The organism is Moritella viscosa (assembly GCF_900120065.1).
GTDB lineage: Bacteria > Pseudomonadota > Gammaproteobacteria > Enterobacterales > Moritellaceae > Moritella > Moritella viscosa.
Window position 1 is genome coordinate 1 of record NZ_FPLG01000105.1, and the last position, 57,671, is coordinate 57,671.

Annotated in this window: 54 protein-coding genes and 1 riboswitch (1 of these 55 running past the window's edge); of the genes, 37 read left to right on the forward strand and 17 right to left on the reverse strand. The window is 38.1% G+C overall.

What is annotated here, in order from left to right; all coding sequences use genetic code 11:
* The first annotated feature begins 61 nt into the window (after positions 1-61).
* The 4 genes from BT797_RS16350 to BT797_RS16365 all read left to right on the forward strand — a co-directional run bounded on the left by BT797_RS16350 (position 62) and on the right by BT797_RS16365 (position 5,280).
* Positions 62-799, forward strand: a complete 738-nt coding sequence (locus BT797_RS16350; RefSeq protein WP_244534210.1) for a TetR/AcrR family transcriptional regulator — start codon at positions 62-64, stop codon at positions 797-799.
* A 78-nt stretch (positions 800-877) separates the two neighbouring features.
* Entirely contained in the window at positions 878-3,238 is a 2,361-nt protein-coding gene (locus BT797_RS16355) for an efflux RND transporter permease subunit (protein ID WP_075472809.1), read from the forward strand.
* A 26-nt stretch (positions 3,239-3,264) separates the two neighbouring features.
* Positions 3,265-4,059, forward strand: a complete 795-nt coding sequence (locus BT797_RS16360) for an outer membrane lipoprotein-sorting protein (RefSeq protein ID WP_075472811.1) — start codon at positions 3,265-3,267, stop codon at positions 4,057-4,059.
* A 6-nt stretch (positions 4,060-4,065) separates the two neighbouring features.
* Positions 4,066-5,280 carry a hypothetical protein gene (locus BT797_RS16365; protein ID WP_075472813.1) on the forward strand — a complete coding sequence of 405 codons (1,215 nt, stop codon included), beginning with the start codon at positions 4,066-4,068 and terminating at the stop codon, positions 5,278-5,280.
* A gap of 93 nt (positions 5,281-5,373) precedes the next feature.
* On the opposite strand, the gene add is transcribed toward BT797_RS16365, so the two are convergent.
* Positions 5,374-6,369, reverse strand: a complete 996-nt coding sequence (add, locus tag BT797_RS16370) for an adenosine deaminase (protein WP_075472815.1) — start codon at positions 6,367-6,369, stop codon at positions 5,374-5,376.
* A 29-nt stretch (positions 6,370-6,398) separates the two neighbouring features.
* Positions 6,399-6,498, reverse strand: a riboswitch (purine riboswitch).
* A gap of 509 nt (positions 6,499-7,007) precedes the next feature.
* On the opposite strand from add, the gene BT797_RS16375 reads away from it, so the two are divergent.
* Entirely contained in the window at positions 7,008-9,911 is a 2,904-nt protein-coding gene (locus tag BT797_RS16375) for a glycosyl hydrolase family 18 protein (protein ID WP_244534211.1), read from the forward strand.
* 130 nt (positions 9,912-10,041) lie between these two features.
* Here BT797_RS16375 and BT797_RS16380 read toward each other — a convergent pair whose 3' ends face one another.
* Positions 10,042-10,905 (reverse strand): DMT family transporter, encoded by an 864-nt coding sequence (locus tag BT797_RS16380; RefSeq protein ID WP_075472817.1) that lies wholly within the window; start codon positions 10,903-10,905, stop codon positions 10,042-10,044.
* Positions 10,906-11,050: 145 nt separating this feature from the next.
* The gene (locus BT797_RS16385; protein ID WP_075472819.1) at positions 11,051-11,758 is read right to left on the reverse strand and encodes an AraC family transcriptional regulator; all 708 of its coding nucleotides are present in this window, start codon (positions 11,756-11,758) and stop codon (positions 11,051-11,053) included.
* A gap of 182 nt (positions 11,759-11,940) precedes the next feature.
* On the opposite strand from BT797_RS16385, the gene BT797_RS16390 reads away from it, so the two are divergent.
* The 6 genes from BT797_RS16390 to BT797_RS16415 all read left to right on the forward strand — a co-directional run bounded on the left by BT797_RS16390 (position 11,941) and on the right by BT797_RS16415 (position 15,725).
* Positions 11,941-12,612, forward strand: a complete 672-nt coding sequence (locus BT797_RS16390) for a hypothetical protein (RefSeq protein WP_045111033.1) — start codon at positions 11,941-11,943, stop codon at positions 12,610-12,612.
* An 88-nt stretch (positions 12,613-12,700) separates the two neighbouring features.
* Positions 12,701-13,462, forward strand: a complete 762-nt coding sequence (locus BT797_RS16395) for an ankyrin repeat domain-containing protein (protein ID WP_045111032.1) — start codon at positions 12,701-12,703, stop codon at positions 13,460-13,462.
* 85 nt (positions 13,463-13,547) lie between these two features.
* Positions 13,548-14,303 carry a DUF6933 domain-containing protein gene (locus BT797_RS16400; protein ID WP_045111031.1) on the forward strand — a complete coding sequence of 252 codons (756 nt, stop codon included), beginning with the start codon at positions 13,548-13,550 and terminating at the stop codon, positions 14,301-14,303.
* Positions 14,304-14,359: 56 nt separating this feature from the next.
* On the forward strand, positions 14,360-15,124 hold the full coding sequence (locus BT797_RS16405; RefSeq protein ID WP_474600037.1) for an RHS repeat domain-containing protein: 765 nt from the start codon (positions 14,360-14,362) through the stop codon (positions 15,122-15,124).
* A 175-nt stretch (positions 15,125-15,299) separates the two neighbouring features.
* The gene (locus BT797_RS23860; protein ID WP_170860779.1) at positions 15,300-15,452 is read left to right on the forward strand and encodes a hypothetical protein; all 153 of its coding nucleotides are present in this window, start codon (positions 15,300-15,302) and stop codon (positions 15,450-15,452) included.
* Positions 15,453-15,473: 21 nt separating this feature from the next.
* Positions 15,474-15,725, forward strand: a complete 252-nt coding sequence (locus tag BT797_RS16415; RefSeq protein WP_045111028.1) for a hypothetical protein — start codon at positions 15,474-15,476, stop codon at positions 15,723-15,725.
* A 43-nt stretch (positions 15,726-15,768) separates the two neighbouring features.
* Here BT797_RS16415 and modC read toward each other — a convergent pair whose 3' ends face one another.
* From modC to BT797_RS16445, 6 genes are all read right to left on the reverse strand, one after another.
* A complete protein-coding gene (gene modC / locus BT797_RS16420) occupies positions 15,769-16,857 on the reverse strand; it encodes a molybdenum ABC transporter ATP-binding protein ModC (RefSeq protein WP_045111027.1) in 1,089 nt (362 codons plus the stop codon).
* Positions 16,857-17,543, reverse strand: coding sequence for a molybdate ABC transporter permease subunit (gene modB, locus BT797_RS16425; protein WP_045112596.1), 687 nt, complete (start codon positions 17,541-17,543; stop codon positions 16,857-16,859). Before modB ends, modC begins: the two co-directional genes overlap by 1 nt.
* 17 nt (positions 17,544-17,560) lie before the next feature.
* On the reverse strand, positions 17,561-18,358 hold the full coding sequence (modA, locus tag BT797_RS16430) for a molybdate ABC transporter substrate-binding protein (RefSeq protein WP_045111026.1): 798 nt from the start codon (positions 18,356-18,358) through the stop codon (positions 17,561-17,563).
* Positions 18,359-18,496: 138 nt separating this feature from the next.
* Positions 18,497-19,657 (reverse strand): diguanylate cyclase, encoded by a 1,161-nt coding sequence (locus tag BT797_RS16435; protein ID WP_045111025.1) that lies wholly within the window; start codon positions 19,655-19,657, stop codon positions 18,497-18,499.
* 133 nt (positions 19,658-19,790) lie between these two features.
* Entirely contained in the window at positions 19,791-20,888 is a 1,098-nt protein-coding gene (locus BT797_RS16440; protein ID WP_075472905.1) for a cache domain-containing protein, read from the reverse strand.
* A gap of 284 nt (positions 20,889-21,172) precedes the next feature.
* The gene (locus BT797_RS16445) at positions 21,173-22,447 is read right to left on the reverse strand and encodes an L-cysteine desulfidase family protein (RefSeq protein ID WP_045111024.1); all 1,275 of its coding nucleotides are present in this window, start codon (positions 22,445-22,447) and stop codon (positions 21,173-21,175) included.
* 374 nt (positions 22,448-22,821) lie between these two features.
* On the opposite strand from BT797_RS16445, the gene BT797_RS16450 reads away from it, so the two are divergent.
* From BT797_RS16450 to BT797_RS16530, 17 genes are all read left to right on the forward strand, one after another.
* On the forward strand, positions 22,822-23,652 hold the full coding sequence (locus BT797_RS16450) for a TOBE domain-containing protein (protein WP_045111023.1): 831 nt from the start codon (positions 22,822-22,824) through the stop codon (positions 23,650-23,652).
* 476 nt (positions 23,653-24,128) lie between these two features.
* Complete coding sequence (locus BT797_RS16455; RefSeq protein ID WP_045111022.1) at positions 24,129-25,013, forward strand: LysR family transcriptional regulator; 885 nt, start codon at positions 24,129-24,131, stop codon at positions 25,011-25,013.
* A gap of 296 nt (positions 25,014-25,309) precedes the next feature.
* Positions 25,310-25,525 (forward strand): Flp family type IVb pilin, encoded by a 216-nt coding sequence (locus BT797_RS16460; protein ID WP_045111021.1) that lies wholly within the window; start codon positions 25,310-25,312, stop codon positions 25,523-25,525.
* Between the two features lie 36 nt (positions 25,526-25,561).
* Positions 25,562-25,978, forward strand: a complete 417-nt coding sequence (locus BT797_RS16465; protein ID WP_170860780.1) for an A24 family peptidase — start codon at positions 25,562-25,564, stop codon at positions 25,976-25,978.
* Between the two features lie 12 nt (positions 25,979-25,990).
* Positions 25,991-26,824: an RcpC/CpaB family pilus assembly protein gene (locus BT797_RS16470; RefSeq protein ID WP_045111019.1), complete on the forward strand. Its 834-nt coding sequence runs from the start codon at positions 25,991-25,993 to the stop codon at positions 26,822-26,824.
* Positions 26,821-28,176, forward strand: a complete 1,356-nt coding sequence (locus BT797_RS16475) for a type II and III secretion system protein family protein (RefSeq protein ID WP_045111018.1) — start codon at positions 26,821-26,823, stop codon at positions 28,174-28,176. Before BT797_RS16470 ends, BT797_RS16475 begins: the two co-directional genes overlap by 4 nt.
* Positions 28,173-28,661 (forward strand): hypothetical protein, encoded by a 489-nt coding sequence (locus BT797_RS16480; protein ID WP_045111017.1) that lies wholly within the window; start codon positions 28,173-28,175, stop codon positions 28,659-28,661. Before BT797_RS16475 ends, BT797_RS16480 begins: the two co-directional genes overlap by 4 nt.
* Before the next feature lie 2 nt (positions 28,662-28,663).
* The gene (locus tag BT797_RS16485) at positions 28,664-29,911 is read left to right on the forward strand and encodes a CpaE/TadZ family protein (RefSeq protein WP_075472823.1); all 1,248 of its coding nucleotides are present in this window, start codon (positions 28,664-28,666) and stop codon (positions 29,909-29,911) included.
* The gene (locus BT797_RS16490) at positions 29,908-31,182 is read left to right on the forward strand and encodes a TadA family conjugal transfer-associated ATPase (protein WP_045111015.1); all 1,275 of its coding nucleotides are present in this window, start codon (positions 29,908-29,910) and stop codon (positions 31,180-31,182) included. The genes BT797_RS16485 and BT797_RS16490 overlap by 4 nt, the downstream gene beginning before the upstream one ends.
* On the forward strand, positions 31,179-32,087 hold the full coding sequence (locus BT797_RS16495) for a type II secretion system F family protein (RefSeq protein WP_045111014.1): 909 nt from the start codon (positions 31,179-31,181) through the stop codon (positions 32,085-32,087). Before BT797_RS16490 ends, BT797_RS16495 begins: the two co-directional genes overlap by 4 nt.
* Positions 32,087-32,938 (forward strand): type II secretion system F family protein, encoded by an 852-nt coding sequence (locus BT797_RS16500; protein WP_045111013.1) that lies wholly within the window; start codon positions 32,087-32,089, stop codon positions 32,936-32,938. The genes BT797_RS16495 and BT797_RS16500 overlap by 1 nt, the downstream gene beginning before the upstream one ends.
* 49 nt (positions 32,939-32,987) lie before the next feature.
* Complete coding sequence (locus tag BT797_RS16505) at positions 32,988-33,680, forward strand: tetratricopeptide repeat protein (RefSeq protein ID WP_075472825.1); 693 nt, start codon at positions 32,988-32,990, stop codon at positions 33,678-33,680.
* 11 nt (positions 33,681-33,691) lie between these two features.
* A complete protein-coding gene (locus tag BT797_RS16510; protein ID WP_045111011.1) occupies positions 33,692-34,165 on the forward strand; it encodes a TadE/TadG family type IV pilus assembly protein in 474 nt (157 codons plus the stop codon).
* Complete coding sequence (gene tadF / locus BT797_RS16515) at positions 34,155-34,670, forward strand: tight adherence pilus pseudopilin TadF (RefSeq protein WP_045111010.1); 516 nt, start codon at positions 34,155-34,157, stop codon at positions 34,668-34,670. Before BT797_RS16510 ends, tadF begins: the two co-directional genes overlap by 11 nt.
* Before the next feature lies 1 nt (position 34,671).
* A complete protein-coding gene (locus tag BT797_RS16520; RefSeq protein ID WP_052678357.1) occupies positions 34,672-36,171 on the forward strand; it encodes a pilus assembly protein in 1,500 nt (499 codons plus the stop codon).
* 26 nt (positions 36,172-36,197) lie between these two features.
* Positions 36,198-36,830, forward strand: a complete 633-nt coding sequence (locus tag BT797_RS16525; RefSeq protein WP_052678356.1) for an OmpA family protein — start codon at positions 36,198-36,200, stop codon at positions 36,828-36,830.
* 444 nt (positions 36,831-37,274) lie between these two features.
* The gene (locus tag BT797_RS16530) at positions 37,275-38,012 is read left to right on the forward strand and encodes a hypothetical protein (protein WP_045111009.1); all 738 of its coding nucleotides are present in this window, start codon (positions 37,275-37,277) and stop codon (positions 38,010-38,012) included.
* A gap of 109 nt (positions 38,013-38,121) precedes the next feature.
* Here BT797_RS16530 and BT797_RS16535 read toward each other — a convergent pair whose 3' ends face one another.
* From BT797_RS16535 to BT797_RS16545, 3 genes are all read right to left on the reverse strand, one after another.
* Positions 38,122-39,879: a hypothetical protein gene (locus BT797_RS16535; RefSeq protein ID WP_075472827.1), complete on the reverse strand. Its 1,758-nt coding sequence runs from the start codon at positions 39,877-39,879 to the stop codon at positions 38,122-38,124.
* A gap of 140 nt (positions 39,880-40,019) precedes the next feature.
* Entirely contained in the window at positions 40,020-41,393 is a 1,374-nt protein-coding gene (locus BT797_RS16540; RefSeq protein ID WP_045111007.1) for an L-cystine transporter, read from the reverse strand.
* A gap of 239 nt (positions 41,394-41,632) precedes the next feature.
* On the reverse strand, positions 41,633-42,241 hold the full coding sequence (locus BT797_RS16545; protein WP_045111006.1) for a hypothetical protein: 609 nt from the start codon (positions 42,239-42,241) through the stop codon (positions 41,633-41,635).
* A gap of 302 nt (positions 42,242-42,543) precedes the next feature.
* Here BT797_RS16545 and BT797_RS16550 point away from each other — a divergent pair, with 302 nt between their 5' ends.
* The 7 genes from BT797_RS16550 to BT797_RS23865 all read left to right on the forward strand — a co-directional run bounded on the left by BT797_RS16550 (position 42,544) and on the right by BT797_RS23865 (position 52,536).
* Positions 42,544-43,734, forward strand: a complete 1,191-nt coding sequence (locus BT797_RS16550; protein WP_045111005.1) for an acetate/propionate family kinase — start codon at positions 42,544-42,546, stop codon at positions 43,732-43,734.
* A gap of 345 nt (positions 43,735-44,079) precedes the next feature.
* Positions 44,080-47,298 carry a hypothetical protein gene (locus BT797_RS16555; protein WP_075472829.1) on the forward strand — a complete coding sequence of 1,073 codons (3,219 nt, stop codon included), beginning with the start codon at positions 44,080-44,082 and terminating at the stop codon, positions 47,296-47,298.
* Positions 47,299-47,576: 278 nt separating this feature from the next.
* Complete coding sequence (locus tag BT797_RS16560; protein WP_075472830.1) at positions 47,577-49,445, forward strand: M4 family metallopeptidase; 1,869 nt, start codon at positions 47,577-47,579, stop codon at positions 49,443-49,445.
* A gap of 172 nt (positions 49,446-49,617) precedes the next feature.
* Positions 49,618-50,550 carry a M14 family metallopeptidase gene (locus tag BT797_RS16565; RefSeq protein WP_075472832.1) on the forward strand — a complete coding sequence of 311 codons (933 nt, stop codon included), beginning with the start codon at positions 49,618-49,620 and terminating at the stop codon, positions 50,548-50,550.
* Between the two features lie 180 nt (positions 50,551-50,730).
* Entirely contained in the window at positions 50,731-51,669 is a 939-nt protein-coding gene (gene lpxL / locus BT797_RS16570) for an LpxL/LpxP family Kdo(2)-lipid IV(A) lauroyl/palmitoleoyl acyltransferase (RefSeq protein ID WP_075472834.1), read from the forward strand.
* Between the two features lie 181 nt (positions 51,670-51,850).
* Positions 51,851-52,285 carry a bifunctional diaminohydroxyphosphoribosylaminopyrimidine deaminase/5-amino-6-(5-phosphoribosylamino)uracil reductase RibD gene (locus BT797_RS16575; RefSeq protein WP_045111002.1) on the forward strand — a complete coding sequence of 145 codons (435 nt, stop codon included), beginning with the start codon at positions 51,851-51,853 and terminating at the stop codon, positions 52,283-52,285.
* 74 nt (positions 52,286-52,359) lie between these two features.
* Positions 52,360-52,536, forward strand: coding sequence for a hypothetical protein (locus BT797_RS23865; protein WP_170860781.1), 177 nt, complete (start codon positions 52,360-52,362; stop codon positions 52,534-52,536).
* 96 nt (positions 52,537-52,632) lie between these two features.
* Here BT797_RS23865 and BT797_RS16580 read toward each other — a convergent pair whose 3' ends face one another.
* A complete protein-coding gene (locus BT797_RS16580; protein WP_075472836.1) occupies positions 52,633-53,094 on the reverse strand; it encodes a hypothetical protein in 462 nt (153 codons plus the stop codon).
* Positions 53,095-53,142: 48 nt separating this feature from the next.
* Positions 53,143-53,595 carry a c-type cytochrome gene (locus BT797_RS16585; protein WP_082287461.1) on the reverse strand — a complete coding sequence of 151 codons (453 nt, stop codon included), beginning with the start codon at positions 53,593-53,595 and terminating at the stop codon, positions 53,143-53,145.
* 128 nt (positions 53,596-53,723) lie between these two features.
* On the opposite strand from BT797_RS16585, the gene BT797_RS16590 reads away from it, so the two are divergent.
* Complete coding sequence (locus tag BT797_RS16590; protein ID WP_075472838.1) at positions 53,724-54,344, forward strand: cytochrome b/b6 domain-containing protein; 621 nt, start codon at positions 53,724-53,726, stop codon at positions 54,342-54,344.
* 16 nt (positions 54,345-54,360) lie between these two features.
* Positions 54,361-54,789, forward strand: coding sequence for a MarR family winged helix-turn-helix transcriptional regulator (locus BT797_RS16595; RefSeq protein ID WP_045110999.1), 429 nt, complete (start codon positions 54,361-54,363; stop codon positions 54,787-54,789).
* A gap of 58 nt (positions 54,790-54,847) precedes the next feature.
* Here BT797_RS16595 and BT797_RS16600 read toward each other — a convergent pair whose 3' ends face one another.
* The 3 genes in view from BT797_RS16600 to BT797_RS16610 are tightly spaced (each overlapping or abutting the next) and all read right to left on the reverse strand, a layout consistent with a single transcriptional unit that may run on beyond the window.
* The gene (locus tag BT797_RS16600; protein ID WP_045110998.1) at positions 54,848-55,453 is read right to left on the reverse strand and encodes a CDP-alcohol phosphatidyltransferase family protein; all 606 of its coding nucleotides are present in this window, start codon (positions 55,451-55,453) and stop codon (positions 54,848-54,850) included.
* Positions 55,446-56,099, reverse strand: coding sequence for an ATP-binding cassette domain-containing protein (locus BT797_RS16605; protein ID WP_045110997.1), 654 nt, complete (start codon positions 56,097-56,099; stop codon positions 55,446-55,448). The genes BT797_RS16600 and BT797_RS16605 overlap by 8 nt, the downstream gene beginning before the upstream one ends.
* On the reverse strand, positions 56,065-57,671 hold the 3' portion of the coding sequence (locus BT797_RS16610; RefSeq protein ID WP_075472840.1) for an ABC transporter permease. 145 nt of this gene lie beyond the right edge of the window; the window shows 1,607 of its 1,752 coding nt (coding positions 146-1,752); its start codon lies off the right edge, out of view; its stop codon occupies positions 56,065-56,067. Before BT797_RS16610 ends, BT797_RS16605 begins: the two co-directional genes overlap by 35 nt.

Sequence of the window (57,671 nt, forward strand, 5' to 3'; positions counted from 1 at the left end):
ATTCGGTAGTATTGACGAATCGTCATAATTATTAGTTGGTTATATTATGGTTTTTGATAGCGTGAATGGAAAATTTCAGGATGTGAGAGAGAAAGACATCATGAATGCTGCCATTACATTGATTAGTGAAATTGGCATAGTTAATTTAACAATGGATAAATTGGTTGCTAAAGTGCCTTTTTCCAAAGGTACCGTGTATAAATATTTCTCAGGTAAAGAAGATTTGTTATTAGCGATTAGTAATTATTCAATTGCGATGCTTTCTGGTTTTTTTTCCCGCGCAGCTCAGTTTGAAGGTGAGAGTCGCGAACGTATTTTGTTATTAAACTTTGCTTATCTGATTTATGCTTTGTTACACCCTGTATTATTTCAAACGGTTATTTGTTCAAAAAGCCCAAACGTATATGGCAAAGCCAGTGCGAATCGGTTGCAGGATCAAAAACATCTTGAATCTAACTTATTAAGTATTTCCAGAGGTGTTGTTCAAGAAGCGTTAGATAATAAAAATTTAATCCGGCCTGAGCATATGAGTATTGAGCAGCTATGCTTCTCTAACTGGTCGATGGGTTATGGTATTGTGCTGCTATTGTCAGGCACTGTACATGAATGTAGTAATCGCGCAGGTTTTGTGATTGAACAGGAATTGTTCAACCAGAATAATTTACTGTTTGATGGGTTAGGCTGGCAACCTTTGTCAAACCAGAAAGACTATCGAACAGTATTGAATAAATCATTGCAAGTTGTATTCCCCAATGAACTCGCACTACTTAAGAAAAAAGGCTGTGATTTACACATTTAAGTTACACATTAAAACACGACGAGCTTGTCGTGTTTTTTTTCAAGGATGAAATGACGAATCGTCATAATGGAGGGCACAATGAAAAACAAACTGTATGGATTGATTAATGAGCACCCTTTTCGGGTCATTATAATGTGTTTAATATTCGTTGTTCTTGCTGCCGGCGGGGCACAAAACTTGGTGTTTAAAAATGACTATCGGATTTATTTTGGTGAGGACAATCCACAACGAACTGCTTTTGAGTCGATGCAAAAAGTTTATAGTAAAAGTGACAATGTTTCTTTTGTTGTGGTCCCCAAAGGCAAGGATGTACTTACACGTGCGCACCTTGAAGCGTTAACATCACTGACTAAGCAAAGCTGGCAAATACCTTATTCAACACGGGTTGATTCGATAACTAACTTTCAATATAGCTATGCTGAAGAAGATGATCTGATTGTTACTGATTTAGTGACTGACCCTGAAAATTTATCACAAGCTGATTTGGAGCGAATTGAAAAAGTAGCCTTGAATGATCCTTTACTGGTTAATAAAATAATTTCTAAAGCGGGGCATGTCTCGGTTGTTAATGTGACAGTACAATTACCTGGTATTGATCCTATCCTTGAAGTACCGGAAGTTGCTGCAAGTGTTAGAGCGATAAAGGCGCAGTTTATTGCTAAGTATCCTGATTCTGAAGTGTATTTATCTGGTGTTGTCATGATGAATAACGCGTTTGGTGAGGCCGCGATGAATGATAGCGCTACGCTAACACCACTCATGTTTTTGGTTGTGATCTTAGCCATTGGCTTATTGCTTAAAACGATCTCGGGGACGATTGCTACAGTACTGGTTATCTTCATGAGTATTGTCACGACGATGGGGATCGCAGGTTGGACAGGTTTTTATCTTAGCGGACCTTTATCATCAGCACCTACCATGATCCTGACACTGGCGGTAGCTGATTGTATTCATATTTTAGCATCGATGTTTTATGAAATGAGGCAAGGGGTGAATAAGCGCTTAGCAATTCAGAAAAGCTTAGCATTAAATTTAAAACCTATTTTCTTGACCAGCGTGACCACTGCGATTGGTTTTTTAAGTATGAATTTTTCTGATTCTCCGCCGTACCGAGATCTCGGTAATCTAGTGGCGATGGGCGTTATGTTTGCGTTTATTTTTTCAATGACTATCTTCCCAGCGCTGTTAACTGTGTTGCCAATCAGAACCAAAGTGAGTAAAGATAACAAGGGAAATAGCATATCAATGCTAACTGAGTTTGTGATCAATAAGCGTAAATTACTGCTACCCGTCATGAGCATTATTATTTTGGTATTTGCGGCGTTTATTCCCAAAAATGAATTAAATGATGATTTCGTTAAATACTTTGATGAAAGCGTTCCTTACCGAGCCGCTACTGATTTTACGCAGGAAAACTTATCGGGAATGACAGTGTTAGAGATGTCGATTAATACTGGCATCGCAAGTGGCATTAATAATCCAGACTATCTCAATAAATTATCTGACTTTACTGATTGGTTACGCGAGTTACCAGAAACGGATCATGTTAATACGCTCACTGATATTTTAAAGCGATTGAATCAAAATATGCATGCTGAAGATACAGCATGGTATAAATTACCGAATAGCCAAGAGCTGTCGGCGCAGTACTTATTATTATACGAAATGTCCCTACCTTATGGTTTAGACCTAAATAACCAACTTAACGTTGATAAGTCATCGTCGAAAATAGTGGCTACCTTTAAAAACTTAACCAGTAACGAAATGGTCCGACTGGAACAAGACATAAATACATGGTTTGAATTAAATGCTCCCGCTTATGATGTTGATATTGCGAGCCCAAGTTTAATGTTTGCTCATATTGGTAAGCGCAGTATTAATAGCATGCTGATCGGTACTGTTGTGGCGTTGTTATTAATATCACTACTCCTTGGTGTGGTGCTAAAAAGTTGGCGTTTTGGTGTATTAAGTCTGTTACCTAACCTGGCTCCAGCGGCGGTAGCTTTTGGTATTTGGGGGTTGTATGACGGTCAAATCGGCTTGGGTTTGTCTGTGGTAATGGGCATGACATTGGGTATTGTGGTCGATGATACGGTTCATTTTTTAAGTAAATACTTACATGCTCGACGTGACCTTAACACTGATTCAAGTACTGCTGTTCATTATGCTTTTGATCATGTTGGTCGAGCGTTATGCGTGACAACATTTGTGCTCATTGCTGGCTTTCTGGTCTTAGCACAATCATCTTTTAAGTTGAATTCAGATATGGGGATGTTAACGGCTATTACTATATTCATTGCTTTAGTTATTGATTTCTTTTTTTTACCTCCGCTGTTGATGTTGCTCGATCGCACTGGTGCGAACGCGCTTTTAAATGGTAATGCTGAAAACATAAAACCAACAAATAAAAACATACCGGCGCTGGATTATCAGCCATAACAGATAAATAAAATTGGAGAACGATTATGTTGAATAAGAGACTACTTACAGCTGGTATTACAGTGGCTTTATTTTTTGTAAGTTCTAGCGCCTTGGCATTAACAGCTGAAGAGCAAGGGCTGGCCATTTCCAAAGAAGCTAAGCAACGTGATATAGGCTGGGTTGATAGCACTGCAAATATGTTGATGTTGTTACGTAATCAGCAGGGCCAAGAAAGTACACGTGAGATAAAAATGAAATCATTAGAACAGGTGACAGATGGTGATAAAAGTTTAACTATTTTTGACAAGCCGAAAGATGTCAAAGGTACTGCTTTTTTAAGTTTTTCACATCCACTGGCAACCGATGAGCAATGGCTATATTTACCCGCATTGAAGCGTGTTAAACGCATTTCATCACGAAACAAATCGGGTCCTTTTATGGGGTCTGAATTTGCCTTTGAAGACTTAAGCTCGTTTGAATTAGAAAAATACAGTTATAAATATTTGGGTGAAGATAACAGTGTTGGTATCGATAGCTTCATGGTTGAGCAGTTTCCTGTGGATGAAAACTCGGGGTATACCCGACGTGTTGTATGGATTGATAAACAAGAATACCGCACGCAAAAAGTCGAATTTTATGATCGAAAAAATACATTGTTAAAAACGTTATCTTATATCGATTACAAGCAATACATTAACCAGTTTTGGCGCCCGACAAGTACGTTGATGGTGAATCATCAAAATGGTAAAAGCACGGAGTTAAAGTGGAGTAATTATGCATTTAAAACGGGTCTTAAAGACAGTGACTTTAATCGTAATGCGTTAAAGCGAGCGCGGTAAGCCATTATGTTAGTGACCAAATTTATCAAGATGTCAGTTACTGCAGCTTTATTACTGACTTTCAACGCTTTTGCTACAGAGTTTGAAATATCTGGCGTGGTTGGTATAGAAGAGCGTTACTTCTTTGAATCGGGTGAATACGCGGATCAATTTGAGTATTCTCAAGCGTCGTTATTTGTTGAGCCTGAGTTTTATTGGGGTTGGAATAATGGTGACGATAGCTTAATGTTTAAACCATTTTATCGCCTGGACTCGGAGGATGAAGAAAGGACTCACGGTGATATTCGGGAATTGTCTTATGTCCATGCCAGTGATAGTTGGGAGTTGAGAGTCGGTATACGTAAAGAATTTTGGGGCGTTGCAGAGTTTCAACATCTTGTTGATGTGATTAACCAAACTGATGCGGTTGAAAATTTTGATGGCGAAGATAAACTGGGCCAGCCCATGGTTAACCTTTCATTAGTTCAAGACTGGGGAATAGTGGATTTATACGTATTATTCGGTTTTAGAGAACGCACCTTTGCGGGTGAGAACGGCCGTTTACGAGGACCATTTGTTGTCGATAACAATGATGTTAGTTACGAATCATCGGCCGAAAAAAAACATGTTGATTTTGCTGTGCGCTGGACGCAAACGTTTGGTGATTTTGATGTTGGCAGTTATTGGTTTCGTGGCACAAATAGAGAACCTGTACTTACGCCGAGCAACCTTGTAAGTGACTTGGTTCTAAAGCAGTATTATAACCAGATGGATCAATTTGGTCTTGATGTTCAAGCAACGATTGGTGATTGGTTATGGAAGTTTGAATCAATTTACCGTGATACCACAGAGATGAATTTTTGGGCCGCACAAACAGGTTTTGAATATACTTATATTGGTATTTTTGACAGCTTTATTGATTTCGGTTTATTAACCGAATATAGCTGGGATGAACGTGGTGAAGGGGATATAGGTTCAATGGGGGCGGCGTTCCAAAATGATTTATTTATTGGCGGACGTTTCGCTTTTAATGATATGCAAAGCAGTGAAATATTGATGGGTGTCGGGACCGATTTAGATCACAGTGCTTTAACTTATCTTATTGAAGCTAATCGTCGTTTTAGCAACAGCTTTACTGCGAGTCTGGACTTGAGGATATTGCAGAGTTCAGATCCTAGCGAGTCATTATTTAGCTTAAAAAATGATGACCATGTGCAGTTATCCGTTGAATGGTATTTTTAAAATAATCAGAATGTGAAAAGTGTAGTGCTAGTTAACAGTAAGGCGGGTTGTGATACCCGCCTTTTGATTTAGCTTTCTATTGATATGCTGTTGTTATTCAGTAAACGTCAATAAATGTTGTTTTACTGAATCAGATGCGAATGCATGTTCAATGCTGATTTTGTAAATGCTGAAGTAGTCTTCACGGCTTAAGTTAAACTCTTCCATTACTTTACGTACTTCATCTGTCATTGTTGTATTTGACACAGTACGATTATCAGTATTGATAGTGATTTGAATACCGTCTTGGTAGAAAGCTTTAACTGGATGGCTTGCTAAGTTGTCAACCGCTTTGGTTTGTACATTACTGCTTGGGCAGGTTTCTAATGCAATGTTTTGTGTTTTAACAAGGTCGTATGCATCTTCATGGCCAGTAATATGAATACCATGACCAACACGTTCTGCACCTAATAATGACACTGCATCAAATACGTTTTGACCTACACCTTGCTCACCTGCATGAATGGTTACACGGTAACCTTTCTCAATGGCATATTCTGCATAAGGAACAAACTCAGCGCAGAACCCAGGTGCTTCACCACCTGCTAAATCGAATGCAACAATACCGTCGTTTAAGTATTTAGCTGCAGTATCAAGTACTTCTTTGATTCTGTCTTTTGGCATGTGGCGTAAGATAGATAAAATGTAGTTACCCTTGATGTCATACATTGCTTCGGCACGTTTCATACCTGCAACAACACTATCAAATACTTGCTCAAGAGTTAGATCTTGTTCAAGGTGTAACATTGGACCAAAGCGTACTTCTAGGTATTTTACATTTTCTTTTGCAGCATCTTCAAATATTTCAAAAGAGATGCGTTCGATACCATCTGCTGTTTGCATTACTGATAACGGTAAGTCAAAACGTTGTAGGTATTCACCAAGATTAGGACATGTTTCAGGTGCGATCATCAATGTTCTGATTTCTTCAATGTCGTTACTTGGTAAAGTAATGTTTTGTTCAGCTGCAAGCGCAATGATTGTTTCTGGGCGAACACTGCCGTCTAGGTGGCAATGTAGGTCAATCTTCGGTAAGTCAAAGTAATTCATGAGTCTCTACCTTTATATGTTTTTTTAGGTTTTAAAGTTACAGACTTCATAATCAAGAGTTTAAGGATCTTGGTAGAAACTCCCAAACCATATTATTGGGATTATACGAAGTGATTTAACAGCGTAGTTTAGCAGTCTGAAAACGACTCTGCAATTAGGTTCGACTGGTGATTTTCAATAATAATGGCTATAAAATAACAATTAGACTGATCTTGATGACAGATGAAAATTTGAGTGTCATGACATAACAGAAAAATTGTTCCGTCGTATTTCCTTCTGATTACCTTGCTATAAATAATGGATTTGTTAAATATAACCAATTGTTTTTAATGCAATATATTGGGGTTTTGCCTGTAAAGGACTTCACTATGCTATTCGGGATTAACACGATCAATTATCTCACGATTTCAATAATTTAAAAAAGACTGGTCTGACCGTATTGTTTGATAGAACTCAAACTTTGTTGTTTTTGTGCTCTTTTTTTTATTGCGCGAATTAACAATCGGAAGTAGCTTTTATATAAGCCTCAGGAGAGGTTTGATCTTGGATGGCATGATTACTGTTTGAATATACGTCAATACATGTTGTATGTAATTACGCCTATTTTCGACTTTCTAATTTATTTACATGGAGTTCTTGTGAAATCAATATTTGTAAAAAATTCCCTTAAGTTAGCTATGATAGCAGTAATAAGTACGCCAGTACTTGCGGCTGCCCCTCAAGCACCGCCAATCGCGTGGGCCGATTATTCAAAACTAGGTTTTGTAACAATTAATACGGATGCAGTCGTTAGTTATAAAGACATGTATACACGTGTTGACGTTGTTGAAGTACCTGTTTCTTGGAATGTTTGGTCTGGCGATAAAGCGACAAAATGGGAGGTAGAAGTTAATGGTGAAATAATGATGTCTGGTTCCGGTACAGGGAAAAGTACTGTTTTATCTTTCACTGAAGGCGGTTTAAAAGACATGGTTGTGCGTTTATGTAACGCCGATGGTTGCAGTGAAAGCGCAACGACTGAACTATTAATCTCGGATACAGACGGTTCGCATTTAAAAGCTGACCTGCCAATGACGACTGATCCGGCTAACACGCCTTACGCACAACAAAAAGATAATATTGTCGGGACTTACTTCGTTGAATGGGGTGTGTACGGTCGTAAATACAACGTTAACGATATTCCTGTTAATAACCTAACGCACATCATCTACGGCTTCATTCCAATTTGTGGTGGTACAGGTGATAACAAATCCTTATTAGATCCAAATCCATCGGGTCACCAATTATTAAAAAAAATGTGCGCAGGCCTGCCTGATTACTCTGTTGTTGTTCATGACACATGGGCGGCACTGAACTCTTCTTATGGTCAACCTGCAACACGTTTAGACGGTAAAAAAGTGGGTTCATTAGAAATAGGTAAAGGTACTTACGGTGGTTTAATGGCGCTTAAAAAAGCGAATCCACACATTAAAATTCTTCCATCTATTGGTGGTTGGACATTATCTGATCCATTCTTCGGTTTCACTGAAAAAGCAAACCGTGATGTATTTGTCGCCTCTACAAAAGAATTCTTAAAAACGTGGAAATTCTACGATGGTATCGATATTGATTGGGAATTTCCTGGTGGTGACGGTGCAAATGCAAGTTTAGGTGATTCAGACAAAGACGGCCCTGCTTACATCGCATTAATGCAAGAATTACGTGCAATGTTGGATGGGCTTGAAGCGGAATATGGTCGTAAATATGAACTTACATCTGCAATCGGTGCTGGTTACGACAAGATCGAAGATGTTGATTATGGTGCTGCTTCACAGTACATGGATAATATTTTCATGATGTCTTACGACTTCTACGGTGCATGGGGTCCAAATACGGGCCACCAAACAGGTATTTATTGTGGTGCTCACATTTCAACTGATAAATGTAACGGTACTGGCGAGTTTGCTGGGAAACCTGAATATACATTAGATAACGCAACTAAACTTTTACTTGCACAAGGTGTTCCAGCTAAGAAATTAGTTGTTGGTGCTGCAATGTATGCTCGTGGTTGGCAAGATGTTGTCGCTGAAAATGGAAACCCAATCGGCGCTATCGGTTCACATATAGATTCTTCTGAGGGTAGTCCATTTAACGGTAGTCTGGGTGGCGGTGGAACAGATGTAAACGAGGCGGCTTGGGCTTGGGAAGCTGGCATTATGGATTATCGTGGTATCCTTAAATTCCTCGAGTCAAACCCAAATGCAATCGTAGGCTGGGATGAAATAGCTAAAGCATCATTTGTTTGGGATGAAGTGAGTCGTACATTGTTGACATATGATACCCCTCGCTCGGTACTTGCTAAGGGTGAATACCTTAAGAGTCTCGGTCTCGGTGGTATTTTCTCATGGGAAATTGATGGTGATGGTAACGGCGATATATTGAACGCAATGAACCAAGCTGTAAATAATCCACAAGGTCAAACGGATTGGTCTGGTAGTATCATCACGAATGAAGCTCCTAGCATTAGTATTGCATTTCCATCCGATTCAGTGGTTCATACTGAAGGTGATACAGCTCAGTTCTCTGCATTAATTACTGATGATAAATCAATTGCAACTGTTGATGTTACTGTTAATGGTGTAACTAAAACTGTGATACAAGATGCTACAACTTACTCTGGCAACTTTGTGGTAACGCTTGGTAGCAACACTGTTATATTCAAAGCAACAGATAACGAAGGCGTTTTATCTCAGAAAACAATCACCATCATTGGTAATGCTAAAGACTTAGTTTGTGAAGATGGTTCTTCTGTTGTAAACGGTGAATGTGCTGTAGACCCAATCGTTTGTGAAGAAGGCTCTTCGCTTGTAGACGGTAAATGTGTTGCAGATGAGGTTGTTACTGAAACACCATTTGTTGCTGGTTCGACTAAAGCATCTAACGGTAAAGTATACTCGTATCAAGGCTTGTGTTACCAAGCTAAAAATAGCCCTGGTGCTTGGGAAGTACCAACCGCAACATCTTGGTTCTGGACTCCAGTGACATGCTCTGGATCTATCATCACCAATGAAGCTCCGAGCATTAGTATTGCATCTCCATCTGGTTCAGTGGTACATACTGAAGGTGATACAGCTCAGTTTTCTGCATTAATTACTGATGATAAATTAATTGCAACTGTTGACGTTACTGTTAATGGTGTAACTAAAGCTGTGATACAAGATGCTACAACTTACTCTGGCAGCTTTGTGGTAACGCTTGGTAGCAACACTGTTATATTCAAAGCAACAGATAACGAAGGCGTTTTATCTCAGAAAACAATCACCATCATTGGTAACGCCAAAGGCTTAGTTTGTGAAGATGGTTCTTCTGTTGTAAACGGTGAATGTGTTGTAGATGAGGTTGTTAGTGAAACCCCATTTGTTGCTGGTTCGACTAAAGCATCTAACGGTGAAGTATACTCGTATCAAGGCTTGTGTTACCAAGCTAAAAATAGCCCTGGTATTTGGGAAGTACCAACCGCAACATCTTGGTTCTGGACTGCTGTGACATGCTCTGGATCTTAAGTTGACCAGTTAACGAGTGATGAAGAGTCTTCACTCGTTAACGATGAGTTGTACTGATACTAAATAACGCATTAATATTTTGCTGAAAGGAAATATTAATGCGTTTATCAACTTGAAGGGTGATGTTTTCCTATATAGGGTTATCACCAAACGCTAATTTTTTCTTCATATTGGCAATGATCGCACCAGATAATATTAACGCGAGTGCAATGATGATGTTAGTAGACCAAGCATTAAGACCTGCAATGGCCAAAATGACAGATGAAATAAGTGGTGTACTAAAGCTTAATGAGGCTAGCAATTGTTGATTACCTTTTTTTAGGGCTATGTCCCATAAGTAAAAAGCGCCCCCGACAGGCCCTAATCCGAGTAATAATATCCCGCCCCATTCTGACAGGCTAAAACTCCAATTACTGGTTTCAAATTGCCAATGCGCGATTAATGCTAATATTGCAACGGCTGCAGATAACCAAGCGATATCTTCAACGTCGTTGTTTGATGTGGATAAGAACCATGAATAGCTGCCCCAAATAACAGCGCAAATAGCAGCAAGAAAATAACCAATCCGATAGTCGTTATTTAACGTTAGCTCACCATTACCAACAATAATGAAGGCGATGCCGATAAAGCCTAAGCTACCCCCGATAAGTGCTCTTAACCGACTTTGTTTGTTGGCGACGAGTGTTGCTAGTAATAATGGCCATAGATACACAATTAAACTGACTTCGATAACGGGAGCGAATTTAAGCGCCATGAAATAACAGAAGTGGAACCCAAACAGTCCGATTATGCCAAGCAGCCACTGAGTTAGGGTTAACGATGGTTTGGTAAAGACGGTTTTTTTTATCGCTATTCGCTTGATGATGATAATGATAGCGGAGATGGAAAAACAAAGTGAGAGTAATTGAAATGCAGGAATATTCGCTGTTATTGTCCCTAACAGCGCTAAAGTCCCCCATAATCCGATAGCGATAAACCCGTATAATGTAGCCATAATTTATGATCCTTAAGTAATTTTAATGACCGAATTATAAGGTGTTCATAAATTAGCGTGTTTGCTGAAAGGACGTTTTTATTGGCTAATACGCTACTGTTGTATTGCTATGGGATGGGATAGATAAACTGTCATCGCTGATGAGTTAGTAGCTAAACGCTTTAGGTGATTGACCAAAATAGTTTGAAAAGCGTCGACTAAATGCTGATAGGTCTTGGTAGCCAACTTGTTCTGCGACAATACGAATAGGCAGGTCGGTATGAGCGAGCAGTGCTGAAGCCTTTTCCATGCGCAGTTGGGTTATGTATTTGTGGGTGGTCATGCCCATATTTGTCTTGAATAATTTTTTGTATTGGCTTGTGCTTAAACACGCAATTTTAGCTAACTGCTCGATGCTAAATAGCACACTGATGTCTTGTTTTATGAAGTGGATAACCTCAGCAATTCGAGGGTCGATACGTTCATGACATGTTTGTTGAGCAAGGAGCTGATAGAACAATTCAAACGCAGTCGATTCAAGCTGTTTATTTACTTGATGCGCTAGCTGCTTATCGATGAACTGTATATAAGCCAGCAGGGGAGGATTTATCGAGAATTTTTCAATACCTGATTCGGTAATGTTATCTGGATAACGTTCCATATCAACGACAATAAAACGGGCGGCATCATCTGCCCGAAAGTCATGTTGTTGCCCAGCTTTAATTATCACACAATCACCAATGCTAACTTTACCTGTGTAATCACCAACCTTAATATCAATCGCGCCATGTAATGGCAACACCAGCTGGTGGAACTCATGATAATGACTGCGTATTTGGCTGGTATAAGCGCGAATTGAAAGGTTGTTAGGCATGTGAATCCGCTTTTCCTTAGCGATGAGCAATGTTTAATATCTTAAAGGGTAAGTGTTTATTTTGATAGATAAATGTATCTAAGTACATAGTGCTAATTTTATGTTTTGTAGCTGAAAAATCATTTAAAATTATGATTTAATAGAATAATATGAATTAATTATAAAGATATTAGAACTGCGATATGAATGAAATACAAGAAAAACAGCTAAAGTATCTAGTTGTACATCTCTGCCGAGTGAGCAAAGCGCTTTTATGGTACATGATACTGCCGGTGAATTTAGCGTTAGCTGCGCCACTAAGTTGTGAGTCATTTACTCATAATAAAACCCCTTATATTGACCAGAGTGAATTATCAGCATTGATCTTTGGTATTGAGAGAAGAAGGGATGAAATTACGTCTCTTTATGCTTATTTAAATGAGATTGGTTCAATTTCAATATCGTATGATGAATTTAAGGATATTGAAATATGCCTGACTAAAAAAGATAACAGGTTTTTTATTCGAAATAGGAATGTTCTATTAATGGCATTGTTTAGCCGAATTGAACATTTATCCTCGGTAAATAATAGAGTAAAAAAATCAGAGAAAAATAGAATATTAGAAATACTTTTTAATGGGGATATTTATGAGGTTGGGGCCGCTATTGATGCTACTGCGGTATTTAAAGATGAGGCTGCGGTTGATGCACTAGGAAGGTTAGCTCTAGAGTCTGAAAAAGAGATAATTATTGATGATGTATTATCTGCATTGCACCTTATTGGTACTGAGACTGCGAGAGTTAAGGTGATTGAGCTTAAGCGTGTAAAACCTAATTTCAGGGATGATATCGATGATTATTTACAACGTTGGTAAATATTAATTAACTCGATAATAGTATTAATGTAAATGTCAACGTAATAAAAGCAACCAAAAATTACACATCAATGAATATGGAGATTTAATGAATAATGTACTAATAAGGTTAATAATGATATCTAGTTTATTTTTTTTAAATGGTTGTAATGAGTTAAATAAACTCTCTAAAGTCTATGAGGTCGAGTCTGATAAGAAAGCTGAAATTAGTGCTTTTTTTAAAACAATAGATAATATTGAAGTAGCCAAAGAGTTTATAGAAAATAACAATTTCGATATAAACCAACCAGATAAAAATGGTCATTCCTTACTTATTGCTGCAGTAATAACGGATAATTATGCTCTAGCAGATACATTATTGCAATTAGGGGCAAACCCAAATTGGGTTTACCCTAAACTGCGAGGAAAATCCTCAATGGGCTGGGCTGCACAATTTAAAAATGATTCATTTTTAAAGTTACTTATTAAGTATGGCGGTGATGTAGATTTGTATAATGAAGGGGAAAGCAATATGCCTTATCCTCTCTTTAACGCTATAGCATCTAATCGATATGAAAATTTTAAATTATTGCTTGATGGTGGTGCAAACCCTAATGTTGTAACGCTTTCTGAACGAACTCCTTTACTATTTGCAGCTTCAACAGCTTCTTGGAAAATGACGATGCAACTTCTCAATGCAGGGGCTAATTTTAATTATACAAGCAGTAGAGGAATAGGCGTTATACCATCGATAGAGAGAAATGGTGGTGGCACCCAAGGTGAAAATGGTCAATGGCGAAGAAAGGTTGTTGAATTTTTGGAAAGTAACGGCATGGAACTGAATCTCCGCGTACCTTTGGAAAGTGAGTAATTGATATAAATAATTCATCAAATCGTGACAGCGAAGGTATAGAATTAGTGTAAGGTTCAATATATAAAAATCACTGGACGCTATCATGAATATTCAAATATCAGCAAGCAATGCGCTGTGTAAGTGGATGAAGCTGGACTTAGTCAGAATACCTTGTATCGACGGTAAACGTATTGGCACCCAAACCATCACCACTGATGCTGAGACGCTTGCCTGGCAATGCCATGTTATAAAAAATAATGTTCAGTCTCATCACGGGACTGTGATAGCCGTTGAAGCCCGCAGCCGTTATGTGATGATCTTTCCCAATCTAGCCCCGCCAACTCAAGCTGAATTTGAAGAGCTATTTTTAGGGCGACTGTTTATTGAAGTGGTCAATCTTATGCTGCACTATGATGCGATTGAGGAGTCAGTTGCAGACATAGTCGCCTCGCAATTTGTCAAAGAGACTGAGGTATTTTGCTGGTTTAAAAATATGGATTTAAGTGTCAATGGTCATGTCAGTGATACCGAATCTTGGATCCGTCAAAGTAGTGATAATAATGATGTCACGGCTTATAACGATGATGACGCATATGGTTTGTCCATGCATATCAATGAAATGCGTAAACGTATCGCTAGCGAAGGGCGCAGCAAGCGTTTCGTACCTGTCGAACGTATGCTTGATGATGCACTATTTCGCTTTGCCAAAGGCTTAGCTCAAGGTAGCTATCCCGATACTCCTAATGGCCATTTCCCCAGCCCTTATCCAAAGTCAGTTGCAGATAGTAAACAAGAATACAAAGTGATACCTGATAATGTGGTTTGCCTAACAAGCTTCCGTAAGCAGAAATTGAATTGAGGTTTATTGGGTAGGTATGAAAAAAGGTGTAAATCCAGCAAAACAAACCAAGCAAGATCACCCGCCGTGGTAAGCGTGTTGAGTTTTTCTATGATGCGAATCATCAGCGTTATAAGAAAATAAGCAGTGATGGCAGTGAAACGATTTACTTTGGTAAGCAGTACGAGCGGGTTACTGATAGTAAAACGGGTGATGTGCAACACAAGCAGTTTATTTATGCTGGCGGTAAGTTAATTGCGTTAAATACGCAAGCGAAGGACAGTGCTCATAAGTTGGTAAATAAGCAAGTTCGTTACTTGCATTACGATGCGCTGGATTCGGTGGATGTGATTACCGATGGTTACGGTAGTGTTGTCGAGCACCGCAGTTTTGATCCTTGGGGTAAAATGCGCAGTGTGCTCTGGGAAGATGACAGCGTCACTAATATTGCACAGCAGTTAATTACCAACCGTGGTTTCACAGGTCACGAGCATATTGAAGAAGTGGGCTTGATCCACATGAATGGCCGAGTATACGACCAAGAACTCGGGCGCTTTTTAAGTGCAGATCCGTTCGTTCAGTCACCATTCATGACTAACAGCTTTAACCGTTATTCCTATGTGATGAATAACCCGCTGAAGTATACTGATCCGACAGGGTTTGGTGAAATTAAGGCTTTAGATGAGATAACCACTCAAGTAGTAGCTGATACTCTTAACGCTATCAATGAAGGCCAACTTAATCCAGAGGCAATGACTAGTATTGGTTTAAGTACTGCAGCTTTTGGGATTGGAAGATATATTGATAATAAAGTTCTAGGGCCAAGCTTTTTAAAGGAATAGCTATAGATAAACAACAAAATAAAAGACTGCCGTCCGATGAAGAGAAAAACTGGCTTGATAGTGTAAACGAGGATTTTTAATGATAGATTTGGCAACAAAAAAACGAGTACTAGTTCAAATAGACAAGAATAAGTGTCCTTACATTAAGGTCCATAAATGTTATGAAAAGCACAATATGGATACAATATTACGTGGTAAGTATAAAATAATGTATGAATTACGTTGGGCTGATGAGATTGACGAGAAAGAAGGTGTTATTTATTTCTTTGGCCGTTTAGCTGATCCTATCCGATTACAGGATATTTTAGATAATATAGAGTTATATTAAAGCTATAAAAGGAAAATAATTTTGATTGATTCTAAAACTAAAGAGCGCGTGATTGTACAAATAGACGAGATACATGGCCCTTATATATTAATCTATAATTGGGAAGATGCAGATACGTTAGATGATGTTTTATGCGAAGAATATGATATTTTGTTGATTTCCTCATGCTCAGATGAGTTACATGAACGTGGCAGTATAAAATTTTATTTTGGGGCTATCGCAGACCCTGTATTATTACAAAAAATATTAGATGAAGTAGTGCTTTATATTTAGCCTATTTACTATGTTTTTGGCTTGATTAATTTAGCTAAATGCCTCAAAACGACTGCGCTAATTCACTCTCAGTCATGCTTACGCCTTTGATCTGAGCATACACACTTTGCCCTACTGTTAGTGCCAAATCATCACATGCCCACGGGGTGATGTTCGCCCATATGTGGTCATCGCCAAACGCCAATTTAACCTGCACATTATCACTTGATTCTGAATGTATAATCTCGGTAATTGTCGTCGGTAGAATGTTACGGATACTACTGTCTTGTGGACGTGTTTTACACAGGGATACATGGTTAGCATGAATACGTACACGTAGTTTGCTGTCGACAGGTAAAGGCAAGCCATTGATCCACAGGTAAGTACCATCAGTGAGTGATAACTTACTCATGCGATAGCCTTTATTCAGCGCTGTTACTGTCGCCATTAACAGTGAGCTTTGTTCTTTTGCAGGCAACCAAGGTCGCATTTCTGCACTGTCCCAAACAGCTTGTAAGTGACCGTTAACTAACACTTTACCTTTATCCAATACTAGCATGGTATCAGCCAGCTGTAAGATCTCATCTAAGCTGTGGCTTACATAAATAATGGGTAAATTAAGGGTTTTCGCTAGCTGTAACAAATAAGGAATAAGTTCACGCTTACGGGGTAAATCCAACGCTGCTAACGGCTCATCCATTAATAACATTTGCGGTCGTGTTAACAAGGCGCGACCAATCGCAACGCGCTGTTTTTCACCGCCTGAAAGGGTTGATGGATAACGCTTTAATAACTCACCTAAACCAAGTAACTTCACGACAGAATCAAAATGAACTTGGTCCTTATCTTTATTGCCGTAATTGAGATTACCGCGCACGCTGTAGTGGGGGAATAAACGCGCTTCTTGAAATACATAACCGATACGGCGACGTTCTGGCGGTAAATTAATCCGCAGTTGCTGGTGGTAAAGGTGTGTATCGCCTAAAGTTAGCTGACCCTTATCTGGTGTTGATAATCCGCCAAGAACATTCACCAAGGAGGTTTTACCTGCACCAGAACGACCAAACACAGCACAGATACCTTGCATCGGAATTTGAGCATTCACTTGCAAATCCAAATCACCCAGTTGTTTCTTTATATCAATAGTTAACATTATGACGCGACTCGCTGTTGGGCTTTTTTGGCTAACCATTGTGATGCGGTTAACGATAATACGGCAATAACAATAGCAATCACACACAAGCGTGCGGCTTCATGCTCAGCACCTGGGGTTTGAATAAAAGAGTACATGGCGAGTGGAATAGTACGCGTCTCACCAGGGATATTAGACACAAAGGTAATCGTTGAACCAAACTCACCTAAACTGCGAGCAAAGGCCAGTACCATACCAGAAACAATACCGGGTAAGGTTAACGGCAGGGTAATGGTTAAAAATACCCGTAAGCGATTACTACCTAGGGTACGCGCGGCTTGCTCTAAACGACTATCAACACTTTCAAATGACAAACGGATAGCACGTACCATTAACGGAAACGAGACGATCGCAGCCGCTAATGCTGCACCACGCCAACTAAAGCTAAAGCTCCAACCAAACCAGTCATAAAGTACCGCGCCAATGCTGCCTTGACGCCCCATAGAGATTAATAAAATATAACCAATCACCACGGGCGGTAAGACCAAAGGTAAGTGAATTAGACTGTCAAACAGCGACTTACCAGGAAACTCACAACGGGCTAATATCCACGCGCAAGCGATACCAAAGGGTAGGCTGAATAACACCGCCACACTCGATACTTTTAAACTCAGCAGCAAGGCTGCAATTTCATAATCACTTAACAAATTCAACGTTATTGACCTTAAATAGAGTGTACCTTAAAACCGTATTTAACAAATATTGCTTGTGCCGTTTTTGTTTGCAAGTATCGGTAGAATATTCTGGTGGCGGAATTAGTATTATGACCGACAATGACCAGAGGATATTCAATGGCTTTGTGGCTATTTTCTGGGAAGGTCGCAACCGTTTTTACTTTTTTGGATATTTGTGCGTCAGTCGCATACACAATACCAAATGGTGACTCACCACGCTCGACTAGCGCTAATGCACCGCGAACATTACTTGTTCGGGCTAATAACGGCATCGCTTTTTGCCATAAATCTAAACTTTCTAATGCTTGTTTAGCATAGCGACCTGCTGGTACATGATCGGGATCGCCAACTGCGATCCGACTATCACCCACTGCATGCGTGATATTCCAGTGCTTATTTAAGACGACGCTACTTATTGGACTTGTACTAGGGGCGATGAGCACCAGTGAGTTACGTAACAAGGTCACACGAGAGTCCGCCGCAACCGCTTTTTGTTTAATTAAGTAATCCATCCATTTTTGATTTGCAGATAAATAGATTTGAGCGGGTGCCCCTTGGGCAATTTGTCTTGCTAAAGTCGAAGATGAAGCAAAAGAGAATACTGGGTTTATTTTTGTTGGGTTTGCTATTAAGTCAGCTTTAAACGTATCACCGATTTCTGTTAAGGCGTTAGTTAATGAGGCCGCTGCAAAGATAGTTAAACGCTCTTTAGCCATAACATGACTGCTGAAAATAACTAAAATAATGGTAATGATCTGTTTTAACCTGCAGTGATATCTCTGCGTCATGAACAATCCCTTATGTATATTTTTCTTGAATGCGAGGTAAATACCCAACCGTTATATACCTAGTTATATATCGATTGGTAAATTCTAGCCTCGTTAACGTAAATTAACAAGGCAAAATTTTATTCGTTTGATTTAGCACTAGATAACAACGCAGTTACGTCCAGCTGTTTTTGCCTCGTACAATTTCATATCCGCGTCGTTTAACGTTTCCTCAAATGAGGATTTAGCGTGATCATGTAGGGCTATACCTGCACTTAAGGTGATGCTAAACGCTGTATTATCGTGGGTGAATACTAAATTTGATACTTGCTTTCTTATATGTTCTGCGACAGCTATTACATTTTCGCTATTATCGCAGGGGCCGATAATAACAAACTCTTCACCACCATAACGAATACAATAATCGCCAGTACGTGTACATTCCATCATAACACGGGCTACTTTTGTCAATACTTTATCGCCACAATTATGACCATAGGTATCATTGATTTTTTTAAAATGATCGATGTCTAAAAATATGGCGGCTAACGCTCTGTTATGACGTTTTTCATTTTCTAACATTCCTGGAATCACTTCTTCTAGAAAACGCTTGGAATAGAGCCTTGTCAACGAGTCTCGAACTGACTGTTTAGAGAGTATATTTATAAAATAGTTGATAGTAAGGGTAGATACGCCAATGAATAGTACAAAACCAAAAAGTAAAATGCCGGTCGCTTTTGATACTGTCCAAAATACATTGTTTTCCATATCATCAAGATAAATACCGGTGCCAATTAACCAGTCCCAAGGAGCGAAGTAACTCACGTAGGCTATCTTGGAATATTGTTCTAATGAATCATTTTTAGACCAAAGATAGGTGATCCAGCCACCCGCTTTACGCCTTTCTCTATCAATGTCGCGGAAAGGGCGTGTTCCATCCGTGTATTGCCAGTCTAATAAACTCATACCAACCAGTTCTGGCTTATATGGCTGTAATAAAATCTCTCCATCTAGATCACTTATCCAGAAGTATCCATTATCACCGTAAGTTGCGTGTTTAAGCGCATCCATGGCATATTTCTTAGCGTCTTTATCTGATAACTGGCCATTTGAACTAAGATCATAAAAATAACGGATTATCCCTAATGCTGATTGAGTGAGATGCTTTGATTGTGCCTTTTTTTCATTTTCTAAACTCGTCGAAAAAGAGTTATAAAAAAACAATAGGAAAGCAATCAGTACCGAAAATATAAGAACGGATAAAACAATTAATTTATTTTGAATGGGTAAGCGATGCGAATAGGCTGAAAAATTAGACATAGTGACACAGTTAATAATGTAATCTATTGATATAGTAGAATATAAATTATGTGTAAATATACCTTTTTAAGAAAAAAACTCGAGAATTAATAAAATTTTAATTTTTTTGTGAAATATAACACGATTAATGAAATTAAATTGATACGCGGTTGCGCCCTGCTGTTTTTGCTTCATATAACTTCATATCCGCGCGTTTCAACGTGTGTTCAAAACTATGGTTACTGTGACTATGGTGTAGTGCAATGCCAGCGCTTAACGTGATATTAAAAGTGGATTCATCACTGATGAAACGTAATTCAGAGACTTGGTGACGGATAATTTCAGCCATATCAACAGCAGACGTTTCACTATCGAAAAAACCGATAAGGACGAATTCTTCTCCACCGTAACGCATGCAGTAATCATTCTGCTTAGCGTTGTCACTCATTATTCTAGCCACGTGTTTCAGTACTTTATCACCGTTGTCATGGCCATGTCTGTCATTGACAGACTTGAAGTTATCTAGATCGATAAATATGGCGACAAGATGATGATTTGTCATCTTATTGTGGTTCATTAATGTCGGTATAATCTCTTTTAAAAAACGTTTCGTATACAAATTAGTCAGAGAGTCACGTACCGATAGCTCACTTAATTGATGTACAAAATAGTTAATAATGACAACGATAGTGACAATGAAAATGAGAAAACCAAGTAACAAGACACCGGATGTTCGACATACAGCCCAGAAAATATTGGATTTCATATCGTCAAGATAAAGCCCTGTACCAATAAGCCAATCCCAAGCTGGGTAATGAGCAACATAAGATATTTTAGGGAATTCTTTAGATGTGTTTAATTTAGGCCAAGTATAAGAAACCCAGCCGCCACCTTTTCTCGCTTCTCGATCAAATTCTTGGAAAATATATTTACCAGTACTGTCTGCCCAATTTGTCATATTTAAACCGACTAAATTTGGCATGTAAGGTTGTATTAAGATCTTACCTTTACTGTCATTGATCCAAAAATAGCCATCATCACCATACGTTGCCGACTCTAGTGTTCGCATCGCCATTTGCTGAGCTTCGACAGTGGTTAGCTTTTCAGATAATTCAAGCTGATGAAAGTGTTGAATAATACCGAGGGCTGATTCAATAAAATTTTTGGATTGAGCTTTTTTTTCTTCTTCTAAACTGGCTGAAAAAGAATGATAAAAGAATAATACGAAGGCAACGATCCCAATAATAATCATAACTGACAGACCAACCAATTTATTTTGGAGTGGTAGCCGATACGACTTTGAGGATAGGTTGTGCATTGTTACTCCTAATAACGTTCAATTCCATTAACGAGGTCGTGTAATCTTTATGCTAATACTGAATGTGACATAGCGTGTGATTATATACGTTAATGGTAAAGTTAGCGCTATCATTTGTCATTAATCTGCTTATTTCCCCCAAACAATGTAAATCTAGGTGTGATTTTCTAAAATGGTATAAGCACTATTATATGGTGTATATTACAGCGCTTAGTCGATCATGCTGACATTATATTTATGATGGTTGCGTCGGTATTACTCATACCATTTGTTACTAATGTACCAATATTGCAGATACTGGTTTCAATATCTTGCGCAATAATCCCCTGATCAAATGCTTGTGTATCATTCATCGCTAACATAAAGGCTGTGATGGCACTACTCGTGGATGTTTTTACTTTCATTGCGCATGTCGATTTTGCACCATCGCATACCATACCTGAGCAATCACTTAACACATTTTGGATGGCGTAACATGATTGTTCATAGCCACCGCCAGCAAGGTAGACCATCGCCATCGCCGCGGATGCACTTGTTACCGTGTTACCACAGAATGCTGATAAAGCTGGATAGTGCTGCTTAATATAGATCGCGCCTAAGTGACTTAGCACAAGCGCCCGTGCAAGTTGTTCATCACTTGTATGATAATACTGGGCAATCATAGAGACAGGAACCGTTGCTGCTATACCTTGGTTACCACTACCGTAATTACTCATCGCGGGTAATGTCGCTCCTCCCATTCTTGCATCGGATGCCGCTGAGGTACGCATGATAATCGTATTATTAAGATCGGCCGTCATAAAACCGCTTTTGATATTTTGTTCTATGGTACGACCTACTTGTAGCCCATACGCATGGTTTAAGCCTTCATCAGCTAAATTCGAGTTTAATGTAGCAGCTTCGAGAATAAAATTGATATCAGCAAAATCAGTACCCATCGCGTAATCATAAACTCCTTGGATGCTAATATCGAGGTTATCGCAGATATTACCTGAGCTTTGGGCTGAGCAGCTGTTATTACTGAAGACGACTTTACCATTGAGTGTTTTTTTTGTTATTTGGGTATGACCGCCACTGATTACGACTACTGCAGTGTTATCTTGATACTGTGCCTCTACATGGCAGTATATAAACTCGCTTGCATCGGTACGCTTAACTATGATGTTCCCCGCATCGATTAACGCTTGTGCTTGTGTTACTTGGGTTGGTGTTATTTGTGCGAGGACTTCTAACCCAGCATCAGGGTCACCGGCAATCGCACCTACTGCAGCTGCAATCGCTAAACCAATTTTACCAGTGCCGGGTACAAATACACCCATTGAATTTTTATATAAGTTATCTGATACTTGAATGGTAATTCGTTCAGGCGTTGCAGGTAGCATACTTGCCGCCACTGCGGAGGCATATGCAGCAGAGATGGGTTCGGTACAACCTAATGCAGGTTTCACAAAGGTGTTTAGTAGGTTTTTGTATTGCTGCCATTGATTATTCATTCTATATTCCTCATTGATGCTGACAAATAACTTCAGCAACACATAATTTGACGTTAATATACGTTGGCTTACATTTCCTTACGCTTGTTGTTTTACTGTACGCCTATGTGTGGAGAATATGTTTTCTTATATGAGTGGTTATTTACCATTAAAGAGAATATTTTTTCCTATATTTAGACCTGCTCCCTGCATTTGTGGTTATGATCACACCTTTATATTGTATTTATCTTTGTTACTGGACTCGATGAAGTAAACTTCAATGTGTGTTTTTTGCACTGTTCATTCGGTTCGTTTGTAGCCATATTATGGCTATGTTGTTATTGTTTTACTGATAACGCACAATATGTACTTCATTTTTAAGGTGATAATATATCGTGGATTTAAAAGCATTATTGACGATTTCTGTTGCAGATAAAGTGTTTGCTAACCCAAAACGGATCTTACTGCTACAACAGATACAGACCTGTGGCTCGATTAGTCAGGCAGCTAAGCTTGCTGGTATGAGCTATAAAACGGCTTGGGATTCGGTTAAAGATATGAATACCCGTTTGTCTGAATCCGTAGTTAAAAGTGAAAAGGGCGGTAAAGGAGGTGGGGGGGCTAAGTTAACCGCCTTTGGTGAACGTTTGTTACAAATGTATGCACTGACTGACCAAATGCAAGATATGGTGTTAGAAGCATTACAAGATCAAGCTATTCCAATGAATAGTCTACTGGATGTTATGGGACATTTTTCTTTAAAAACCAGTGCTCGTAATCAATTATCAGGTACTATTTTATCACTCGATAATCATCTTGCGGGTACAGACTCTAACCTGGATAATTTAAATGTATACCTTCAGGTCGAACTCACTAGTGGCTTACGACTAAATGCTTGCGTAACCCAAAGTAGTTGCGCACGTTTGTCATTAGTCGTTGGTAAGCCCATTTTACTGTTATTCAAAGCCCCTGCGGTTAGTATTTTTCTTGAAAAATCAGCGGGTGAAAGCTGCAATCAAGTTTTGAGTATCGTTCATGAGATTTACAGTAATAGCCAGACAACTGAAGTGAGCTTAGCTATTTTTGACGAGCATAAAAGCACTGCGCCACAAATAATCTATGCGTCGATTGATACACTGTTGGCTAATCAACTAAACCTTACCATTGGTGATCAATGTTATGCGGTATTTTCATCAAGCCAAACAATTGTGGCTTGTATGAGTTAATGCTTCCCCATTAGTTTCCCATTAATTTATATATAGTGAATTGAGTTTATATAAGTGTTTTTTATAAGCAGTTTAAATATATTTGTATAGTATATTTTGTTCATCTCTAATTATATCTACATCATAAACGTGTAGGGTAAGTTGTAATATTACAATTTAACGTTCTTATTTATAGGCGTGAAATACTATATTTAAATAATTAAATTGTAATATTATTTTAACATATATCTTCATTTTAATTATTCAACAAAACTGACCACCACCTCTTTAGAGGGGTGGTTGTAATGTCTAAATACCATCTAAATATAGTTCAACTTGAACATAAGCGTTAAATGCGACCCCCACTACTGTTTGCTTTATTTTCAACCACCTATAGGTATATGTTATAGATGATATTTGTACATGTTCATGGTCTTATAATACAATATATTAAGTTAACTTGATAATTAAGGTGACATTCTTTATAAAGGAATAAAATGAAACCACAAATGGATAATTTACTATCATTTATTTCAGCGGCGGAAAAAGGTTCATTTAGTGCCGCAGCAAAAGAATTAAAAAAGAGTCAAGCATCGGTTAGTATTGCGATACAAAATTTAGAAATTGATTTTGGTTTTGAATTATTTAATAGAAATAAAAAATACCCAGTTTTAACAGATAAGGGTGAGAAAATACTCAAAAATACTAAATTAATGATGTCGCAATATCATGATTTTATTAATCAGTCACGCATAATAGAAGCTATTAGTGACGTCAAGATACGAATCGGTATCGATCCATTAGTTTGTTCTGATAGAGTAACTGGAATATTGTGTGAATTTTCAAAGCGTTATCCACTTGTTGATCTTTTTATTATGCAACAAAATAGTAAACTACTCTATAAAGAGATTATTGAAAATAAATTAGATTTAGCGATAGGTCTTTTTTCTGGTTTAGATATATTGAATTGTGAATTTGTGAGCGCTTTTCATATGCAAAGTTCTTGGGTTGCATCACCTGATTATAAAGGTGGAGATATTTCCAACATAAGCTTAATTAATATGGCAGACTCTCGATTGCTCACACCGGTAGACCTTAAATATCCTGTGATGAGTGAAGTGAATGTGGCTACTCAGGTTTGGTATGTTGAAGATATACATACGATATTGTCATTTTGTCGAAGTGGTGTTGGTATTTGCCATTTACCTAATTTTGTTACTAAACGAGATTTACATGAAGGTCGATTAGCAAAGGTATCTTTTGCGTTTAATCAATTAAATAATGAACATTGGGTCGCATCTATTTTATGGCCTAAAAATAAAACACTAAACCCTGAATTAAATTGGATTTATAAAAAAATTACTGAGATCGAATTTATTTAATCTACCTCTTGTTACTTCATTTATCTTCATTTTTAAAATTTATCTTATCACTCCTTATTTTATCTAACCTTATCTTATCCGACCAGTGATACTGGATTCATAAATATTCGCGTCTATTTTATTGATTATATGCAATATCCTATCCTTATTTCAAAGTATTAGTTTAATCGAGTTTATATTAGTGCTTTTTTTAATCACCTATATGAATGGTTAATAGGTCGTATTTTTGTTGTTTTTTGAATCAGTAATATTATACCCACGAATTTATTAGTTCATTAATTATTAAGGAAATAAAAATGTTTACTCAAATGTATATAAAAACAAGCACATTCCTAGCAACATATAAAAATGATGAAAGTGGTGTGACTGCAATTGAATACGGTCTAATTGGTGTCGCTATGGCAACGCTATTAGGTGTTGTTTTTTCTTCAACTGCTACTGGTTCGCTTTTAGGCACACTAACTAGTGCATTCGATGGTATAACAACGGCAATCGGTGACGTTACTCCTTAAAGGTAAACGATTTAAACTATTATGGCATTATATTTTATGGGTATGTTATCAATACTAGTAGTCTATTTAGATTGCCGATATCGTCGTATACCTAATAATTTGTGTGTCATTATTTTAATTGTTTCCCTTTATCTAACAATAGAGGGAAACAATATTTCACTACATTTTTTAAGTGGATTAATTATATTTTCATCTACAACTATATTATTTAAATTTAATATATTTGGTGCGGGTGATAGTAAGTTGGCAACAGCATATTCAATCGCTTTACTACCTAATGAAGTTATAGATGCAGTGATATTAACCCTATTTATGGGTGGTTTGTTATCGGTGTTCTATTTAATAAAAGACAGATTAATCTTAAAGAAAGCAAGAGCTGATGAATGTGGTTTGCCTTATGGTCTGGCTATTTCATTCGGTTTTTATATAACAATCATAAACAATTCAATTTAGCGCGGTAGATAAATGAATTCAAAGATAATTTTTATTGTTGCATTTTTAGCTATCGTTAGCGGTATTTATGGTGTTGTCGATATATTGTTTTTAACGACAGAAAAAGTAGAAAAGTCGGTTGCTTCATCAGAGTTCCCAGCGAAAGAGGGACGCTATGTTACTGTTTGGCGAGCAAAAGAGTCTTTGGTTAAAGGTGATCCCTTAACAAGTGCAATGGTTAAGCGCGAGCAAGTGCCGTTGAGTGAAGCGTTAACATTGGGCATAAAGCAAGATGTAGTACTTGATTTTGAACCTTCAACGTTAATAAATACAGCTGTTAATGCTGGTGACCTTGTTTTTGTTGAACAGCAAACACGTAAAGATCAACCTGGTTATTTAGACCTACTGATTATAGATGGCATGACACTGTACCCTCTGACTATTTCGTCCAAAAACCTCATTGCTGGTTACATCCAGCCGGGTGACAGCATTGATATTATGGCAATTAGCTCACCAAAAATTAATTTATCTAATACAACCAATGAACTTGAAATGTTTCAAGGTGTGACCGCAAATTTACTGCTGGCAAAGGTACGTGTGATGTCTGTAAACAAAAATGATTCCGATATTATTAACCCACAAATGAGTAGCGATGGTAATAGTGAGGTAACGATCGTGATCGAGGTTAAACCTGATGATCTTGGACGATTAGCATTAGCACAGCGCACTGTGTATTTAGAAATTGTACGTAGTCAAACTTACCAGCAGCCCCCATCTGCGGATGTTAGCGATATTGTGCCTAATTATAATGGTGTGATTGAGTTACGAGGATCGGGTAACTCAAGTTTTGAAGGGGTCATACAATGATGAATAAATTAGTTACTTTTTTAGCCGTTATTTTTCCATTGTGCACGAGCATAAGTTTTGCTTCAGAGCGTTATATTCCTTTGAATAACGCCGTTAATATGGATTTTGACCAAGATATTAATACGGTATTTATCAGTAAACCAGATATTGCGAATTATAAAATTATTAACAAACGCACCTTAGTAATATTCGCTAATAAAGTAGGGCAAAGCCGAATTATTGTGTATGGCGTTGATAAGAAAAAGTTGTTATCTCAAGTGATACACGTTGATATTAATTTGACTGATATTCGCCACCAAATAGCTATTTATTACCCGGAACTTGAAATCAAGCTGACGTCTATCGGCAGAAATGTTGTTGTTAGCGGTAACGTTTACAGCGAAGAACAACGAGACGATATTTATAGAACAATTGCGGAGTTACTAGGTCGTAAAAAAGTTACCCGTTATAACGCTGCAGAGCGTATCACTATTACTAATGGCGATAGTGAGTTTGATGAAAGGGAGTGGGTTGGATTTCAGCGTAATTATACTTGGGAGGGGATTACTGAGCGATTAGAGATTGATAGTATCAAGCAGATTAATGTCAAAATATCAGTCGTTCAAGTGTCTAAAGAATTTAATGAAACCTTAGGTGTTGATTGGAGCACAATTGGTCAAAAGGCGGGGCAGTTTGCTTTTCAGCAATTTAATGCGGCAAGTTTAACGACTATTGTGAGCGCGATTGGTAATGACAACATTGCAGAAGTATTGGCTGAGCCTAATTTAACGGTGATGTCAGGCGAAAGTGCGAGCTTCCTTGTCGGCGGAGAGGTCCCTGTTATTGTGACCAACCAAAATACGACCAATATCAGCTTTAAAGAGTTTGGTGTGAAGTTAAACCTGTCAGCTAAAGTTTTAAATAATAAAAAAATTAAACTTAATATTGCTCCAGAAGTGAGTGCTGTAGAGCGAATCATTAAAGCGGCTGGTATCGAAGTTCCTCAATTAAGTACGCGAAGGGCTTTAACGACGATCGTTTTAGCAGATGGCGATAGCTTTATGATTGGTGGCTTAATGAGTACCGAAGATATTGAAGCGATTAGCAGTGTCCCGCTACTTGGTGATATTCCGATACTGGGTGCTGCTTTTCGTAAGGCTACAACGAAGCGTAAGAAAACGGAGCTTATTATTGTGGCGACTGTGAACATTGTGAAGCCTATTACGAGTAAAGATGTACGCCTTCCTACTATGTATAAAACGTCTACGCTTAGTCGCTTGTTTCGTTCTTATGATCGTAAAGGCACTCGTGAAACGCAAGCTATAGATGCGTTAACTATTGATATGTTGGATCGTGGAGGGTTTATTCAATGATACGACAAATATTATGTATTACTTGGCTATTTTTTTTGGTGGGCTGTGCAGATAAACCGGCGTTAATGAAAGGTGCGGAAGCCGTTATATACCCAGAATTACAGCGTTTTGATATTACGATAAAGAGTAATAATACAACGGCGGCTGAGCAACAAATCGTAAATATTATTAATGGTTTATTACCCGTATCCCCCGATACTCAGTGGCTTGTTTATTATCGTTTAAGGGGAAACCGACACATAGCAGAAAAGGCAGTGAAATACCTGAAAGCTTCGGGTGTTATACCTGCTCAAATTACAGTCTTGATGGCACCTGTTTTAGAGTCTGATATAGCTCTGGAGATCAGGCAATATTATTTGTTCACAAGTACCTGCAAACCTTATTCGTTTGAACAATATAAAGCAGAAAGTGGTTGTTTTGTTGATACTTTGCGTATGAAACAGGTGGTATCCCCGAGCAATCTGATTCACGTAGTTAAGGAATAGTTATGTTTGATCTTGCTAAAGCAGTCAGTAAATCGACAGAAAAAGAGAAAGTCCAAAACGGTCCTTCGGGTTGTAGCTTATTTTATCAAACGAATGAATGTAAATCTTTGCTACAGGAAGTATTCCGTTTTGAAGGTTGGTCTGAACCTGACTGTTTGCGTAGTGATTTATCGATCGGTGATATCAATATTAGCAGTCTGAAAGAAATTATTATTCTAGAACTTAATCAATCAAAAAATGTGGTTGAAGATGCGAAGGCGTTCGCTAGCCGACTTCCGAATCATAAAGGCATTGTTGTTATTGGTAAAGAAGATGCAATTACCACGTTGCGTGGATTAAAAGATATGGGGCTCTATTATTTATTTTGGCCGATTAATAAGCAAGATACGAGTGATTTTTTACGTCATATGCACAGTAATATTTCTCGTTTTACTGGCGTTAGCCAAAACAGAAAAGCCAAGAAAGTTGCAGTCATTGGCTCAAAAGGTGGCATTGGTACCACGTTAATTACTGCTGAAATTGCATCGAAGTTATCAAGTTTAGGCTCAGATACTATCTTGGTGGATCACCAATATCATGACAGTAATATCGATATTATTTTGGGGCTGAAAAATTTTGAAAAGCAGAATATAGAAAATTTAGGTCTACAGTTTCATGATATTGATGAAGATAGTGCGGCAGACTACCTTTTACCAGTGAATAAAAAGTTACGCTTATTAGCTTTACAAGGTGAAAAATCGGTGACTGATTTACTGGGTTATAGTCATAGCATTATTGACGTATTGCATCGCCAAGCGAATTTTATTATTGAAGATTACTCTACATCCGCAGATTTTAAATTAGATATTTCATTATTGACTAGACGTGTCGACATGATTGCTTTAGTTGTCGAGCCGACTGTCGCGGCAGTAAGAAATGCACGAAAGATCATTGACTCAATTTCATCACAGCAACAATTAGGCCTGAGGGAGTTGCGTTTGTTTGTGATCGTTAATTCACACCGCCCAGATAGTTATTTTCCGATGACACCGAAAGAAGTCTCTGTTCATTTAGAGCACGCTGTTGATGTGATAATACCTTATAGTCGCCACGCTGCAACGATGTTGTTACAAGGTAAAAGGTTGTATGAAAACAATGGTATTTTATCTCATTCATTCAACGATATAAGTCAGTTGCTTCACGGTAAAGTATTAAATCGAAATCGTCGAAAGTTCACATTTCAAACATTAGTTAACCGGATTAAACGATGAACAATAATAAATCACTCTATCTTGATTTTCGTAATCGAATTTTTGAAGTGCTTGATCCGCAGGCTGTTTCAAACCTGGGCAAATCAGAGCTTGAAATTCAAATAACGAAAGCGATTGAGATCTTAGCGAACAATTATTCTCGTCCGATCCCCAGTGTTATTAGAAATGGCTTAGTTAAAAGCTTAGTTGATGAGCTCGTTGGTTTAGGTCCTCTGCAATCACTGATGGAAGACGATACTATCAGCGATATTATGGTTAACGGACCTAATCATATTTTCTTTGAGCGTGGTGGTAAGGTTAAAGCATCTGAGGTCACATTTGTTAATGAAGCTCAGTTGTTGGAAGTCGCACAGCGCATCGCGTTTCGTGTCGGCCGTCGAGTGGATGAGTCATCACCTATGGTTGATGCGCGCTTACCTGATGGGAGCCGTGTAAATATTGTTATTCCACCTATTACCCTTGATGGTACATCTATTTCGATTCGAAAATTCCAAGCTAAAACGATTGGTTTAGAATCGCTTGTTGAATTTGGCGCTATGTCAGTGGAAATGGCGAGGGTCTTAATGATCGCGTCTCGTTGTCGATTAAACATCCTCATTTCTGGTGGTACAGGATCAGGTAAAACAACCTTACTGAATGCGTTATCACAGTATATTAGTGAAGATGAACGTGTGATCACTATTGAAGATGCTGCAGAGCTAAAACTACAAATCCCACATGTTGTGCGTATGGAAACACGAGTAGACAGTATAGAAAACACGGGGGCAGTATCTCAGCGTGAATTAGTTATCAACTCACTCCGTATGCGACCTGACCGTATTATTTTAGGCGAATGCCGTGGTTCAGAGGCATTTGAGATGTTACAAGCGATGAACACGGGTCATGATGGTTCAATGTCGACCTTACATGCAAATACTCCTAGAGACGCCGTTTCTCGTATCGAGTCAATGGTTATGATGGCTGATTTGAATTTACCATTAGAAGCCATTCGTAGAACAATTGTGAGTGCGACACATTTAATCATTCAAGTTAACCGATTACATGATGGTTCTAGAAAAGTAACCAGTATTTCTGAGATCGTTGGACTCGAAGGCGATAATGTCGTGATGGATGAACTGTTTAGTTTCAAGCAAGATGATGCGCAACTTAGCGACAAGGTTACAGGCTCATTTTCAACGCCTGGTATCATGCAACGTTCAATTATAATGCAGCGTGCACGTTATTTTGGTCTGCAAGATGAACTCAAATCTGCTTTTAGGAATGACCAATGATACTGGCATTATCTCTCATCTTATTTGGTGTTGCAGCGATAATGTATTGCACCCAAAAAGCAAATTTAAAGATGCATTTTTTAGCTAAACATATAGAGATAGCTGAAGATCATCATGTCGAAGCGATTAACTTGGGGTATCTCCATAGCTCAAATATTTATTTAAAATACAAAGCCTTGTTTGAACCTTCTTTTTCTATATTGGGTAAGCAGGCATGGGTAAAACTGATACTTTACTTTTGCACAATTATTGGTGTCATGAGTTATGTCAATCAGCAAGTTTTACACCTAGATCATTATTGGTTACCAATTTTGGCTCCCATATTTGGATTTTTTGTTGGCTGGCAGTGGTTGTTGAACAAACGCCGTAAAGATTTCGAAATGACGTTTCCTGATGCGCTAAATATGATGATGAGTGCCATCACTGCTGGCGAGAGTATTACCCAGTCTATCGGTTACGTGGGGAAAACGTTAGATAATGATATTGGTCGCGTGTTCTTACATATGTCAGAGCATTTACAATTAGGTGAATCACCAGAACAAGTATTTAAGCGCGCCTGTAAAAAAGTACCATACCCTGCATTTTTATTTTTTATTGTCACTATTCGCGCAAATATGACGCGTGGTGGGCAATTAAAAAATGTAATGGCGAGATTAATTAGAGTATTGGTGGATGCGAGAACACTCGAAAAGAAAAAAATGGCAATGACATCTGAAGCTCGTTTGTCTGCAAAAATTGTAGCTGCCATTCCTGTTATTTTTATGCTCTTACTCAATTATATTAATCCTAATGATGTTGATTTTGTATTAACGAATCCGGCGGGGCGCTTAGTTCTGTATTACGTGCTAGGTAGTGAGTTTATTGGTTTACTTATTGTTTGGTTATTAGTGAGAGGGGTACGCTAATGATAGGGGTTGTTGTTTCGTTATTTGCCGTCAGTTTGTTGCTCGCATTGATCGCGACATCAATGATTCATAAACAGTTAATGAAAAATAACATTAGCCATTTTTTGAATAATCATAAAGGTAACACGCTATTTAAAATAAATAGATTTTTTACTAGTTTAGGACGTGAACATCAAGTTGAACTAAAAAATAAATTAATTGATGCGGGCATTTATAACGCGCAATTGGCTAAATATTACTTACCCTTAAAATTTAGCATTTTGTTCGCTGTTTTATTATTTATTGTGTTTTCAGGTAGTGAATTTGAAAATAAAATATTATTCGGCACTTTAACGCTGATTTCGATCTTATTAATTCCTGATGGTGTATTAGCATTACGCAAAAAGCATATCGTGGCTAAAACATCTCGTCAATTACCTTATATGCTCGACATGATGGCTGTATGTATTCAAACGGGCATGACCATTGAGTCATCATTAAGTTATTTGAGTAATGAGTTAGATGATTTTGATAAAGACCTCTGTTATCACATTCGAAAAACTTCTGATGGCGCTAAAGTGCAAAGCTTAGAGAAGGCATTGTTTGATCTTAGCGAACGCTTACCTACGCACGAAATTCGCAGCTTTACACTGACCCTCATTCAGAATTTACAATACGGTACGTCAATTTCAAATGTATTGAGTGATTTGGCTGAGGACATGCGAAAAATGCATGTTTTAGGTATGGAAGAAAAAATTGGTAAATTGTCAGCAAAAATGAGCGTGCCACTTATTTTGTTGATTATGTTTCCTATTGTGATCTTGATTTTAGCCCCAGGAATGATGCAAATGTCATTGGATGTAGCTGGGTAATGTATAAATTTAGATGTGAGTTATCGCTCGTATTAAAAGGTGTTTGTTGATGAAAGGTATGGTTATTGTCGGTCTGTTATTACTCTCTGGGTGTGCATCGCAGACGAAAGTTGATACTCGAGAAGGGGATTTAATTGCAATGAATAACAACCAAGGTCTAAGTGTTTATTATCAAAAGCAATTGCAGAGTGATCCTAATAACACCGTGCTTATGGCTAAAATAGTGAAAAACTATCTTAAGCTTGATGATATTGAATCTGCGCTTTTCTATACAAAGCACCTTATTGATTTGGGCTATGACGATAGTGGTTTTTTATATTTAGCTGGGAATGTATATATGGCTTCAGAACAATATTTACTGGCCGTAGATACTTTTCAAGCTGCGCAAGATAAGGGTTATAACAAAGCAGAACTGAATATTAGTTTAGGTGTGCTTTATAGCAGTTTACAAGAATTTGATAAAGCATTGGAACAGTTCAATCGAGCGCGTTTAAAAGGTTTTGATGATGTCGCAATAAAAAATAATATTGCCGTTATCTACATTGCCAAGCAGGAATATAAAAAGGCGATTGCAATGTTAACGCCTATTTATGAAAGAGTGCCTGATAATGAGCGGTTACGTATGAACCTAGCTGTCGCACTTATTAGAGTAAAAGATTATAAAAATGCGCGTGAGATCCTCAGTAGTGATTATAGTGATGCGGAATTTTCGCAACTTGTAACCACCATAAAAGTATTGTGATAGGTGTATTGATGAACTCGATTAAATCTCAAAAAGGCGTGTTTACAATTGAATTCGCACTTGGGTCAATATTGTTATTTATAAGTATATTCATGGTGTTTGAGTTATGCCGATTTATATACATAGTTAACCTCACTGAATCTTCATTACGAGAATCGGCACGTGATAGTCGATTATATGAAGGTAAGAGGAATAATGTTAACTATCAAACTCGCTTTGAGCAGATGTTTAGTCAGAACGGTCAGATATGGCACAGCCTTGTTGACCCCAAACGCTATACGCTCACGGTTAATTATTATCGAGATTATACTGCACTGATAAATAATAATAAGACAACTAACTGCCGAAATTGTCCAGTGGCCGAGTACTCCTTAATGTATTCCTATGTTCCTATGCTACGTTTGCCGGGAATAAGCGAACGCGCTTTAACTCGTTCTATTTTAATGGTTCAAGAACATGAAGGGTGGGCTGAGGATGGGCGCTAATCAACGAGGTGTTTTTGCGATAGAAATGGCTTTTGTCTTATTTTTTATTGCCGCATTATTGGTGTTTACGGGAGATATTGCATTTAAACTTTTTAATCGTGTGGCTTTAGATAGAGCTAGCTATTCGTTGGTCAATATAATGAAAGAACGCACACGGTTTTATAACAAACGCTTTGAATTAAATCAGCAAGACATCAATGATATTCAAGTGTTGGCATCACGTTTATTAACGGGTAAACGACCTTTTGGGTTACGTGTCAATTCGTTAGATAATGGTGTATTTAAGACATTTGATGGCAATATCAGTAATGCGCCTGTGTGTCGGAGCGATGATGCTTTGACCCCAGCTTATATATCAGAACTAGTGCCTCAAAATTTGGCTGGAAAATCCTTTCCTCTATATCAAGTCACACTTTGTTATCAAGTTGACAGCTGGTTTGACAATTTTTTTGGAAATCAAACTCAAAGTTACTTGCAATCCACTTCTGTGATAGTAGGGCGTTAATATGAAAATGACTATGCATAAACAAGCAGGGGCTGCAGCTATTTATTTAGTCTTTTTAATGGTCCCTTTATTTGGCACTGTCTTCTTAGCTTTAGAGGGGACGCGTTATATTCAAAAGCAGAATCGTCTTGCTGATGCTTCCGAAGCGGCCGTGCTTGCTATCACTATGGCAAATCGTGGTAATACGACCCATTATGAACAAACACTTTCTACAAAATATGTTCAATCCTATGTCAGAAATATTAAGACCCCCCCCGTGTTATCTGTATCAGTGAAGGAAGGGGAAGATATCATCGGCAAAGTTAGAAAACCTTATTTTCAGTATAAAGTGGACGCAACAACGGCGCATAAATCTTGGTTTTCTAGCTTATTGATACCAAGTTTTTCATCAGTTGAGTCCATCGTAAATAAAGCTATCGCTCGGAATTATCCTGAAATTGCAGGTGATAAATATGTGGATATTGTATTCGTATCTGACTTTTCAGCCTCGATGAATTATATATGGGAGGGAAGAACTAAAAGGATTGATGCATTGAAAGATGCGGTACTAAAAATATCAACTGAAATTCTAGATGAAAGTGATGATAAAGGTAAAAATAGAATCGGTTTTGTACCCTTTAATATGCGTGTTCAGCGCTATGTGGAAGGTGAAAAACTATGTGTCACCCAACTCAGTTATAAAGATAACGTTGGGGGTTATGGCTATACACCTTATGAACAAATAAATTGGAAAAAGTATGTTACGGAACTCTCCACTCAAAATATTCATGACTGCGCTTATGATGGGAACGGTTGTGGGAATTTACCGAGAAATGATGCTAGAACGATTATGAATATTTCAGGTTCAAACAAAAATATACACCCTGATCCGTATAAATATGTAGATATAGGGAAAACTGTAAAAAACGTATTTATTGATAAAATAGATAACGTTAAGTTACACCCTAAGGCGAATTACTATAACTATAATCATTTATGGAGTAAGTATTCCTGCAACACTAATTTCCATAGCATAGCAATGACTGAAAATATTAATGACTTACAAGTAATTAAGAGTATGACCGCATTTGGAGGTACATCTGTATACCAAGGCATGATCCAAGGGGCGCAGATATTACAGAAAGAAAAAAACAAATACACTACAGATACAGAAAAAGCCGATTATAAAAAGAGGCTAAAAATGTTATTTATCTTGAGCGATGGTGTTGAAGACCCTTATAAAGAGACGTTTAAAAAACTGGTTAATTATGGCGGCACAGGTAAAGGATTATGTCAGAAGATAAAAAATGAGTTTAGTGATAGTGATGTACCTTTATATATGACTGTTTTAGGTATCAATTTTGATGCGAGTAAACAACTCGTTTTTAAACAATGTGTTGGTGAGAATAATATCGTAGATGTAAGAAACGTTGATGATCTAATTATTAAAATTAAAGAAATGATCAAAAAAGGTGCACAAACAGAAGGTATATCTAAACTGCATTATCGCAATTTAAACTAAGCTTATCAGAAGGTTCGAGATTTAAGATGAAAAAAAATATATTGTTATTATTAGCATGTATTAACGTTGCGACTGCAAACGCAGAAAGTAATGTTAATCAATTATTAGTCAAATATTGTGGAGAAGAAAACCATAATACAAGTCAGTCTGTGACAATTGAACAGGTGACGGCCATTGGTTATCACCGTAATGGTTATTTACAAATAGAACAGCCTGTTGATGATAATGAGTTAAAGCTGGAATTAGCTAAACATACAAAAAAAGTCGGAATAGATAGCCAGTGCATGGAATACCTCGATGCGATGAAGCTATTATCAATGAGTACTTCAACAGATAAAGAACTGATCGCGCGAGTGTACTTTGATTTTGACCGTTATTCGCTGACATCCGCATCAATTAACATATTAGATAAGATAGTTAGTCGTCTAAAAATAAGTCCGGATATGATCGAGCTTGTCGGCCATACAGATAGCATCGGTAATAGTAAATATAACCGTAGTTTAGGCATGAAGCGTGCTACCACTACGAAACAATATCTCGTTGAATATGGGATTGCTGCAGATCATTTAAATTTAGTCAGTAAAGGTGAAGAGAAGCCTTTAGAAGATAACGCGAGTAGTGAAGGTCGTAAAAAAAACCGTAGAGTTGAGATATTTTAAATTAGCGCGAATCATCAGTCATCAACGTCAGTCTAGCCAATAGTGGTCGTAGATGCTTTCTTAGTTGTCTCACGTTGTGATATATTACTGTCTAACGCCTTGATATATCATAATTTTGTTCTGGCTGGCAGACAAGGTATGTTTCAAACATGACTTGTATATCTTCACCTTCTGTACCGTTCGGAGCAGATAAAAAATAGTTACTTTTCTTTTACTGCCGATGTTCTTGGTTACAATTTTGAGTGTTCATAGAGTTTATTGACATTTACCTGCAGTTAACTTATATATCTATGGTTTAAGGCGTTAAAACGACGAACTTTTGTTGCTTATATGTTTGTAAAGATTATAAACTATCGATGATACAAATATTTTTTAGATACGAATGATACCGCTAACATTTATTGGTCTTATTGATATGAATTACTGGCTATTTTTGAGATTTTTATGAATATATTTTTAATTACTCTGACGCTACTATTATCAGCGAACGTTAATGCACAGTTGCCTCAAGCACTTAGGCCGTTAACGTCAAAGTCGATAGAGTTGAATACGGTTGAGTTCAACGCGATTGAAACATCGACGGCAGAATTTGTAAATTATACCGCGACGGGGCCTGAATCTGAGCGAATTATGGCTTTAGGTCAAGAGATTATTAGCGTTATTGATGCTGGACTTGTGGAATTACAAAAAGTAAACCCAAAGCAAATAAAAGCAATTCATCATTTAATGGAATACGTTGAAAATGACCATCAACGTTATATGAAACCGTATAGCTTTGTTGTAAAAGGTACTAAAAACAGTAAAACGTTATATGCAACGCATGATACAGTTTTTAAAGCTGCAGGGTTATGGTTGAAAGATTTATCTTATCAGTGTACGAATGATACTTTTACCTATCAGGTTGCTACGGACGCTCAAGCTGAGTTGTACCTTTCTTATCGGTTAACGGTTAATTTATCTGGCGCTATCACTTTATGTAAAAGTGATGGAATGGAAGAACGTTGTTTGAGTGAACATTTGAAAGAAGAACGTGTCATATATACAGATAGCCTAACCACCATTACAGGCGTGGTTGATTTTAACGGCTTTGAGGACGAATCATTTATTCATTTTTATAGTGATACAGCGAAGGAAAGAAATATCCTTAATAACTTAGATAAAACGGATATTGAGGTTCCGTAAGAAGACGGAGTGAACCTTAATATCAACTTTTTAAGTTATCTTTTCGAAAGACGGTATATTCAGTCGGTCCCCATTTATATCGAGCTTTAACGCGGAGCTATTTATTGACTCATCGTATGGTTCTCGTTTTCAAATCCATATACGAGGAGAATTCAATACCTTGTTCATTTATTTCTAACCCAGTATTAATACGAAGATTGTAATTTTTTAGATCTTCCAATTCGGACGGTACTGCTTGACCACTGAGTTCAGCAGCGGTAACCAATGGCGTAAATGCTTTACTGTAATCGATTGAGATACTGTACATCCCTGTTGCGGTCATGGGCTTATCGCCAAGTGCATTAGCAATTATTTCGGCTTTATCGCCATTGAAAATAACCATATGTTCTTTATGCATGATTAACTTAGGGTTCAGTCCAAGCAAGGGGCTGAGTGGCACTAGCGATGATAATGCAACAATATTCCCGTTGGCTGGTAATTTTACATCGGCTAATTCAGGTCTGAAAGTTGAAATAATATTAAACAAGGCTTTTGGATCGTTGGCTGATAAGCTAATGATTGCGTCTAAACTTTTGATGGTCAGTTCACTTTTATTTTCATCTAAGCTGTAATCAATTATTGCCGCAGAAATGCCTTTAATACTATTGGCTATTGCGGTCATCACGCTTAGCATCGCAGGGTTGTTTTGTTGAATAGCGGATTGCACCTGTTGTAAAGGTGGGCAGGTATAAGTTGGTTGTTGCAGTTCATTCCAAATATTATTGAGTGCGGGTGATAAGCTACCGACATCCAGCCCAATACCAAATGATAAAACAGTATTATTGAGGTCGTTTACGTATTCAGGAATGAACCCTGTTAGTTGTGTTAAAGCGGATAATATTGTTTGATTATTACTTTCGATTACCATCGACATATCGAACGTTGTTTTATCGTTATTAATGTCAAATTGATGAAATCCAAATACCGTGCGTGGCCAATTGTTGGCAATGCTGTTTAGTTCCATTTTACATTGGGGTCGTTGATATATTTGTAGTTGGTTTTGATCGTTTGTCTGGATAAATTTCGCTATATGTTGACCAAGTAAGCTTTCACTCGGAGACGTAATCGCTTGGATTATTGCTTTGTGGTTTATGTAGCTAATTGACTGCGAGATAAAGTGGTGTTTTTTGATGATATCGTCGAGTATATTTGAGTTAGCCATTGATTGTTCGATTGGTGTTATACCTAATGCATTTTCTAATAGTAATGATTCGTTTAACCCGATATTAAAGGTAACCGTCAATAGATTATCATGTTGGCTAATAATCAATTCTAGTTGTTCTTGGTCTGTTTCGTCAGTGAGCGTATAAGCACGATACTCGCGTTGTTTTATTTGCCGTTGTTCATGGGTAAACCCACTTTTAACCTCTGCTTTATCTAACAGCGCCCATATTGCATCTGGATTGATTACATCTATTTTGAACACCGGAATAATACCGAGGGTATAGAAGTAACCTTGTATTTCTTCTGCTATCCCAAACGTAGCCATAAATGCATCTGCATTTTGCATATTTTCCAGATAACTTTGTGCCAAATTAATAAAAAAATTTAGTTTGGTATTTACCGGATCATAATCTTCATCTTCGTATATGGCGGTAATGATATCGTCTGGTGAGCTATTGCTGGTATCGGACATTAAATTGATATAGCGTTTCACGGGGAATGGCACTAATTGACCAGAGAAGATGGCTGTATTTGCTGGGATATAATTTAATACGGTGTGTTTATTTAATTTAGTTTGCTCATTTGATATGTTGTTTTGCGTCAGTAAATAACCACCTGCTACGGCTGTCGTAATTAATACACCAGCAATTAAAATCCGTTTCATTGTATTCATCCATCTTATATTTTGTTATTTATAGTATGGTATATTTATATGAATGAGTGAGCACAGACCTGTTATCTGCATATATAGAAAATGCCTATTAGCGTTAACGAATAGGCATTTTGAATTTTTAGTCTTGTAAATTAAGCCGTTGTTTGTGCTGTTTGGCTGTCTACTGTTTCTGATTTAAGCAACCGACTGGTGATTGTACCGGCGGCCATCGAGCCGCTTACATTTAGTGCGGTTCGCGCCATATCGATTAATGGTTCAATCGAAATAAGCAATGCTGCGATAGTAACAGGTAGTCCCATTGCTGGTAATACGATAAGTGCGGCGAACGTAGCACCACCACCCACACCGGCAATACCAAATGAGCTTACAATGATGATAGCGACAAGTGATAAGATGAAGCTAAAGTCCATTGGGTCAATACCGACACTTGGCGCAACCATGACAGCTAACATCGCAGGGTAGATACCCGCACAGCCATTTTGACCGATCGTTGCACCAAATGACGCAGACAGGTTTGCAATTGCTGGTGGCACGTTTAGCTTGTTGATTTGCGCTTCTACGTTTAATGGGATTGTTGCTGCACTGCTGCGTGAACTAAAGGCAAAAGTCAGTACTGGCCAGATTTTCTTAAAATATTCTGTTGGTTTAACGCCAACAAACGAAACTAAAATACCGTGTACTACAAACATCAGTAAGATAGCCACATAAGATGCGATGATGAAACCAAGTAAGTTAAGGATATCTCCCGCACTTGATGTTGCTACGACTTTCATCATTAACGCTAAGATACCGTAAGGTGTGATAGCCATGATCATTTTAACTAAACGCATGACGATAGCTTGTGATACGTCAACAAAGGTATTGATTGGTTTTGCTAATTCGGCATTTTCAGTACTGACTTTAAGTGCTGCAATACCGACTAGAATACCAAAGATAACGACAGCTATAATGGACGTTGAACGTGCGCCTGTTAAATCTGCAAACGGATTCGTCGGGATAAAGCTTACTAACATTTGTGGGATGCTTAAGTCGCTTACTTGTCCTGCACGTGATTCGATAACTGTTACACGCGCTATTTCACGAGCACCTTCGGTTAGACCTTCAGCGGATAAGCCAAAGAGTTGCGCGATACCAATACCAATAAGCGCAGATATCATGGTGGTAAACAGTAATACACAAATGGTTAAACCACTTATTTTACCGAGTGAGCCTGAACGGTCTAATTTCACTACCGCTGAAATCATTGATACCAATACTAATGGCATGATCACCATTTTGAGTAATCCAACATAGCCTTTACCAACGATATCAACCCAAGCAAGGGTTTCTGAAATGGTACTGCTACCTTCACCGTAACCAAGTTGTAGTAGTAAGCCAAATATACTGCCTGAGACTAGGCCTAATAAAACAAGGCGTGAAAGAGTGTGACCCTTTCGTTGTTGGCCATTTAATAAATAAATGAGGATACCAAATACCGCTAAGTTAGCGATAACAACTAATGACATGATTAATTCCTGTGGGTATGTTTAGCTTTAATAACTAGATCGCACCACCTTGTGCTGTATTTTTAAGCTATTTAATAACAATGGTTTGGATTGGTTTTAGCAGATTACACTAGGGAATTAATTGTTTAAAAGAATTTAAATTTATTAGATATTACTTTTTGTCATATAAAGTATTGATAGCGATGACGATAACCTTATTTTATATATTGAATATCGTCATGCTCAGTAAGCTTCAACGATTATTGAAATGAGAACTGTACACCTAAATTATAGCTAAATTCATTGTCGGTTCTATTCGCATATTCAAGGCCAGCAACTAGCCCGAAGGTTGAGCCAAGTTGGAAAACATTTTTTAATCCGATAGTATTCTTATGTTCTTCAACTGCTTCATATTGGTACGAAAGGTCTGCCATCCAATGTTTAGCAATTTGAGACTTTATACCAATGTTGCAATAACCTGCGGTTTCAGAAAAAGAAGGACGCTCCTGCCTATCTCCACGATAATTAACGACACCGCAAGAGACTGGTAGTGAAAATTTTGCTGAATGTGCAAACACATAACCAACGCCTGCTGACTTGGTCTCTATGTCAGAACTAAATCGAGTTCTGAAATCAGCGTAACCTTCAATAAATATATCGCCAACGATATTAGCACTTGCATCAAGGTACAGCCCGGCTAAATCTTTATTTTCTGAGTTATGGTATTGCTTACCAAAATAAGGTGTCATTGCACCCGACGAATAATTAGTTGCTTTATAACCAAAGCCAATATATGAAAAATTATCAGCGATGTCTGTACTAGCATAAACATTACTTGATAATAATAAGGTGAGTATGAGCTTCTTCATGTGATTCCTTTTTTGTAAAATACGATCTATTTTTGTTATTATAAAAAATTACATTTTTCGTTAAAACTGAAATATACCAGTGAAAGTAGGGTTGAAACCAGTTTTTAATTTCACCTTAATTGGCATTGAGGCTACTTTATTGTCTTTAGTCGCTGGATAACTGTCTTAGATCAACGAAATGTTGGCTGTTAATCAACTTGATGCAAAATTAAGTTGAATTATTCAATAAACATTGAATAATAGAAGGTACATTATAAGTGACCCACGTCACAACAATAGTCTGAAACAGGAATCATATTCACATGTCTAACTCATTTGTACTCGTGATCAACTCTGGTAGCTCATCATTAAAATTTGCTCTTATCGATTCAAATACTGGAGATGCTATTCTTAATGGATTAGGAGAGTGTTTTGGCCTTCCTGAAGCGGCTGTTAGCTGGAAATATGAAGGGCAGAAGTCTGAAGAAGCAATTACAGCTGAAGGTGATCATCATGAGCTTGCGATTAACCGCATTGTTGCCTTAATCGAAAGTTTAGGTTTAACCTCACAAATTGTTGCCGTTGGACATCGTATTGTTCATGGTGGAGAAAAATTTACCAGCACAGTACAAATTGATGAATCTGTATTAAACGAAATTCGTAACCTGTCAGACCTTGCGCCGCTGCATAACCCTGCTGGTGCAAAAGGCATTGAAGCTGCAATGCAAGCTTTCCCATCATTACCGCAGTTTGCAGTATTTGATACGGCATTCCACCAGACTATGCCTGCAAAAGCATTTACCGGTGCGATTTCGAACAAGCTTTATAAAGACTACGGTATTCGTCGTTATGGCTTCCATGGTACAAGTCATTATTTCGTTAGTCGTGAAGCCGCTAAAATGATTAATAAGCCAGTTGAAAAAAGCAGCTTTATTTCCGTTCATTTAGGGAATGGTGCTTCTGTATGCGCTATTCGTGATGGTCAAAGTGTTGATACAAGCATGGGCTTTACACCACTTGCTGGTCTTATGATGGGGACGCGTTGTGGTGATTTAGATCCTGGTATCATTGAGTTTTTACTTAAAAAAGGCTGGTCACAAGACGAAGTTTATAAAGAACTGAATACGAACTCAGGCTTTATGGGTGTATCTGGTTTAACAAGTGACTGTCGTGGTATCGTTGAAGCAATGGAGCAAGGCCATAAAGGCGCAACATTAGCATTCCAAGTATTTACTTACCGCGTGGCAAAATATATTGCGTCGTACATGGTATCGCTTGAATCACTTGACGGTATCATCTTTACTGGTGGCATTGGTGAAAACTCATTACCAATCCGTCGTGAAGTTCTAAACTACCTTAAAATATTTGGTTATCAAGAAGATCAAAAAGCGAATGAAGATGCTCGGTTTGGTAATCGTGGTATTATTACTAAAGCGGATACTGCTGTTGTAATGGTTATCCCTACCAACGAAGAATTCGTGATTGCTCAGCAGTCAGTTGAACTTCTGTCATAAATCATTTTTAATTTAAATGATGAAACCCGCTTTTTTAGCGGGTTTTTTTTTATATTTTTTAGCCTGTGTATTATTAAATACCTTAATACAATTACCAATAAGTTTGATGTTGTTAAATATAACAAATTTAACGGAGGTAACATTGAATTAACCTGGTTGTTAACTAGTTATTAACTTTAAATACTGCTTTTATGTGTTTTACATTGCCAATATCTTGTGCGATGCGCTATATCCGTGTCTAGTATAGTAATTATGTGTTGATGGTATGTTCCTTTAATGTTGTACGTATTTACCATCTTCTTGTTTGCATTTGACTCTTGTTATTGAAGTGTTAAGGATAAAAACATGAAGAAAAAACTATTAGCTATAGCACTCGGATTATCCAGTTCAATCACGCTAGTTGGTTGTGGTGGTGGCGGTGGTGATGATAAAAATACAGGGAAGGTAACGACACCCGCAGTTACCGTTCCAGTAACCACTGCTCCAACATCTGTTTTTTATAACGTAAAAGTAATCGATGGATATTTAAAAAATGCGCAAGTGTGGCTCGATATTAATGGTGATAAGAAACTTGATGATGATGAGCCTTCAATATTTTCGGGTAGCGGTGGCGTCGCTCAATTAGATGTTACTAATATCATTAACCCTGAGCAATATTCCTCTTTTGCAAAAATAATTTTTGGTCAAACCGTTGATGAAGATACAGGTCCAGTCGCAAATGATTATGTGATGTCAGCACCTCCCGGTGAAAAAGAAATTACCCCACTGTCGACATTGGTTAGTATTGGTATCGCACACAGTACCGATGGAACTGAAACAGCGGAAGAATATGCTGTAATCCAGCAAGCTGTTATGACTAAAATTGCAAATGCTCTCGGCATCCAAGAAGAAGATGTTTTTGGTGATTATATCGCTAACGGTAGTGGCGGTTCGAGTTATGCGGCAGAAAATATCGTGATCTCAAAAATATTACCAAATGATACTGACGAATTTATAACCATTATTGCCGATAATTCGGATGATACTGCATTTAATAAGCAGGTTTCAGTCGTCAGCGACATGATTAAAGATGTTGTTGAAATAACAGCGGAAGAAGACTTTGATACGCAAGTATCCATCTTTGATGATGACGATGATTTAGATACCGACTCTGATGGTGACGGACTTCCCGATGGTCTTGATGCCTTACCTAACGACGTAAATGAGTGGTTAGATTCTGATGGTGACCTTATCGGTAATAATGCTGATCCTGATGACGATAATGATGGTGTTATTGATGAGCTTGATATTGATCCACTCGATCCAGCCTTAGGAATATCTGAAACAAAACAAGTTATTCAGTTCTTACAAGGCAGTAGTGCATTCTACACCCTGTCTGAAGAGCTGAATAATAATGTATCTGAATTATACATAGACGGATTTACAGTTAATGGTGATTTAGCTGTTACAGAATCTTATGAACGCATTAGAACTGATAATTCTTTGGCGTTATTATCGACTGAAATGTCTAGTAACCTTCTATTAACATTATCGGGTTGGACGAACGTAGGTGGTGGTTATACGCTTGATTTAGCAGATGGTATGCTCACAGCTTATCCGACTGATTATTCTGATATTTCATACCAAATTACCAGTGTTATGTCTGAACTCAGTGGTTTAAATATCGCGGAGAACAGCATTAATTGGGGAATGTTTATTGACGATAGTACCGTATATCCAGAAGGCGCAATTTCAGCACTATTTAGCTTAAAAGCAAATCAGGATACCTATTCATTATCAGGTGAGGATCTTTGGGTATTGCGTGGTAATTACGGTGTCGGAGATGGTTCAGATGCAACCACTTTAAATGAACTTATTACGGCGTCGAGTGCCGGTGATAATCCTGATTCAGGGCTTGTGCATGGAGTCTCATTAGGACAGCATGTTGGTGTGGAATTAGTGGCAGATAATACGGTTAATTTTTACACATTTGATTTTTCTGAAACGGAAACTGCACAAAAAATTGCATCAACAACATGGTCGTTAACATCATTAAATGGCGAAGAAATTATTTCATTTACTGTGCCGCAGGTTGTGATAGATAGCTGGATAGACCGTTGGGAATACGATAGTCCACATATTATATTTAGTGTATATCAAGACCGGGTAATTAGAGGTTCAGTACAGAAATCTGGCGAGTTAATTGATGGTGATAAATCAGCGTTTATGAACGAGATTGCTAAAAATGCTGTTGTGGGTGCTGTCCAAGTTGATATTACCGTTTGTGGCTCAGGCGATATTGATACGGATGCTAACTTAGATGACTTTGAGCAAGCTGTTTCAGACTGTGGTGGATCTTCTAAACCCATTACCAGTGAGATGTTAATTGCACAAAGCTTCCATCGTATTACTGCTCAAGGAGAGAGTCGAAACCATATATTTAGCGATGATGGTACCGTTGTTGTCTATGAGCAAGGGATTGAGTCTTACACTCAAAATTGGAGTATCAATGGTGATAGTATCCAGTTAAGTAATACATTTGGTGAAAATGGCGAAGAAAGTAACAATAGTATTTGGGTTTTATTGGATAGCACTGACGCTGCATGGTCAATGAAGGCCTATGATACATCAACCTATCGTGACGGTGATGACCAACTTGTTACGAACAGTGAGGTTTGGTCGGGATTACTCGATCTTAGGGATGCGGATGGCGCATACAACTGTGAAATTAGGTATAACCCAGGACCAGCATCTATAGATGAATTCAATGCACAACTTGCGGTTTGTGGTGTCCTTCCTGAAATGGATTTAGCAGATAACTCTATTTTACGGATCACAGGTTCTCTTCAAACTCGTTCTTATGTATTTAATTTTGATAATACTGCATTTTATTATCGTAACGGTGTTAAGTACAATCGTATCTGGGCAATTAATGATGATGGTAATTTAGAACTTCATAACGGTGAAGAGCAACCTCTTAATTACATCATGCGACTTGTTGATGACTCGAACGGTAACTTAAAATTTGCAGTGTATGATAACGGTCGTCAATCGATATGGAGTACGACTTATAAAGCTGTCGATCTCTCGGTTGATATACTTGCTTGTGAATACCTTGATTCAGAATGGGATGACGCGCCACGAATTTATCGTAGTTTCGATGAATTTAAACAAGCGGTTACATTTTGTCAGGATGGTAAATTGCTCGCAGCATTCAGTGATGGTTTGATTGACCGAGGGATTACGCTCACGACAGGTGATGCATTAAACCAAGCGGATGACGTTGACACATATCAGTTTAACCAAGATGGTAGTGGTGTGTTTACTTATAATAACGGTGCTGGTGATGTCAGTGTTCCAATGATTTGGGTGATTCACGAAGAGGGTATCATTAAGGTTGTTATGGAGTATACAGATGGGAATGATGTCGCTCAAATAGCCCATGATTACCTTGCAATAGTTGAAACTAACGGCATTGATTTTAGCGTTAAAGTCTTTAGTCGAGGCTCTATGTTACAAGGTATTGATGATACCGATCTCGGTGAGTTAGAGAGTAGAATATTGAAAGTCCCTGATGTCGAATAACGAAAGTATTCAAATTTTAGTGTGATTATTTTCCATATAATCCCAATCAGTCTGTTGGAGGAGATTTTTACTGAACTAGATTAGCGTAATTAATTATTAGTTACCTATTGAACATAAGGTTAGATTAAGGTCTTTTTTCTTGGATAGAAATAGGCTACAACCATTTTACAGCCCCTTAAGCTAATACTTTGGTACTTTTCAAGCGGTTAATTATGCTTTACTAAAACTTCATATAATGCTTTACTAATTCTTTACATACTCAATTTTAGGTATTTTATATGATGGCGAATAAGAAGTTTATACTTTCTGCAGTTGCGTTTAGTCTCCTTGGTTCTGTAAATACAATTGCGGCAGAAAGAGTTAATTTACGTGATAGTATGCAGACACTCGCAACGACTACATTAGCAAACTCTGGCATATTAGCGAGTACACCAGCACAACTCTTGGGGCTGTCACAGAACGATGGTTTAAGTGTGATAAGAACGTATCGAAATAATAAGGGAGATACGATCACTCGTTATCAGCAAACCTACTTTGGGTTACCTGTTATTGGTGAACAGGCTGTTATATCTCATAATAAGAAGGGCTTTTTTAAACGTGCTCACGGTGCAGTATTAAATAATATTGCTGATGATATTTTTGATATAACACCATCGATGACAAAAGTAGATGCATTATTAAGAGCAAAACACTTAAGTATGCCTGTAAGTCCATTAATAATGAGTCAATCGATTGTAACGGAAAATGAAGCATCACGACTTGCAGTTTGGCAGGATGATGATGGCGTTGCTAGGTTAGTATATGAAGTGAGTTTCTTTCAAAGTGCAGGTGAACCGTCACGTCCTTATTATATTATAGATGCGCAGTCTGGTGAAGTTTTGTTGCATTTTGATAATTTGCAAACAGCGGATGGAATTGGTCCCGGTGGTAATGAAAAAACGGGAGAATATCGTTATGGCTTGGATTTTAAACCGCTAAATGTGAGCCAGTCAGGTGACACCTGTACGATGAGCAATAAACAGTTGAAAACAGTTAATTTAAATCATGAAACGGAAGGGACTACTGCATTTAGCTTTACCTGCCCAGAGAATACTGCTAAGCAGATTAATGGTGCTTATTCACCACTTAACGATGCACACTTTTTTGGTGGTGTCATTTTTGATATGTATAAAGATTGGCTAAATGTTTCTCCGTTAACATCACAGTTAGTGATGCGCGTTCATTATGATAAAAATTATGAGAATGCATTTTGGAATGGTGAGTCGATGACCTTTGGTGATGGTGCAGATACCTTTTATCCTTTAGTTAGCTTAGATGTATCAGCGCATGAGGTGAGTCATGGCTTTACAGAGCAAAACTCTGGGCTAGAATACAAAGGTAAGTCTGGTGGTTTGAATGAATCATTCTCTGATATGGCTGGTGAAGCGGCAGAATTTTATATGAATGGCAGTAATGATTGGTTGGTTGGTGCTCAAATACTGAAAGGTAGTGGTGGGTTACGGTCTATGAGTAATCCGACGATGGATGGTAACTCGATTGATAACCAAGCGGATTATAGCAATATTATGAATGTTCATCATAGTTCTGGTGTGTATAACAAAGCGTTTTATAACTTAGCGACAACGTCTGGCTGGGATACTGAGAAAGCATTTGTTTTATACGCAACGGCTAATCAACTTTACTGGACACCAAACAGTAATTGGGATGATGCTGGTAACGGGGTTATGGATGCAGCCTGTGACTTAGGCTATAGCGTTGATGATGTTCTGGCTTCGTTAACGGCGGTCGGTATCGTTGCTGATGTGAATAATAACAGTGAGTGTCGTGTTGCGCAACCACCGGCCAGTGACATTGATAGAACAGAATCAAATATATCGACTAGCTTTTTCAGGCCTGCTCATTTTAAACAAGAATTAGGTGAAGGCTATACGCGTCTGACCGTGACATTGGCTGGTGGAACGGGTAATGCCAATCTGTATGTAAAACATGAGGACAAATTATTATTTTCTAAATCGGATTGCACCTCCAAAACACCGGGTAATATTGAAACCTGCGTAATTGATAATCCAAAGGCTGGTATTTGGAAGATTGATATTCGCAGTTATGGTTCAACGTCGGATGTGACGCTTAATATTCAGGCTCAATAATGGCCTAAACCTTTTATTCTAGTTATAAATAAGTGATCACCTTAGGCTTTTGGTAAAGGTGATCATTCTACTCAATTTATTCACTATAAAACTTTCTCTTGTTAACCTACACCTTAATAGCGCATTATAATAATGTAAACATAAACATTATTATCCTAAGGAAGGTTATTAAATGGATCATGAACAAGCATATAAAATCGGTACGCCTGGTCAAAAGTGGACCGCTGAAGATAAAGCTGCATGGTTGGCGAAACAAAGCGTAGTACGGACTTACCAGCAAGAGGTTCTTGCTAAATTAGAACCGCTACAGCAAGATTTTGATGTTGAACAGTATGGTGCTCTATCTTATGATCCGGCTCGTTTCCCGTTGTTTGTTGTTAAAACACGCCATTGGGATAACACTAAACCGACAATATTAGTGACTGGTGGCGTGCATGGTTATGAAACCAGTGGTGTGCAAGGTGCTATTCGTTTCATTGAAACACAAGCACTAAATTATAGCGCGCAGTTTAATATTGTGGTTGCACCTTGTGTTAGTCCTTGGGGTTATGAAACCATTAATCGGTGGAATCCAAACGCCATTGATCCAAATCGTTCTTTTGTTGAAAATAGTCCAGCTGAAGAGTCTGCCGCATTAATGCAATGTATTGCGAAACTTGATGTTCAGATCACTGCACATATTGATTTGCATGAAACGACGGATACAGATAACAGCGAGTTTAGACCTGCATTGGCTGCGCGTGATGCTGTCGTTCATGATAATTGGAATATCCCCGACGGATTTTATTTAGTTGGTGATACGCTTAATCCTAATACTGAATTCCAAACGTATATTATTAATGCCGTTAGCAAGGTTACCCATATCGCACCTGCCGATGATAGCGGTCGTATTATTGGTGAAAAATTGGCTCAGTTTGGTGTCATTAATTATGCAACTAAAGCGTTAGGTTTATGCTCTGGGTTTAGTGATTGTACTTATGGTACAACAACGGAAGTATACCCTGATAGTCCATTCGTGGATGATGAAAACTGCATTCAAGCACAGGTTGTTGCGATTACCAGTGGTCTTGATTATCTAGAGAAAACGTCTAAGTTGACACTGTGACAGCTTAAAAAGGTAGTGATATACAATAGCTGATACTTCATTTACATTTATGTAAGCTTCTGTCAGAAAGTATTAAATGTTGGCATTAAATATTTTATAGTGGTGATCTTAATCCGATGTTATTGCATCTGTTCAACATTGTATAGGATGCGATAAAACAACCTTAGACTTGAAACTATTATGTCAAAATATCAGTCACCTACGTTTAAATTATCATTGCTTCATCCCAAATTCTGGCTTGTTTGGTTTGCTGTCATTCTATTGGCTTTAACTGTTTTATTATTGCCTTACTGCTTGCTGCTACGTCTTGGTCGTAGCCTCGGTTATGTTGTTATTAAATTAGCAAAAAGCCGTGTTACTATTGTACAGCGTAACCTCCAGCTCGCTTTTCCTAATATGACGGATGTTGAGCGTAAAAACCTCAGTGAAGAAAATATTAAGAATACTGGCTTAGCTATTATTGAAATGGGTATTGCATGGTTTTGGCCTAATTGGCGATTCAAAAAACATTTAGTGATTAAAAATTATGATGAAGTACTCGCTCTTGATAAAGCTGGCCGGGGGGTACTCGTTGTTGGTGTGCACGCTTTGAATTTAGAGATAACAGCACGGGCGTTTACTTTATTTGCGCCTGGTTATGGTGTCTATCGTCCGCACAGTAATCCAGCCTATAATTTCATTCAACATTGGGGACGTACACATCACGGTAATAAAATGATTGATCGTAAAAATGTAAAAGGGATGTTGCGAGTACTGAAACAAGGGGGACGTTTATGGTATTTACCGGATCAAGATTATGGTTTTGAGCATGCTGTATTTGTGCCATTCTTTGGTGTTAAAGATACCGCTACCACAGCGGCTACTAGCATACTTGTTGATGCCAGTAAATGCGCGGTGATCACTGTATCTAGTTTTCGTAAAGATGATATTTACACACTCGAAATTGATGATGATATTAGCAGTGAGTTTCCACGTAGTGACCCCAAAGGTGCTGCGAGAGTGATGAATTCGGCTTTAGAGAAAGTCATACTTCGTGGTCTGGACCAATGGATGTGGCTCCACAGACGTTTTAAGACAATGCCTGATAATAAAAATCGTGGGATACGTTATAAAAAATAATTGCGGACTTAGCCGAGCAAAAAACTGCGTGAATTTTGTACACGATTCGATCTTTGCTGGTAAAACGATTACCATCAAAGGTTAATCAGTGTTTACGCACTGCCGCTGTATAATATTGCATTGTAATGGTATGACGTGAAGCAGGGTCGCCTGACTAAAAGTCACGTTGTAAGGATAAGTTTTGGATTTATTGAATGATGAACAGTTTATGCTTCGTGCATTGGAACTTTCTAAATTAGCGTTACCACATTGTCGACCTAATCCACCTGTTGGTTGTGTGTTAGTTAAAAATAATCGAATTGTTAGCGAGGGTTTTACTCAAGCGCCTGGTCAACATCATGCTGAAGCACAAGCTATCGCTCAATATAACAATTCGCTGGAAGAGGTAACTGCTTATGTTACTTTAGAGCCTTGTTCGTTTGTAGGTCGTACACCATCCTGTGCTCATTCGCTTGTTGGTCGTAATATAAAACGTGTGGTTGTGGCTGTTATTGACCCTGATCCGCGTAACAGTGGTAAGGGCATTACTGTGTTAACTGATGCCGGAACCGACGTTGACATTGGAGTCTGTCAGCGTGAAGTGAGCGAGTTTATCACGCCTTATTTATTGAAATAGTAAGCTTGTATTATTCTAATTAGCAGAATTTATTAGATGTTTTAATTTAGTGTTTGATTGATGGATTTATCTTAATGAAAAAATTAGCTGTAACAATAACTGTATTAACATTTACACTTGGGTTGACTGCTTGCGCAGAACTAAAGACTGTTGGTCGTGATATAGGTCATGCAACAAGAGATGTCACTAAGTCGATTGGCCACGCATCTCGTGATATCGCGAAAGATGTAAGTAACGAAGTTAAAAACTAGATTAAAAGCAAATTTATACAATATTCTAAAGTGATATAGGAAGTACTCAGCATTTCGATGAGCACTTTGAGGCGCATTGTAGTCGTTATTGTCACATTAGCGAGCAGTGCGTTTTTTTGCCTTATATCCTAAACGAATCCCATCCCGAATATTTAATCCAATCATGGTTAAGTTCGTCATCCCTGCGATTATTTCTAAAATTTGGACTGTCCAATATAACCCATCGAATTGCCCTAATACAGACCACCTTGCTAATATTATTGCCGCGGGTAATAAAATGATCACCCCATTGATGGCCGCAACCTTCATCATAGTCTGTTTGATCTTAAATGCGCTTTTCATTGCACCTGGGTATAGTTTTTTTGCTGATGTTCCGGTGACTATCATGGCTAAAATGAGTGCAGGAATAAACATGAGTATGGTACTTTTAACGTATGTAATCTGCTGTGGTGTAGCTAACAGATCAGCAATGATGGTACTTGTAAGAAATGATGTGATGAGTACAAGTGCAAATATCGCCGCTGTTTTATGTATATTTTTTAGTGTTTTAGTATTCATGGTTATATCCTAAATGAGTGATAAAAGTGACTATTTCTGTATCTGAATTTACCAGCGTGAACGGTATTGGCGGTGACAGTTACGACAAGTCTTGTTTGCCTCTTTTAGTGCATCTTTAGCTGCGTACTTATCGTGCTGTTTGATCGCTCCGTCGATTTTTATAAAGCGATTGTTCATTTCTGCTAATGCGGCTTTAAATTTGTCATTATCCTTCCAAACTTTGTCCTTCGCTTTACTGCCTGGCTGACTACCTTCTACAAACAGATGTTGTAGTGAGGATGAATTGGCGTTTAGTGCTGTACTTAGTGTGATGAGCTGTTGCCAGTTATTGTTATTATCATCAAGCAGGTCTTCTATTTGTTCTTGTTGTTCATCAATTTCTGAGAAAGCATTTTGGCGTTGCTCTACGTCTTGTATACCTTGTGCTACTGACATACTTGCCAAACCTAATGTAATAGATAGTGCTGCTATGAATTTGTTTATTTGTTGAGATACTTGCATGTCTTACTCCTGATTAAATATTTAAGTTTGTCTCTGTGGACTTGTTACATACCTTACGTTGCAATTGTTGCATGCGCAACTGTTTTAATGTAAAGTGTTGTTATTGCATTTAATTGAGAGGTTTAAAAATGAAGATTTGGGATTTACCAACACGTTTATATCATTGGTTACAAGCTGTATTATTTATGGCGCTTATTATTACTGGCTATAATGGCGAAGGGCCGCATATACAGTTAGGGTTAGGGCTGCTCACATTAATTATATGGCGAATGATATGGGGCATTATTGGTAGTGAGACGAGCCGTTTTAAACAGTTTGTTCGATCACCAAAAGTAATATGGCAATATTTACGTGGCCTGAAAGGCGAGAGTATTGGTCATAATCCTGCTGGTGGTTGGATGGTAATAAGTCTGTTACTTTGTTTATTACTACAATGTATTTCTGGCCTAGTACTCGCTGGCTTTGCTGATAACTTACCATTGGCAGTATTGTGGCTAACTGATTGGTTACTTGATGTATTTTCGTTTATTCATAACTTATTGTTCTATATATTACCGCTATTAATCTTCATTCATGTCGGTGCTATTATTGGTTATAAATTATGTGCTAAGCCATTAGTATTGGCGATGGTTACTGGATATCAAGCTAAATGTGTTGCTTTATCTGTACGTTTTGAATCAAATTTAAAAGCCTTGTTGGTGCTTATTGTTGCGGTATTAGTTACCATAGCAATAGTTGCGATTTCTTAATTGGTATAGGTACAGAATGGAACATAAATTTGATCGTCAAAAAAGCTTTGGTTGGTTGCTTAATGTCGTTGCTAACAAAGCATCAAAAGACTTTGATGCAGAATTAAAGAAACGAGGATTATCATTAGCGCTATGGCCTACTTTAATGTGCTTATGGGAAGAAGAAGGTGTGACACAACGTGACATTGCTTTAAAATCAAAAGTTGAGAGTTCAACGACAACACGTACATTGGATAAATTAGTGGCTTTAGGACTCGTTGAGCGTAGAGATGATCCAAATAGTCGTCGTACTTTTCGTATTTACTTGACTGAGGCTGGTAAGGCTTTAAAAACGGACTTAGTGCCGATACCAGTTGCGATCAATGCTGACTTAGTCCGTTCGTTAGAAGGCGAAGAACAGCAAGAGATCGTACGTTTATTACAAAAAATAGTGGCTGATATTTAAGATATCTATCCGTAATTAATTGGACTAGGGTTCAGCCCTAATGATACTTATTATGAATCTACTTTAGAGTTTGATAACCAGCCCAAATACGTGAAACTGTTGTGATCCAACATAGTGTCGCGAAAATATATGCAATGGTGGTAAAACTAGCTGGGAACAGGCACAATAATATGAAGCAAAGAATTGTTTCTGTTCCTTCTGTTAACCCACCCATGTAGTACAGCGATTTGTGTTTATAAATAGGGTTCTCAATGTTCTGTTTACTAGCCATGATCGCAAAGGCTAAAAAGCTTGATCCTGTGCCAATAAAAGCAAAGATTAAAAATGCACCGGCGACAGCGTTGGCGTTCGGGTCGGCAACGACAAAGCCAAACGGCACGAGTGAATAAAACAAAAAGTCCAAGGTTATATCTAAGAAACCACCGCTATCAGTAATACCTTGTATTCGAGCAACAGCACCATCAATCGCATCCAACACTCGATTCAAAATAATGAACATCAAGGCGATATTATATTCTTGCAGCGCTAATGCTGGAAAACTCATTAACCCAAGTATAAAACCAAATAGGGTCACCTGATCGGCCTTTATGCCTGTCTTATGTACGAGTTTGGCTGTTGTGTTAATAGGCCTACGGATAATTTTAATAGCGTAACGATCAAGCATTTTTGTTTTCCTTATTCCATGGCCAGTGTAGGCATTTACTTCCGTTAGGGACATCGTCAGCGTCGTGCGTCACCATTAATACGGGCAGTTGTCTGCTGATAGTTTGGGTAAATACCCATTTTCTAAATTCACTACGTAATGATTTGTCTAACTTACTAAATGGTTCATCAAGTAATACAACGGCAGGCTCGGCAAGTAACATGCGCATCATACTAATACGTGCTCGTTGGCCACCTGATATTTGCATGGGTGTTTTGTCGGCTAGCGTTAATAAGTTTAGCTGCGTTAGTGTTTCAAGGGCTGTTAGTTTTCGCTGTGCCTTTTTCACTTTATTTGGTAATGCGATAGCGAGATTTTCCCAAATGTTCAGATGCGGAAATAATAAGTCATCTTGGAATAGTATGCCGATGTTCCGTTTTTCTGCAGGTAAATTATTTAATAATTGTTGCTGATAATAGCACTCACCTTGATAGCTAAAGTCAGCAGATGTATGCCCTGCAATCACACTTAATAAGCTGGACTTTCCACAGCCACTAGGCCCCATTAATGTGAATATCTCTCCTTGCGCAACAGTAAAAGATACAGGTGCGAATAAGGGCTGATTACGATTATCAAGGATGGTTAGATTGTTGACTGACAGAGACATTCGATGTCGATATCCTACTGGTTGATGTAGATGTTTGCTGTTCTAATGAACCCGTTTTACGGCTAGCAATAATGGCGATGATATAAAATATAAAGGGAGCAAGGGACTGTAATAGCGCATAAATGGCACTGATACGGCGATCTTGTCCGCTGGATAATGTTACCGCTTCAGTTGTTAAAGTTGATATGCGTCCAGCTCCTAACATCAAGGTTGGTAAATATTGTGTAAGGCTAACACTGATCCCGATAGCCCAAGCTATCCAGATCGCAGGCAATAATAATGGCCGTTTAATCTTCCACCAGACTTTGAAAGGGGACATGCCCAAACTTAATGCTACTTTATCTAAGCGTTGATCATAACTGCGCCAAGGGCCATCAAGTGCAAGAAAAATATAAGGAAAAACAAAGAAGATGTGTGCCCAAGTGACCCATAAATAATAATACTGATTCGCGATGTATAAGGTGACAACTTGGATGCCAAACAGCAGTGATAACTGTGGTGCCAGCATCGGAATTGCGATGAGTAATCGTGGTACCTTTAAAAATTGCTTATTCATCTCTGCTTTGGAGGTGTGTTCGTGCACGATAATCGCAAAAACTAACGCGATTGTAGCGCTAACTAACGCGATCGTGATGCTGGTAGCGATAACATCTAATAAATAATCCCACTCTTGTTGCCAAAATCGCAGTGACCAACGTGATGGTGTTATATCTGGGAATCTCCAGCGTTGTGCAAACGACCACAGAAGTAAAATAGGTAAGGTTACAAGGGGGATTAAATAAGTAATCGTGATAATACTTTTACCACCAATTGGCAGAGAAAATCGACCATTTGACAGCCAAGTTCTACATTTTATGGTGATGAACCATTCTGCACTGCGGATGCTAAGCAGGCTGGTTAAACACATAAGCAGTAATACTAATGCCCCTGCAGAGGCTTTTGGCAACGTTGCAAGATCGGCATCATTTAGCCATTGCCACACCAGTACGGATAACGTGGGCGGTTGAGTCGGGCCGATAATTAGCGCCACATCAACGACCGAAATACTATAGGCCATTACTGCAAATAGCGAGAAACGGATCTTAGGTAACCATTGTGGCAAGATAATTTTTTGCCATGCTTGTGCACTGTTATAGCCTAGACTTTGTGCTGTGATAAGGGGGGTATTAATGTTCAATTGTTTGAGTAATGGAATACTCATAAATAGCAAAAATGGGATCTCTTTGAGCGTCAGAGCGGCAATCAAGCCAAAACCATATTGGTCATGAATCAATTGCCAGTTAATTTGTTCGCCAAAAAGACGCGCGATAAACCCGCTTGGTGTAAATAGGAAAACAAAACCAACGGCAAAAGCGACGTGTGGCAGTGCCATGATAGGGGCTAGTAGAGTTTCTATTTGTTTCCACCATCGGCTATGCCAACAGGATTGTAAAATAGCAAAGCAAAAAATAGCAGCTAATAACGTGCTCGAAATACTCACGAATAAAGTTAGCACGATGGATTGATGCAAACCTGGCCAAGTGAGCAACTCATCAAAACCATCAAGCGATAATGTATATTTATCTATCGCGG

Bases quoted from the DNA above. Each gene is read 5' to 3' on its own strand.
- BT797_RS16355 (WP_075472809.1), top strand. From the start codon at position 878: ATGAAAAACAAACTGTATGGATTGATTAATGAGCACCCTTTTCGGGTC.
- BT797_RS16360 (WP_075472811.1), top strand. From the start codon at position 3,265: ATGTTGAATAAGAGACTACTTACAGCTGGTATTACAGTGGCTTTATTT.
- BT797_RS16365 (WP_075472813.1), top strand. From the start codon at position 4,066: ATGTTAGTGACCAAATTTATCAAGATGTCAGTTACTGCAGCTTTATTA.
- add (WP_075472815.1), bottom strand. From the start codon at position 6,369: ATGAATTACTTTGACTTACCGAAGATTGACCTACATTGCCACCTAGAC.
- BT797_RS16380 (WP_075472817.1), bottom strand. From the start codon at position 10,905: ATGGCTACATTATACGGGTTTATCGCTATCGGATTATGGGGGACTTTA.
- BT797_RS16385 (WP_075472819.1), bottom strand. From the start codon at position 11,758: ATGCCTAACAACCTTTCAATTCGCGCTTATACCAGCCAAATACGCAGT.
- BT797_RS16390 (WP_045111033.1), top strand. From the start codon at position 11,941: ATGAATGAAATACAAGAAAAACAGCTAAAGTATCTAGTTGTACATCTC.
- BT797_RS16395 (WP_045111032.1), top strand. From the start codon at position 12,701: ATGAATAATGTACTAATAAGGTTAATAATGATATCTAGTTTATTTTTT.
- BT797_RS16400 (WP_045111031.1), top strand. From the start codon at position 13,548: ATGAATATTCAAATATCAGCAAGCAATGCGCTGTGTAAGTGGATGAAG.
- BT797_RS23860 (WP_170860779.1), top strand. From the start codon at position 15,300: ATGGATACAATATTACGTGGTAAGTATAAAATAATGTATGAATTACGT.
- modC (WP_045111027.1), bottom strand. From the start codon at position 16,857: ATGTTAACTATTGATATAAAGAAACAACTGGGTGATTTGGATTTGCAA.
- modA (WP_045111026.1), bottom strand. From the start codon at position 18,358: ATGACGCAGAGATATCACTGCAGGTTAAAACAGATCATTACCATTATT.
- BT797_RS16435 (WP_045111025.1), bottom strand. From the start codon at position 19,657: ATGTCTAATTTTTCAGCCTATTCGCATCGCTTACCCATTCAAAATAAA.
- BT797_RS16440 (WP_075472905.1), bottom strand. From the start codon at position 20,888: ATGATTATTATTGGGATCGTTGCCTTCGTATTATTCTTTTATCATTCT.
- BT797_RS16445 (WP_045111024.1), bottom strand. From the start codon at position 22,447: ATGAATAATCAATGGCAGCAATACAAAAACCTACTAAACACCTTTGTG.
- BT797_RS16455 (WP_045111022.1), top strand. From the start codon at position 24,129: ATGAAACCACAAATGGATAATTTACTATCATTTATTTCAGCGGCGGAA.
- BT797_RS16460 (WP_045111021.1), top strand. From the start codon at position 25,310: ATGTTTACTCAAATGTATATAAAAACAAGCACATTCCTAGCAACATAT.
- BT797_RS16465 (WP_170860780.1), top strand. From the start codon at position 25,562: ATGGGTATGTTATCAATACTAGTAGTCTATTTAGATTGCCGATATCGT.
- BT797_RS16470 (WP_045111019.1), top strand. From the start codon at position 25,991: ATGAATTCAAAGATAATTTTTATTGTTGCATTTTTAGCTATCGTTAGC.
- BT797_RS16475 (WP_045111018.1), top strand. From the start codon at position 26,821: ATGATGAATAAATTAGTTACTTTTTTAGCCGTTATTTTTCCATTGTGC.
- BT797_RS16480 (WP_045111017.1), top strand. From the start codon at position 28,173: ATGATACGACAAATATTATGTATTACTTGGCTATTTTTTTTGGTGGGC.
- BT797_RS16485 (WP_075472823.1), top strand. From the start codon at position 28,664: ATGTTTGATCTTGCTAAAGCAGTCAGTAAATCGACAGAAAAAGAGAAA.
- BT797_RS16490 (WP_045111015.1), top strand. From the start codon at position 29,908: ATGAACAATAATAAATCACTCTATCTTGATTTTCGTAATCGAATTTTT.
- BT797_RS16495 (WP_045111014.1), top strand. From the start codon at position 31,179: ATGATACTGGCATTATCTCTCATCTTATTTGGTGTTGCAGCGATAATG.
- BT797_RS16500 (WP_045111013.1), top strand. From the start codon at position 32,087: ATGATAGGGGTTGTTGTTTCGTTATTTGCCGTCAGTTTGTTGCTCGCA.
- BT797_RS16505 (WP_075472825.1), top strand. From the start codon at position 32,988: ATGAAAGGTATGGTTATTGTCGGTCTGTTATTACTCTCTGGGTGTGCA.
- BT797_RS16510 (WP_045111011.1), top strand. From the start codon at position 33,692: ATGAACTCGATTAAATCTCAAAAAGGCGTGTTTACAATTGAATTCGCA.
- tadF (WP_045111010.1), top strand. From the start codon at position 34,155: ATGGGCGCTAATCAACGAGGTGTTTTTGCGATAGAAATGGCTTTTGTC.
- BT797_RS16520 (WP_052678357.1), top strand. From the start codon at position 34,672: ATGAAAATGACTATGCATAAACAAGCAGGGGCTGCAGCTATTTATTTA.
- BT797_RS16525 (WP_052678356.1), top strand. From the start codon at position 36,198: ATGAAAAAAAATATATTGTTATTATTAGCATGTATTAACGTTGCGACT.
- BT797_RS16530 (WP_045111009.1), top strand. From the start codon at position 37,275: ATGAATATATTTTTAATTACTCTGACGCTACTATTATCAGCGAACGTT.
- BT797_RS16535 (WP_075472827.1), bottom strand. From the start codon at position 39,879: ATGAAACGGATTTTAATTGCTGGTGTATTAATTACGACAGCCGTAGCA.
- BT797_RS16540 (WP_045111007.1), bottom strand. From the start codon at position 41,393: ATGTCATTAGTTGTTATCGCTAACTTAGCGGTATTTGGTATCCTCATT.
- BT797_RS16545 (WP_045111006.1), bottom strand. From the start codon at position 42,241: ATGAAGAAGCTCATACTCACCTTATTATTATCAAGTAATGTTTATGCT.
- BT797_RS16550 (WP_045111005.1), top strand. From the start codon at position 42,544: ATGTCTAACTCATTTGTACTCGTGATCAACTCTGGTAGCTCATCATTA.
- BT797_RS16555 (WP_075472829.1), top strand. From the start codon at position 44,080: ATGAAGAAAAAACTATTAGCTATAGCACTCGGATTATCCAGTTCAATC.
- BT797_RS16560 (WP_075472830.1), top strand. From the start codon at position 47,577: ATGATGGCGAATAAGAAGTTTATACTTTCTGCAGTTGCGTTTAGTCTC.
- BT797_RS16565 (WP_075472832.1), top strand. From the start codon at position 49,618: ATGGATCATGAACAAGCATATAAAATCGGTACGCCTGGTCAAAAGTGG.
- lpxL (WP_075472834.1), top strand. From the start codon at position 50,731: ATGTCAAAATATCAGTCACCTACGTTTAAATTATCATTGCTTCATCCC.
- BT797_RS23865 (WP_170860781.1), top strand. From the start codon at position 52,360: ATGAAAAAATTAGCTGTAACAATAACTGTATTAACATTTACACTTGGG.
- BT797_RS16580 (WP_075472836.1), bottom strand. From the start codon at position 53,094: ATGAATACTAAAACACTAAAAAATATACATAAAACAGCGGCGATATTT.
- BT797_RS16585 (WP_082287461.1), bottom strand. From the start codon at position 53,595: ATGCAAGTATCTCAACAAATAAACAAATTCATAGCAGCACTATCTATT.
- BT797_RS16590 (WP_075472838.1), top strand. From the start codon at position 53,724: ATGAAGATTTGGGATTTACCAACACGTTTATATCATTGGTTACAAGCT.
- BT797_RS16595 (WP_045110999.1), top strand. From the start codon at position 54,361: ATGGAACATAAATTTGATCGTCAAAAAAGCTTTGGTTGGTTGCTTAAT.
- BT797_RS16600 (WP_045110998.1), bottom strand. From the start codon at position 55,453: ATGCTTGATCGTTACGCTATTAAAATTATCCGTAGGCCTATTAACACA.
- BT797_RS16605 (WP_045110997.1), bottom strand. From the start codon at position 56,099: ATGTCTCTGTCAGTCAACAATCTAACCATCCTTGATAATCGTAATCAG.